The following is a 57671-nucleotide window of genomic DNA, read 5'->3' on the forward strand; positions in this document are numbered from 1 at the left end:
TAATGGATGTAAAAGCCATTCGTGAGCAATTTCCTATTCTAAATCAGGAAGTGAATGGCCATCCTTTTGTCTATTTAGATTCTTCAGCTACATCGCAGAAACCAATTCAAGTGATGGAAGCTGTAGATAACTATTATCGAACATATAATTCCAATGTTCATCGTGGTGTGCATACACTTGGTACAAAAGCAACTACCGCATATGAGGGTGCTAGAGATAAGGTTCGCCGGTTTATAAATGCAGATAGCACAAAAGAAATTATCTTCACAAGAGGAACCACTACTGCGATTAATACAGTTGCTTCCAGTTATGCACGAGCTAACTTAAAAGCTGGGGATGAGATTGTAATTACACCAATGGAACATCATAGTAATATCATCCCTTGGCAGCAAGCTGCCAAAGCCACTGGTGCTTCATTAAAATATATTCCGTTACAAGAGGATGGAACGATCCGTTTAGAAGATGTAAGGAAAACTGTTACGAAGCAAACAAAAATAGTTGCAATCGCACATGTTTCTAATGTTTTAGGCACGATCAACCCGATCAAAGAAATAGCTGATATTGCCCATGAGCATGGTGCAGTAATTATAGTTGATGGTGCACAGGGTGCTCCTCACATGAAGATTGATGTAAAAGCTTTAAATTGCGATTTTTATGCTTTTTCCGGCCATAAGATGGCAGCTCCGACTGGAATCGGTGTGCTTTATGGAAAGAAAGAAATACTTGAACAGATGGAGCCGGTGGAGTTTGGTGGGGAAATGATCGATTTCGTACATCTATATGAATCCACATGGAAAGAGTTGCCGTGGAAGTTTGAAGCTGGTACACCGATTATTGCTGGAGCGATTGGTTTAGGGGCAGCAATCGATTTTCTTCAGGAAATCGGTATGGATAAAATTACAGAGCATGAGCAAAAGCTTGCTGATTATGCCATGGAGCAGTTAAGAACGATTGAAGGAATAAGAATCTATGGTCCGGAGCATCGGGCAGCACTAGTGACGTTTAATCTGGATGACATCCACCCGCATGATACAGCTACAGTACTAGATGCAGAAGGAATAGCTGTACGGGCAGGACATCACTGTGCACAGCCATTAATGCGTTGGCTTGAAGTTACTGCAACGGCACGTGCAAGCTTTTATCTGTATAATACGAAAGAAGATGTAGATCGACTAGTAGATGGACTTCGGAAGACAAAGGAGTATTTTTGGTAATGGCTTTAAATAACCTAGATACGCTATACAGGCAAGTAATTATGGATCATTATAAAAGCCCGCGAAATAAAGGAAGTTTAGATGGGGACGTTTTAAGTGTCGATATGAATAACCCTACTTGTGGAGATCGGATCCAGCTACATTTACAAGTGGCCGATGGCATTGTAAAAGATGCAAAGTTTGAAGGAGAAGGTTGCTCCATCAGCATTGCCTCAGCTTCGATGATGACACAGGCAATTAAAGGGTTAGAGTTGGAGAAGGCACTAAAAATGTCCAACATTTTTTCTAAAATGATGATGGGTGAGAAGGTTGATACGGAAGGACTAGATTTAGGAGATATTGAGGCCCTACAAGGGGTAGCAAAATTTCCAGCACGTATCAAATGTGCAACTCTTTCGTGGAAAGCCATGGAAAAAGGCGTTAAAGAAAACAGGAAGTAAAAATTCCGAAAAGATTTCATTTTAACCTAAGGAGGGTTTATGAATGGCTAAAAATATGCCAGAAATCGAAGAGTATAAATATGGATTTCGCGATCGTGACGTCTCGGTCTTTCGTTCAGGCAAAGGGCTAACCCGCGAAGTGGTTGAAGAAATTTCTAGAATGAAAGAAGAACCGCAATGGATGCTTGATTATCGTCTTAAAGCCCTTGAGCACTTTTATGAGCGTCCAATGCCACAATGGGGCGGAGATCTGTCCGAGTTAAACTTTGATGAAATTGTTTACTATGTAAAACCATCAGAAAAACAAGGAAGAACTTGGGATGAAGTTCCGGAAGAAATTAAACGGACTTTTGATAAACTGGGAATTCCTGAAGCCGAACAAAAATATTTGGCAGGTGTATCTGCTCAGTACGAATCAGAAGTTGTTTACCACAGCCTAAAAGAAGACCTGGAAGAACTCGGAATCGTATTTAAAGATACAGATACAGCTTTAAAAGAAAACGAAGAACTGTTTAAAGAATATTTTGGTAAAGTTATTCCAGCAACGGATAATAAATTCGCAGCATTAAATTCTGCTGTTTGGTCTGGCGGCTCATTTATTTATGTGCCAAAAGGGGTAAAGACCACAACACCACTCCAAGCATATTTCCGAATTAATTCAGAAAACATGGGACAATTTGAAAGAACATTAATCATCGTGGATGAAGGTGCTTCTGTCCATTATGTAGAAGGATGTACAGCACCTATTTATACAACAAACTCATTGCACAGTGCCGTTGTTGAGATCTTTGTTAAAAAAGATGGATACTGCCGATATACAACCATCCAAAACTGGGCAAATAATGTATATAACCTAGTTACAAAACGTGCAACCTGTGATGAGAATGCCACAATGGAATGGATCGATGGTAACATTGGTTCGAAAATAACAATGAAATATCCTGCTGTTCTTCTAAAAGGTGAGGGTGCTCGAGGATTAACTCTATCCATTGCGCTTGCTGGTAAAGGACAACTACAGGATGCTGGTGCCAAAATGCATCATTTAGCACCAAACACATCCTCATCCATTGTTTCTAAATCCATCTCTAAACATGGTGGCAAAGTAACGTATCGCGGTCTGGTACATTTTGGACGTAAAGCAACAGGCGCACGCTCCAATATCGAGTGTGATACGTTAATTATGGATAATGAATCAACTTCTGATACAATTCCATACAACGAAATCAATAACGACAATATTTCATTGGAACACGAAGCAAAAGTTTCCAAGGTATCTGAAGAACAACTATTCTATTTGATGAGCCGTGGCTTATCTGAACAAGAAGCTACAGATATGATTGTAATGGGCTTTATTGAACCATTTACAAGAGAGCTACCAATGGAATACGCCGTAGAAATGAACCGTTTGATCAGCTTCGAGATGGAAGGAAGTATTGGTTAAGGCTTTATATCAACGTATTTATGAGAGTGTGAGGAATAACACCCACAATTCACCATAATTTATTGATTAATTTAATTACTGCTGATACATTTTTATTGCATCAACGTCTATTTTCTAAGTGATGTGCAATTATGTATCAGCAGTTTTTTTATGCTTGCACTTTAATCAAGAAAGTAAAAAGTAGCATTTATTTCAAATGACTATGATAAGTTACATGCTATTTTACAAATAAAGGATGACGAATTTCAAATACATCCGAGATGGAATGTGAACTTTTTGGTTCATGAAAGTCAAATGACAATCAATCATAGTGAACCAGAATAACTGATAAAACTGTGTTGTGAAATTCTTGCTGAAAGCTGAATGAGTTATTTTTTCCTGAGTATGGGTACCGGATTTATACCTTATAATTTTTGCATTTATTCATACGTTAATGTATTTAAATTTTTAGTTCTTATAAAAACTGTCATAGAAGCGGAAGCGTAACCCTATATAGAGAAAACCTCATCCCTCATCTCAAAATCCATTACTTTTTTGGGATTCTCTTGAAAGTTTTTCTATTCCTAAAACATTTTAATAACTTTTATACTTTTAGTATAATGCTACTTAAAAGGGATTGAATTTATTACTAATTGAGACGAGAAGAGAAGGCAATCAAGGATTTTGTGTAGGGGAAATATCATGGTTGAAAACTCGTTTTGATTATTAAAAATTCAATTCAAAGGAGAATGATAAATTGAAAAAAATTATTATATTTTCGATCAGCTTTATATTGCTATTTTTGCTATTTCAGGTTTCAGCTGGTTTACTTCTTACATTAATTTACGCTCCAGACATAACAGAGACTTGGAATATAAATGCTAATTTATCTCAGACAGTTGTTTTAAAAAGTTCTTCTTTTTTGATTCCATTATTATTTACTTTGCTTTCTGCACTAATAGCTTATTTTATCTCGAAAAAATTCGTGTAGAATCTAGACAAAAGCGATTTTTATTTAAGAAAGTGGATTGATGAAATGATCAAAGGTATACGTAGTTTTATTTTCTTTGATGATTTTAATTTTTCTACTGTCACTTGTAATCGATCTATTATATATGGAGTTATATATTTTAAATGTTTTATTTATGTCATATGCTCTTATTTTACATTACAAATATTTACAGAAGGAATATTAAATGTTGCCACATGAATGGTTTCATTAGCCTATCGTGCTCTTTTTGTTCATTGAATTACCTTAATATTTTAAATATTAAAGTGAAGTTGCTAATGCTAAAAAGTAGAGATTGGACTAGTTTAAGACTACTACGTCTTATATCTTCATCAGCTCTTGTATTTAATTTATTCTTTGTCAAACCAGATGTTCAGGAATAGTTTGTATTTTTGTGATTCATTTGTGTAATAAAGCAATTCACCAATTTGTTATATATAAAGTTATGAATGATTATCATTTTTATAGATTCATTTATTTTCTTTTGGTCATTAATTGTTTTAGCTATGAGGCAGATAGTTTACTTACTATAGTATTGTGTACAATTTAGAATGGTTTGCTAGTTTAAAAAAATAACAAATAGACAAAAGAAAGAATACTAATTCTGGTTCTTAATTATTAAAAAAATAGGAGCAGTAAAACGACACAGCAATTGCAACAAGGGCAGCAGGCAAGGAAAACAGCATACAAACTCAAGCTGTACAACAGGCAATAGTCCAACGTAAATCAAATGCAGTACAACAATTACAGTTTTCTCAAAATATTATGGATATGAGTTAAGAACCCATTTTCTTTTTAATTCATATACTAGAAGTGAATATAAGAAAAGGAGAATGGTTATGTCTGATCATCCAAAAACGCTTGCATGGCATGAAACACTTGAAATTCATGAATTAGTTGCATTTCAGTCCATCGGTTTAATGAAGTTGAAAAAAGCAGTAAATCAGGGAATTCGAGATAAAAAGCTATATAATATTTACTTGCGAACCATTGACGAATTGGAAATGAATTTGAGGGAGCTTTTGAAATTTTATCCATATGCACCACATCCGGGAGAGTCAAGTGATTACCGTACAGATGATAGTTTCTTAGCTGGGGATTTACTAAGCTTTTCCAAAGCAGCTGTTCGAAATTATGCTATTGCAATTACAGAAACTGCTACACCAGCAGTAAGAGAAATTCTTAAGGAACAATTAAATAAAGCAATTGACTCCCACGAGCGTATCTTCACTTATATGTATCGCAAAGGTTTATATCCAGCTTATGATCTAAATAAAATATTACAAAATGATATAAAGCTTGCTAATAAAGCATTATCCATGTAGAGATGATTACTTTATACAATAAACGGGAAATAAAAATTGAATTAACAAACGCTAGGCAACAGCTCATTGTAGAAAGATACATATGAGCTGTTTATTTTTTAAAAAATAATTCATAATCAAATCTTCATTACGAGCTTTTTAAGTGCTAACTATATAATTTGGTTTGTCCCTCATGAAATATTTTAAAAGTTAATCTATTGTACTATATGGTTAAATACGTTAACTTAGTGTATAATCAAATAAAATTAAAATTTTCAGGTGGGGGAGATACAAATAAGAGGGGAATCAGTCTATTTAAGGACTATCATTAAACAGGATATGTTGAGTTTTTATCAAGCTGTTCAAGATGAAGAAATAAGGTATATGACGGGAACGAAAAATATATTTTCGTTAGAACAACTGTATGAACACTATGATCGAATAAGCAGTGATAAAACACGCTATGATTTTGCAATTTGTTTGGTAAGTGATGATCAAATAATTGGTGATTTATCTATCTTAGATATTGAACAAACGGATCGCAAAGCAGGGTTCAGGATTTCCTTACATAATCAAAACTACTTCAATAAAGGTTATGGTACGGAAGCTGTTCAACTAGCCCTTGCCTTTGTTTTTGAAAAAATCAATCTCAATAGGCTACAACTAGAAGTTTATTCTCATAATATACGTGGTATGAAGTCCTATGAGAAAGCAGGATTTAAACGAGAAGGAGTTATTAGAGAGTCTATCTTGTTAAATGATGTCTATTTTGATGAAATCATTATGGGAATGTTGCAAAAAGAATATTATCAAATAAAAAACGGAACAAAATAGTAAATCAAGAGCGGTTATAGTAGTCATGTGTTAGCGCTGTTTTAAGGCACAAGTAGAAAAAACGAAGCCTTGGTAAACATCCATATTTACCAAGGCTTCGTTTAATCCATTCCTTTCTTAAGAGGCTAAAAATGCAGATGTCATAAAATTGTCCAAATCTGAAGAATTCCTTCCTTAGAACACCTTCTTTTATAAAACCACATTTTTCATAAGAGCGAATGCTGGTTTATGAAAGCTAAATACTTGTAGTTTTATCTTATAAACGTTTATATAATGGAAAATGAATGAAATTAAGGTGCGCATTGCGTCTGTGCCTAAACCTTTTCGTTGCCACGCTTCGCTTCACCAATGAAATTTCAACATGGCATGTACTATTTTTCCAATTAATCTTAAAATTCCTTTTATCCTTTTTTCAAAAACTCCAAATATGAATGTTTCTTTTCTTCCACTAATACCTTGAAACAAGGTAGTCTGATCTTCAGATGTGCTCGGAAACAGGATATTGTCATTAGCTAGCAGTAATGAAATTGTTTCGTTATCGATTTTTACAAAAGTACTTAACTCATTTAGTGACATTGGTTGTAATGTAATCTTTTCCCCATTAAGAAACGCGTCAAAGTATTTCTTTATCATCATTAATCCCCTTTATTTAAGGGTTGCAGTATGGAGAAACAACCCAATGATTAGTTGTTAAAATAAGTTCTTTACTGCAATTTTCAATAACATATATTCACACATCCTTCTTTGTAATTAATACTATTATAATAGTGTTTATCTTCTAAAAGTACAACAACAGCAGTTTTTATCGTGCAAACTAGAAATATAAGATCATCATTAATAGTGCTGTATAATACAAGAACATTGCGAACCTTTAGATGAGAGATTTCAATTGTTCAGCCATAATGATTGTTAGATATTGAGCAATCCTTCTTCAATTTAGAGTGTAACTTACCGATATTTAAAACAGAAGGGAGGGATAGATGTTGAAGATTTCCCATAGCAATGAGGCGCTGAGTAATGTATGGTTTGTTGCAAAGCCAAATAAAGCCGCTTTACATACACCTTTATCAAAAATTTACCAAGATAGTGTTCGTATCAGTGGGCAGGCTTTTCAGTTATTTAATGGAATAAAGGGTAAAAAACAGAACTTAATGATTGAAAGCTTAATGAAACAACGGGAATCCCTGGTGGAAATGAAGAATACTTTGACGGAGCAGACACTTGAAGCTGGTAATGATATTTCAAGCATTCAAGAGCAATTAAAGGAATTTGAAAAGCAAATTACTGAGTTAGATAATGAAATTGCTAAGCAGCAAATGGAAGAACACAACAGGGTATTTGGCAAAGAAGAACAGGTGAAAAAGACTCCTCAATCAGAAGAGGAACAAATAGTAGCCCAGGCAACTTTGCTAGGCCAAGCAAAAAATATGAAGCGTGTGTTCAAAGGGATGGAGCGTGAAAAAAATATTCTTGAAAGTGAAATGAAGTTAGATGCCAGTAGAGGGATCTATAGTGAACGAAAGCAAGAAAAACTAATTAAGCTAAAAGAAAAGCTCCAAACCGTCCAAGAACAAGTAAAGGAAAAAATGCAGCAACCAACAGATACATCTGTTATTGCTGAAAACAGTATAGACCAAGAAATTAGTGAACCGGAAGAATCTGTAAAAAGCCATTGATGAAACAACATTTTATTTATTTAAGTTAATAAACGAAACTCCTTGTCATTATCATGTTTGTGACTTAAGGTGTTTTTGGTCTTTGATCGGTTAAGATTATCTGCTATTAAGTCAAAGTTTATATGAGATAGAGCTAGAGAATATATCTTTTTTAAATCATAATAATTATGTTATAAAACCGTTAGAAAGCTTTAATAACTAATCAAAAACACAAACGCTGATTAGAAATTATCTAAGATCAAAAGGGCATTTTATAGTAGCTTTATGTTGAGCGAAGTAAATAAATTATTAGATTCGGTGATGAAACAACATAAAAATGTTATTTGCACTTATTAATCTCGCATTTAAGGAGGCTTAGACTCCTACCATTCAAGTTGATAAAGAACAGAAAGAAGTTTAAGTGGGTGCCAATGCTTTACTATCTGATTTATTTTGATGGATACTGCAAGGAACGTCTCGACAACGTCAAATTGCACAAGTTATAGACTCATATAAATAGTATTTTTTCCTTTTTTAACGATTTGTAGTTTTAGCCGTTTCCCACTTTAAAGAGAAAAGCCTCTCGAATGAATTTACGCTTGAACAGACAATTAAATGTCTTTTTTGTGAAAAACATGTATATTAGAAATAAGCAGGTTAGAATAGTTGATGGAAAGGGTATCGCCTCGTTTTATAAAAATCGTAATTACTTTGTATCCAACAATAATGGGGGATGATAAGTATGGTACCGGAAGTAGTTTCAAAGGATAATTGGAAGCGTTTTATTAGTGAAGGAAGTTTTTTAGATGAAAATATGTCTTATGAACTGATTGATTCATGGAAACGCTGCAAAAACCATGGGGTAGACCCTTTTGATGGTGTATCGCAATCAATTTTAAAAGTAAGTGACTTACGCCGACGATTACAGCATAATCAACTATTAATTAAATTGACGGAAGAACAATTGGATCATTTGAATTATTTTTTAAAAGGCTGGAGATTTGTGACAACATTGACAGATAAAGATGGTTTTATTCTGCAAAATATAGGGGATCATTGCGTAGAAGAAAAGGCGCGTGAAATTCACTTTATTCAAGGATCAAATTGGGGGGAAATTGAAGTAGGTACCAATGCAATTGGACTAGCGCATCGTTTCAAAAAGCCGTTTACCGTAAAGGGATATGCACATTTTGCAGTAGCCTCACAAATATGGAATTGCGCTGCTGCTCCAATCGTTGATCAGGACAACCATATCTTAGGAGTATTAAATATTTCGAGCCCATATAATCCAATTAATTACAGCTATGTGCTGGCAACGGTGAAAATGATAGCAGATTCCATTTCGCTTGCTTGGCGAAAAACACTTTATGAAGATATGGAATACTTAGTAAAAAATGCAACCTCCATCCATACAATTATTTGCTCAAGAGATAACATTATTTGTAAATTACCTAAATTTTTGAAAAAAACATATGGATATCTATTAGGTGAGTCATTAGATATGTTGCAACAGGAAGTTGGATTAAAAGAGGAAAAAATCCCAATCAAAGCACATGGACGGATTATTGGATATCAAATCTATGTAGAGGAGCCAAAACAGGAAAAGCAAGCAACTATTTATTTCCGTGGTGTTACCGGTAAAAGCCAGGCATTTCAAAAGGTCTTGGATCATATAAGCAAAGTCGCTTCAACGGATGTAGCGGTTCATATTTATGGTGAGACAGGAACAGGGAAAGAGTTAATCGCTGAAGCTGTCCATAGAAATAGTGACCGAAACGATTCCCCTTTTATTTCAATAAACTGTGGAGCGGTTCCTGAACAGCTTTTAGAAAGTGAGCTATTTGGTTATGAGCCAGGATCATTTACTGGTGCCCATAAATTAGGAAAAGTGGGGAAGCTGGAGGCAGCGGATGGCGGGACTTTATTTTTAGATGAAATTGGTGATATGCCAAATTCGATGCAGGTATCTTTACTTCGAGTATTACAGCAGAATCAAGTGACACGAATAGGAGGTCATCAGCCGATTGACGTCGATGTACGAGTTATATCAGCTGCAAATGTTGATATTCGTGACCTTGTACAAGCAGGGAAAATGCGGGCTGATTTGTTTTATCGAATTTACGGTTATCCAATTCATGTGCCAACACTTCGTCAGCGAAATGAAGATATACCTTTTTTTATTCATGATTTTTGTCGTAAGAAAAATTGGCACCCAAGCTGGGTTTCTAGGCTGATTGCTATTTTTAAAGAAGGTATGTGGTTAGGAAACATTCGTGAATTGTATAATGCGCTAGACCGTTGTCGAATTTCGTTTACAGATCGGGAACCTTCTGAAGAAGAGCTTTATACGATTATTTCCCTTTGGAGTTCGAAAAAGGAAGAAAAAACAGCTAATCAAAAATTAAATTTAAGTTTTCGTGAACAATTAGAATATGAAAAAATTCAGAATGCATTAATCACTCATCATAATCATGTTGAACGTGCAGCAAAAGAATTAAACATATCTCGTAGTACGTTGTATCGTAAATTAAAAAAGTATAACCTTACGTAGCTGTTATTAATACCTATAAGGTAGCTAATTCTTAGCTGACAAAAATGTTATTTCAAACTTTAGTTAACTGAGGCTCTTTTTAAATCATTGCAAAATTTTTTGTTAACATAACATAAAAAATGCGACAAAATGAGACAATTTACAAAAGTTGTCTCATTTTTAATTACTTTTATTGAAAGCGCTATATTTTAAAAGGTTTAAAAGTTGGCATGATATTTGCTGACTATATTTGTGAAAGATAAATATCTTAAAGGGAGGACATTTCCATGGATAAAAATAAAGCGCATTGGATGTATGCCAAAATGAACGATATCCGTAATTTTGAAAATCAGGTACAAAAAATTTTTTCTACAGGTGTCATACCGGGGTTTGTTCACTTATATGCAGGAGAAGAAGCTATTGCTGTAGGAGTATGCGCACATCTAAATAAAAATGATTATATTACAAGTACACATCGCGGTCATGGGCATTGTATTGCTAAGGGTTGTGATTTAAATGGAATGATGGCAGAAATATTTGGGAAAGAGACAGGATTATGTAATGGAAAAGGCGGCTCCATGCATATTGCTGATCTCGAAATGGGAATGCTTGGGGCAAACGGCATTGTCGGTGGAGGATTTCCATTGGCAGTTGGAGCTGGTTTATCTTCCTATGTACAAGGAGCAGATAGTATTGCGGTTTGTTTTTTTGGCGATGGAGCAAATAATCATGGTACGTTTCATGAAGGAATTAATATCGCAGCAGCTTTAAAATTACCGGTTATTTTTGTAGCAGAAAATAACGGCTTTGGTGAAGCGACCCCATTTGAATATGCTACCTCGGCAGAAACAATCGCTGAACGAGCGAAGGCTTATAATATTCCGGGAGTTAGAGTAAATGGAAATGATGTCATGGAAGTTTACGCTGCTACCGAAAAAGCGGTAGAAAGAGCTAAAAATGGAGAAGGACCTACTTTAATTGAAACAATAACTTACCGGACTCACGGACATTTTGAAGGCGATAATCAAGCATATAAGTCTGAGGCAGATAAAGAAAAATGGCCGGTCGATGTTGATTGTATTGAAAAATTTAAGGATTATGCAATAAAAAACGATTTATTATCGGAGGACGAGTTAGCGGAAATAGAACGTGCTTCAGAACAAGCAGTGCAAGAAGCAGTGGAATTTGCTCATAACAGTAAAGAGCCAAGTCCTGAGACGTTAACTGAAAATGTATATGTTGCTTATTAATAAAATAATAAAAATGAGGTGAAAAAAATGGTTAGAAAATTAACATTTTCAAAAGCGATTAATGAAGCAATGGATATAGCAATGGAACGGGATAATAAAGTCATTTTGATTGGGGAGGACGTAGCCGGAGGAGCGACTGTGGATCATTTGCAGGATGAAGAAGCCTGGGGTGGTGTTTTTGGGGTAACGCAAGGATTAGGGAATAAATTTGGGCGTAAGCGAGTCATCGATATGCCAATTGCTGAAGCTGGGTATATGGGAGCGGCGGTAGCGGCAGCCGTTACAGGGTTAAGACCAATATCTGAACTGATGTTTAATGATTTTATTGGCAGCTGTTTAGATGAAGTGATGAACCAAGGTGCAAAAATTCGCTATATGTTTGGTGGAAAAGCAGAAGTACCATTAACGATTCGGACGAGCCATGGAGCAGGAGCTGGAGCAGCTGCACAACATTCACAATCATTATATGGAATGTTTACAGCGATACCTGGTTTAAAGGTAGTTGTTCCGTCAAATCCTTATGATGCAAAAGGTCTATTATTATCAGCAATTGAAGACAATGATATCGTTGCCTTTTTTGAGGATAAGACATTATATAGTATGAAAGGAGAAGTACCAGAGGGATATTATACGATTCCTTTAGGACAAGCGGAAATAAAACGAAGCGGTGATGATTTGACAATCGTTGCTATCGGTAAAATGGTGCATGTAGCAGAAGAAGCTGCAAATGAGCTGGCAAAGCAGGGAGTGGAAACAGAAATTATTGATCCAAGGACATTATCCCCACTCGATGAGGATACGATTTTACAGTCTGTAGATAAAACTGGTCGTTTAATAATCATTGATGAAGCGAATCCACGTTGTAATGCCGCAACAGATATTTCGGCAATGGTAGTAGATAAAGGGTTTGATTCCTTAGATGCGCCAATTAAAATGGTTACCGCTCCGCACGCACCGGTACCATTTGCAAGAAATTTGGAAAGCCTGTATATACCAAATACGAATGCAGTAGTACAAACAGCTAAAGAAATGATAGGGAAGCTTACCTTGTCAAGATAAACAGGAGGGGATTCTTATGGCTACAACAATTGTAATGCCGAAGTTAGGTATGACAATGACAGAAGGGACGATTGAAGAGTGGTTGAAAAAACCAGGAGATGCAGTTGAACAAGGAGAAGGAATTGCCACAATAAGTTCTGATAAATTAACTAGTGAAGTAGAGGCACCTGAAGCAGGGGTATTATTGAATATAACAAAAGAAGTCGGGGAAGAAGTCCCAGTTGGTGAAGTAATTGGTTTCGTTGGTCATGAAGGAGAAGAAGTGAGCGAAACAGCTTCTACCTTGCTGGAAGAAAAAGAAGAAAAGCCTGAAGCATTATCTCAACAGGCAGCTCCTAAAGAAACAGTTGATCCGCTTATGAATCAAAAACAGGATGGACCAAATAGAAAAAGACGGATTTCACCAGCTGCACGGAAAAAAGCAAAAGAATTAGACATAAATATTGCAACTATTGAAGGTACAGGTCCTAAAGGAAGAATTACTCGCCGAGATGTGGAGAGAGCTGTTGAACAAAAAGAGGTAGCGGTAACGAAAGAGCAAGTGGAGGAAACAGTTGTTGAACGACCGATAAAGACTAGTAACATGAAAGGGTTATCTGCTATGCGTAAATCCATAGCAATAAATATGCAGGAAAGTCTTGCAAATACTGCACAGTTAACGTTACATCGGAAAGCAGATATTACGGAACTGATTGCTTTTCAAAAGAAACTTCGTGAGGAAGCAGACCAGAATAATATAGAGATAAAACTGACAATAACCGTTTTTCTAGCAAGGGCAGTTACCCTAAGTTTACTGGATCATCCGGAAGTAAATACGCATCTAATAGATGATATGCTGCAGCAATATGAGGCAGTACATTTAGGAATTGCCACATCTTTAGACAACGGATTAGTAGTTCCAGTAGTAAAGCACGCAGAAAGACTGCCACTTGGCAGCCTGGCGAGGCAAATTCAAGGTGTAACAGAAGCTGCTAGAGCTGGAGAAAATGTAGAGATGAGTGGTTCTACATTTACGATTACCAATTTGGGTGCTCATGGGATTGAATATTTTACGCCAATCCTCAATCCTCCTGAAAGTGGAATACTTGGTGTAGGAACATTTATGAAGGAAATGGAACTGGACGAGCATGAAAAACTGCAAACCATGATCAAGTTACCACTAAGTTTGACATTTGATCACCGTGTACTAGATGGAAGCCCGGCAGCTGTCTTTTTAAGAAAAATTGTTCATTATTTAGAAAATCCGTATTTATTATTGCTTTAATGAATAGTTATTGATCCCGTCCGCTATAGAAAAATAAGTCGACGGGATTTTTCTATTTTGTGCACCGGGCGGATGTCGTTCAGAATTGTACATACGTTGGTTTGAGAGACAAGTAGTTATTCGATTGAAGTTGACTTTAATATTTTTAATTGAGAAGGGCCTGACAGAACTTTAATTAAAATAGATTTGCTTTACATCTTTGAAATACTTACGTTTGCAGAGGATCCTTGTTAAACCGACTGCGCTATCTTTTTGGTGAACAACTAACACGGAAAAAAGAAAACCAAAACTTTATCCCACATCTAAGCTGTTGAAGGACTTCTGCTTCATAGAGAATAAGGAGAAGCCTAAGTAAGGCAACGGCATCTAAATACCCGATTGGTTTAAGAGCCTTAGGTCAGTACTAATATTCCGTTTACGGTTTGAGTATAAGTGTAACTGGCAGCCGCCTGAGTACGAAGATTAGCAAAATCAAGTTTGCTTTAATTGAGGTTACAGTTTAGCCAACATAGTATTATTGAAAACTGGTTTTAAATGTATTGTTAGATGATAGAGATTTTTCTAATCTGTGTTATAAGGTGAAGACAAACTGTTATATAGAAAAAATAGTGAAAAACCTAGAGATATTATTAGGAGTAACAATGAGGGTTAAAATGAGAGAATTGTTATTAATACTATCTTTGCTGGGAAGTGAATAACATGCAGTTCTCTTAATTTAAAGTTCAGTGAAATTAATAATTTTAACTAACCACCAGAGGAGATGTAATTCTCCACGGATGGTTAGTTTATTTTAGAGCTTAGTTTACACCAACTCTATTCCAAGCGTTGGCAACTGCGTTGGCTATGTCTTGGTTATAGAGATCTTCTGCCGATTGAATTAAGGCTTGTCTTGCATCTGCAAAATCACTATTTGGTGTTAAATAAACAGTTAATGCACGATAATAGATTTGTTCGGCTTTACTTATTCCTATTGCATTAATTGTATAATATGCTGCTTTATTAGGGATTCCACTGTTTATATGGACACCACCCCAATCGCCTTGGCGAGTATTTGGTAGATAACGGTAATTATCCATATGGTCAGGTTGATGATACGTTGGTGGATTAGATAAGCTACGAAGACCGTCTCCTTCAATACCAGGTGTATATACATCTTCACCCATTAACCAGTCTTCATCAACAAAGAATCCAAAAACATCTGCAAACGATTCATTTAAAGCACCCGGTTGATTCTCGTATGCTAGATTGGCTGTTTCTTGAATCACGGCATGTGTTAATTCATGAGCAACAACATCATTTGCTCCTGATAGATAGGTAAATTCTCTTCCGTCTCCATTTCCATAAATCATTTGGTTACCAACCCATGCAGCATTGTTATAATTATTTCCGTAGTTAACAGTAGAACGAATGGTTGCTCCTTTATTATCATAACTAACACGACCAAACGTATTATAATAATAATCAAATACTTCTCCTGCATAGTAGTGAGCATCTACGGCTGCTTTTTGTGATTCACTTGTAAACTTATTATCCCTATCTGTTACATAAATACCTGGAAGACTATTATCATATTGACCTTGATTATTATAGGTCTCTATTACACCATTCATTCTTTTAGTAGTATCATATAAATAATAATTGCCTTGATATAGATACGTATTTAACTTTTTCGTATCTCCTAAAGTACCTGTTCCCTCACCAGTTTCTGCTGCCTCATGAACTTGATTGACTGCTTTTAGTATTTTTCCATTTTCTGCGTTAACCCAAATTTTCCAATTCGCTGGATATGGTTGAACAAATTGTAGTTCAATACGATAGGCTAATGTATAATTCCCATTTTTATCAAAAACTACTAATTTAGCATTTTCGCTCAGCGTATTAAATGTTTCGCCAGTTAATGAATTCACCTTTTTATCAGCTGCACTACGTTTAACTTTAATGTGTTTCCAGGCGGCATGAAGTGCTTGCTGCTTTGTCAATTTTCGATTTTCTTTTAATTTGGAAGGAGCATCAGGATGAAAATCCCCATTGACCGCACTAATTTTTTTGTTTTTATCTACATGGACAACAATCTTTGAACCGTCTATTGGAATGTTCTGAATTTTAGGTTGATAAATATAGTGAGTCATTCCTAATTTGTCCTTATTCGTCTCTTCAAGCGTTAAATCTGTTTTGGGATCCATTTTAAATAAATCTTGATTTGCTTGAAAAAACTTTTTTACGTCTTTCTCTTTGGTCACTTTTTGTTCTGTTAGTTCTCCATTAATAAACGAAGGAGTGCTTTCTTTTTGGTCTTGTTCCCACAGCGTATCAACAATTGACTTAACCTTCCAAGCTTGATCACCAGCAGCAGCACTTACTACTTGTCCATTACTAACTGCTAGAGTCGTTGCCATGGAAATTAATCCAATTGCTTTAACCCATTTTTTTTGCAATTCAATCTCTCCTTTTCTTTGGTAATTATTGGAACTAAATTGTGGGAAAAATATATCATATATTTCACCTGTATACAATAAACCGTTCGACTTATTTTTACATATTTTTTAAGTGTATAGAACTAATTTTTAATAGAAAAGATTAGTTTTTTTGAATAATAAGTTCACTTTAATTCTTTAATTTGTTAACGTAATTAAGCAATATATACCAATAATAGGCTATCGCTTATTTTATTATAGGTTAAATTAGCTATATCAAAGTTTAATGAAAATGAAAAATAATTTACTTAATAGGATAATAGATTCATAATTAGGAGTTATATTAAAAAACATAATATGAATGATTAAAGCATTTATAAGGTGTATTAAACAGGTTGATGGAGGATTAAAAGTGGATTTTACCTAAAAAGGAATTATTTAGTATGTCAGTTATTGTTCTATATTCTTATAAAAAAATGTAATGATGCTCTTTAAAGAAAATTGAACAAATTCTTGAAAAATCAAAGTGGATGGTGCAGATGCATTCAGGAGAGGACATGAATTCTCTTACTTTAGTCTAGGATGCTATTATAACTACCCATCAGTGAGACGAAGTCTCTTCACTGATGGGATAGTTTTACTTTATCGTTTAGTTTACACCGACTCTATCCCAAGCGTTAGCAACTGTATTCGCTATTGCTTCGTCATATAGATCTTGTGCAGATTGAATTAGGGATTGTCGTGCATCTTGAAAACTACTATTTGGGGTTAGATATACAGTTAATGCACGGTAATAGATTTGTTCTGCTTTCTTTATTCCTATTGCATTAATTGTATAATATGCTGCTTTATTAGGAATGCCACTGTTTATATGGACGCCACCCCAATCTCCACCAGGAGTATTTGGTAAATTTTGATAATTATCCATATGATCCGGCTGACCATATTCTGTTGGATTTTCTAAGTTACGTATTGCGTCTCCTTCAACTTTTGGTGTATACACATCTTCTCCTAATAACCAGTCTTCAGGATCAACAAAATAACCAAAAACGTCTGCAAAGGATTCATTTAAAGCACCTGGTTGATTCTCGTATACTAGATCGGCGGTTTCTTGAATCACGGCATGAGTTAATTCATGAGCGACAACATCATTTGCTCCTGATAGATAGGTGAATTGATTCCCGTCTCCATTTCCATAAATCATTTGGTTACCAACCCATGCAGCATTGTTATAATTATTTCCGTAGTTAACAGTGGATCGAATGTTCGCCCCTTTATTATCGTAACTAACACGACCAAACGTATCATAATAATAATCAAATACTTCTCCTGCATAGTAGTGAGCATCCACGGCAGCTTTTTGTGATTCGCTTGTAAACGTATTATCCTTATCTGTTACGTATACACCAGGAAGACTATTTCCATACTGACCTTGATTATTATAGGTCTCTATTACACCATCCATTCTTTTAGTAGTATCATATAAATAATAATTATCTTCATATAGATACGTATTTAATTTTTTCGTATCTCCTAAAGTACCTGTTCCCGTACCGATTTTTGCTGCCTCTTGAACTTGATTGACTGCTTTTACTATTTTTCCATTTTCTGCGTTAACCCAAATTTGCCAATTTGCTGGAGATGGTTGGACAAATTGTAGTTCAATACGATAGGCTAATGTGTAATTCCTATTATCAAGAACTACTAATTCGGCATTCTCGTTCAGCGTATTAAATGTTTCGCCAGTTAATGACTTTATTTTTCTATCAGCTGTACTACGTTTAACATCGATGTGTTTCCAGGCGGCATGAAGTGCCTGCTGCTTTGTCAATTTTCGATCCTCTTTTAATTTGGAAGGAGCATCAGGATGAAAATCCCCATTGACAGCACTAATTTTCTTATTTTTATCTATATGCACAACAATTTTTGAATTATCTATAGGAACATTTTGAATTTTCTGTCTAAAGGTATAGTGAGTCATTCCTAATTCATCCGTATTCGTCTCTTCAAACGCTAAATCTGTTGTTGGGTTCATTTTAAATAAATCTTGATTTGCTTGAAAGAACTTTCTTATGTCTTTTTCTGAGGTTACTTTTTCCTCTGATAGTTTCCCGGTTATAAATGATGGAGTACTTTCTTTTTGGTCTTGTTTCCACAACGTCTCAACACTTGGTTTAACCTTCCAATCTTCATCTTCAGCAGCAGTTATTATTTGTCCATTACCAATTACTAAACTCGTAGCCACTGAAATTAATCCAATAGTTTTAACCCAATTTTTTTGCAATTTAATCTCTCCTATTCTATTAATTTTAAATTAGGGTTAATAGTATCGTAGATTTCATTGATTTGCAATGAACTTTTCGACTTATTTTTTAGTTTTTTTTAAATATATTGAACTATATAAATAAAAGGAATTCAAAGAAAACGCATCTCCTATTTATAAGATTTAGAGAAACCGAATAAAGTTTATTTTGCTTTATTGTAACGTTTTATGTAGTCATCCGTCTGTATAGTAAACCATTAATATACAAGGGGCGGATGATAGGATGAAAAAGTTTTCTTTTTGTTTTTTATTTATATTGTTAGTGCTTGTAGGCTGTAATGACCAAACGGAATCGGATGAAACGAGTAAACAGATGGCAGAAAATATTCATGTGAAAAATACTACACCAATTAAACCAAATGAAGATTTAAGTAAGAATGAAGACGCTTCAGAACAAAATGAAACGGGGGAAAACATAAAAGCTGCTGATAACTATACCGCTTCTGGTCGGAAAATCATTTATACAGCAACGATTCAATTAGAAGTGAAATCTTTTAAGCAAAAACTAACCCAATTAGAGCAGTTAATTGACGCACAAGGGGGGTATATTGTCGACTCGACTAGCCATAAAGATTCAGAAAAAGGTAATGTAACTGGAAGTATAACAGTAAGAATACCTCAAAAGAACTTTCAATCGTTTATGAAGAAAGTGGAGACAGGAGAAGGAAAACTGATGGAGAGATCTGTTTCAGGAGAAGATGTGACAGAGGAATTCGTTGATTTAGAAGCACGGTTAAAGTCAAAAAAAGTAGTGGAAAAACGGTTGCTCTCATTTATGGAACAGGCTGATAAAACAGAAGATTTATTAGATATCTCAGATAACCTGGCCGATGTTCAAGAAGAAATTGAACAAATTATTGGGCGAATGAACTATTTAAAAAATAAAGCCGACTTGGCAACTATAACAATCGAGATACGAGAAAATCATACGGTGATGAAAGGGGAAGATGATCTAAATACGTGGGATAAAACAGAACAGCAATTTTTTAAAAGCATGAATATGATTTTGATGGCGCTTTCTAACAGCTTCGTTTTTATTGCTGGCAATATACCTATTTTCCTTTTAATTGGTATGATCATTATATCTATATTTGTTTTTATAAGAAATAAGCGGCGTAATAACCAATCAGTGGAATAACATCAATCAAAACATAATGACAAATTCAATTTGTCCTAAATCTTTAGATGGATAAATAATACTACCATGAACTAAGTAAATAGAGACTGCAGTTTTTATATGCGAATTAAATATAAAGTCTATTTCTTATGAGTAGACTTTTTCATCATGTCTGGTAATTTCACCTAATTTATTTAATCATTTGAAGACATAAAAATAGATAAATATTAACTACCGTGAGTAAGCCAATCAATATCCGCATAGATGTAAAGAAGTATTCTTCCGACACAGCGAAATAGCAAAGGACGAGTAAAATCAAGAAAATAAGATATCCGACAAAATGAACTTTACGTTTTTTATCACTAAATTTTTCAGCCAATCACCAATGATACTATTTGTTAAGTTTTGTAGTTTTTACTGACTAAATAGACGAAAGTATTAGCAAGAAATTTTAGACTTTTTCCCCTAATATATAACCTCCTTGTTAGAAAGTTTTTTTACAATCCGTTCTTATGTTATCACATCCTACAATAAAAAGAATTATTTATCATTCGACATAATTTGGATTGCCTTTACCCCACTTGTAATCTGTTTTTTAAGCATGGTAGTGTGACCGGAACTAAATGGATTGCTAGGATCACATGTTTACAATTGGTAATTACATTGTACCATGGTAAAAAATGAGTGCGCCTGTAAATGACCAAGGGTTATTTCCTGTATTTTTAAAGCTAAAAATCAATGTTTTGATGGAAAAGATAAAGAAATTATAAAGTTTACGGTATGATTAATTTATCGTGATATAGTACTTATACAGGAGGAAACATGGATGCAAGCAACTATTTTACTAGTAGAAGATGATGCAGAAATTGCTCGTGTGATAAGAGATATGTTTGTCCGCATTTGGAACCAACTGGAATTGGATGGAGTGCATACGATTGCGGTTCATATTAAATCATTAAGAGAGAAACTTCTCGATTCTGCTAAAAATAGCTGTAGCTGTTGTCAACATAATTGTTCCTTTTCCGATATTCATGCCTGTTGCCAACCCGTTATAAACTGGTGAATCAATGAGATACAGCTTTGTTTCCCTATTCCCTGCCCGCGAGAAAATTTCCTGGGCAATAACGTATAGCTCCAATTGTCTAAGTCAACTGTTGAAGCAATTTTGGCACATAAAGCGGTCCATACAAAAAAGCGAGATGTTTTAATCAATCAACTGGCTCGTATAATTATAACTGCTGTGATTCGCTCTAAGTGTTTACTTGTTCTTTGACCAGATAAAGCTACTGGCGATCAGGGCTTATTGCAACGTTGAATAATTTATGTGTATAAAAACACATATCCATGTCTTAGACAAATCATACCAACATATTGCTCCTCCATTTTAAATGGTGAAGCAATATGTTTTTTGGCTAAATCACTAACGTTGCGTTAATTATATCTGTCGATTTGAAATGCTTACATATTCAAAAATAACTTGGTCATACAACAAAATAAAAACAGAAAGCATAGAGCATTAAAAATCGTGGATTCAGTACACTTCCACTAAATTTAAACAACCATAAATAGGAACGTTTGCCGGTGTAAAGCCGCATTTACGACTAGTAGTCATGGATAATGGCCTCCGTTTATCCAGAAAAGACAGTGATTAGCCTGCGAAAGCACACAGAAAAGCAAAAAATCTTACTGCGAATCACTCGTTGGTTAAAGAGAGCGCTCTGGAAACCATCCTATGTCTGGATTAGGAAGTTTGAAGAAAAGATCCAGTCCGTAAATCAGCTTTTGCCGTTGTTGCCATGAGTTAACTTATAATTTCATCAAATGGATGGTGCCACTTTTCTTCAGGTGTTGACTTGTTGGCACATAATTACAGAAAGTTGTAAACGAAATAGCCTTATTTTTTTATGTAATGCTAGTGATAGTTATATATGTATTAAAATTAAATAATATAAGTCAATGAGTAATAGGTATATTCTTAGCTCTGTTTACTATTATCTTATTTGGAGTCTCTATTTTATATTTTTTTATAAACCATCTAATAAGTAATACAGGTTGCTAATAGGAAAAAAGTGGCGAGCAGTATTTTGTGTTAAATAACCTTAATTAATAAGTGCTTGCAATATTTTAATAAAAGGGACTGAATTTTTAAAAGATTCAACATTATAATCACTAGTTACTGTCAACTCTGATTTATGGAACCTGCAATTCGACGTGGTACCGATATCGATCCCCTCTATAAAAGAACTCCGCATATTCAATTAATCGATCTTGTTGGTCTCTAGTTATTCGTTGAACATATAATAATGGGCTGTTTTTTGGTACTTTCAAAAGTTTAGCCTTTTTCTCATTTGCAACTACTGACTCAATTGTTTCTTTTGCTTTTTTCACTTCATATCCTTTTTTGCGGAACAATTCATACAAAGAAACATTCGGTGCCCTAAGCTCTTCAGCAGATAAAGAGAGAAATGGAGGACAATATACACGTTGAAAGCCTATAGGAATATCGTTGTATTGACGTAATCGTTCATGACAACTAACCATTGTTCCTTTTGGCAAATCAAGTTGTGAACATACCACCGAATTTGCCGGAATGGCCTCTTCAAACGAAATTAAGGATGATTGTAAAGAATTCTCATTATTTTCTTCTGAAAAACTTAATAATTTTTGTAATTGCAATGATTTTTTTTGACTAAGAACAATCGTACCTACACCATGAATTCGTTGAACATATCCTTCATCTACCAACAATTGCACGGCGTGCCTCACAGTGATTCGACTCACATTAAATTGTTTTTGTAGGTCAGGCTCTGCTGGCAACAGATCACCAATGGGATAATCCCCATTGGTGATCTGTTGTTTTAATTCCTCATAAATTTGTAAATATTTAATTTTGTTTCTCCTCATAAGTAATCACCACATTTGCTAATAAATTTGCTAACTCTACCAAATTAAAATCATTAGCACGTTGTACAGTCTCAAACAAAGACTGGAAACTTGAATCAGTTAAGTCCACAAATGAACCAACCATAGAACCAACAATTGTTGCAACCGTATCTGTATCGTAACCAATATTTACAGCATCAATCACTGCTTGCAAGGCATTGTCCTTATTTAAAGCAACAATTCCAAATGCACAGGGTACGGCTTCTGAAATATGCAAGCCGCTTCCAACTACTTGTGATAGTTGACGCAATTTTTCTTCTTTTGTACCAACACCATTTACTATATCATACGCTAATTTGATACGTTCTACAACATTTGGACCTGCTACTTCACGAGAAATGATTTTTGCTTTTGTTTCACCACGTAAAGCTCCATAAAAACCTGCACTTAAAGCATCATCGACTGTTGCATGAGGTGCTAAAGAAGCGCTTGTGGTAGCAGCTACAGCACAAGCACCAGAAATTGCTAAAGAATTATCATGTGTTACTTGTGTGATTGTAATCGCCGCATCAATAGCTCCTTCCAAATCGTTAGGATGCAAAATACCAGCTGGTGCAATTTTCATTGCTGCCCCATTTGTAGCTTTTGATGCATAGTCTACCGTTGCCGCTCCTGGTAACGGTTTCATTTTTAATGAAGGGTCCTTATACATTGCCACTGCACTCCGAGTTGTAGGACCTGCAAAACGATCAAAATACCAAGGAACATTTGACCAATCCAAAATAGCTTTTATTACAATATCTTTATCAATAACACCATTATTTTCTAAAATAGCTTGGCACAGAAAATATATTTGGGAAAAATCATCTGTTACTTGTCCTGCTTCATTTCCAAGTGCAAATGCTGTTTCACCAGGTTTTTCAAACTTAGTTACAGTACCAAATTGTGCACGAATTTGATCAAACGATAAATTTTCAGTTGCTGCTCCCATCGCATCCCCAATTGCTGCCAATCCTAAAATCCCTTGTATTTTTAAATTCAAATCCATTTCGATTATCCTTTCTATAATTAGTATTCTATTTTTTTGAAGCAGACATTTCTGCTTTTGGATCCTTAATACCAAAAATAATTGTTAATAACATACCACCAAAAAAGGAAATTGCTAGACCAATGACATATGCCCATAATGTAGGTCCCGCAAATGCAGGAATTGTTGTTAACCCACCAAATACAAATGCATTACCTACGACATGAAATGCCCCCATGAACGCACCACCAAGAGCAGCACCTAAACAACCAGCTACTAATGGGCTCTTAAATCTCACACCTAAACCATAAATTGCCGGTTCCACAATCCCGGATAAAAAGACAGAAGTTATTGCAGTTAATGAAAAATTCTTCAATTCTCGATTTCGGCTAAGTAAGAAGATAGCAAATGCAGCTCCTGCCATACCAAAATTCGCATTCGCACCGTAAGCAATAAAAGCAGAACTACCTGTTGAAGCAATTTCAGGGATAATAACCATCGTATTCGGTGCCCAATGCACACCAAACATGATTAAAACATTCCATATTCCGCCTATAATAGCTCCAGTAACGATTTGGTTAATATTTGCTAACCAGTTCACAAGGTTGGCAATACCTATACTTAAATAATTTCCGATTGGTCCAATTATTCCAGCAGCAATTGGAACTAATATTACTAATAATATAGTAGGGATCACAATCATATGCAAACTATTAGGTAGTTTTATTTTCATAAAATGTTCCATTTTTGATTGCACCCAAGTAGTTAAGATCGCCGGAATGATTTGACTAGTATAATTAAATACAGGAATCGAAAGCCCTAAAAATGTAATCGTATTCCCGCCATCACCTTGTACTAGGTCGATGAAATCAGGCATAATCAACGCGCCCATTACAGCAACCGCAATATATGGACTTGTATCAAATCGTTTTGCTGATGTAATAGCGACTAATAATGGCAAGAAGTAAAATACTGAAGTCGCTGCAAGAGTTAAAACTAAATTTGTTGTACTATCAGTCGATAACCAACCTAGCTCATTAGCTAAAATCGTGAACCCCCGAAGCAACCCTGAGCCAGCTAATAATGGCAATAACGGTGAAAAAATACTGACAACTAGAGCAATAAACTCATTAAACCAATGACGCTTCTTGTTCTCTGTATGCGAAACGTCTACAGTATCGTTATCCATATCAGTTGATTTATTTGCCTTCCATACCTTCACAAATTCATCATAAACCTCATCGACATGGATGCCAATCACTATTTGAAATCCTAAGTCCTTATCAACAGTTCCTGCTACACCATCTAACGCTTCAATTTTTTCCTTTTGAACTAGTGAACGGTCTTTTAATGTAGGGCGTAATCGTGTGGCACAATACGTTACCGACACTATGTTGTCCGACCCTCCCATCAGTGATAACAATTGACTTGCTAAGACTCTGTTTTTTTTCATAAAAACGTCTCCTTTCTATTTTTTAGACTAGAAACATCATTGTTATCTCGAGAGGTTATAACGTCATATCCTCATATCAAGAATACACGAATTTATTTAAAATGTAAAGGTTTACATTTTATTTTTAAAATTAAATCCTATGGACTAACCTCTTGTTTTCAACAACTTATCTACTATTTTTTCTTTAATTCCTTAAAACTATACTTAATTTGTAATCCCATTGAGCTTTGCATCAGAGACGCCAACTTAAAGTTAAGTGCACTTCCTTTAATTTTTCTAATAAGACTGGACAAAAGTGGTTTAGTGAAAGAAAAGTCCGAATGATGATTTAAAATTATTTAATTAGAATTCGAATTAGTTTCCGATTTCTCTTTTAATGAGCTTCCTTATTCCAGTAAACATTCGCATTTAGGTTAATTTTTTAAATATATACCACCCTCATTAATTCAGCTAGAACAAAAGCAATTGGTTAAATTCTATCTGTCATATTTGTGATTATTTGAATGGAGTTTTGCATCGTTTTTAAAACCTTTCCTTCAAGTAATATTCTTTAGTTTGCTTTACTGCTTCCGTATGTAATGTGCAAATAAAAACACTAGTTTTGCAACATCGCGTTGTGACTTTTCTCATGGAACGACAATCATGATAACCTTTTCAAGCGAAATTACTACATGATACATCTGGCTATTTGCCTTTCAGCTCATGCTCGCTGAGGATACATGTCAAGTTGCAATATTATGTATTTTCCTAATGCAAAATACACTATGTAAAGAAAATTATCCTATGACCGAATTGAAGAAAGATCCAGTCCGTAAATAGTTTTTGCCGTTGTTGCCTTGGATTAATTGTATGTTTTTATCAAATGAACTCTTTCTTCAGGTTTTGACTTTTTGGTTCAAAATCACTGAAATTTGTTAACTGAATATTCTTATTCCATTTACGCAATACTAATGGGGTTAATTGATGATATAATTCGTTGCTTATGAATGATTTTTGTATATATTTTTATCCATATCAGATTCAAACGCCTAGTTTCTAATGGCTGCTTCACTCCTTTTTTGGCGGGGTTGACCAAATACGCTTCTAGCTTTTGTTCTGGAAGGAATGTCAAGCTTATCAAAGGACGGGCCCCATTTTAAAACGATTAAATGATCATTAATAAAGCATAGAAAAAGAGGGAAAGATGAATAAATATAGGTGCGAAATGAAAAGGAGTATTTATATGTCTGCTTTTATGATCCTACGTCAGTTGTTTAATCGATACCTAACGTTTAAAGTATATGATCTTTCTGCACAGATGGCTTATTATTTTTTGCTATCTGTTTTTCCATTTCTGGTAGCGATCTATTCTTTACTGCCGTATTTGCCATTAAATGAAGATTATATTTTAGAATTAGTTCAACCATTTGCTCCGGAAGCAACATATCGACTAATTGAAAATACGATTTCTTACTTTTTAGTACATCAAAAGCAAAATTTATTGTCATACAGCTTTATTACTTCTGTTTGGCTTGCTTCAATGGGATTTCAATCGATGAAGCGAATACTTAACATTGCTTATAATATTGAAACCAAAAAAAGCTTGTTCAAACAAGCGATAGAAGGAGTATTGCTTACAATTGGATTTATGATTGTAATCTTGTTTTCTGTTATTATACCTGTGATCGAAAGAATGATCAGAGACTATTTAGATGACGTTTTTACTGTGCAAAGTTTTCAAAGCTTTTGGACTTTTTTTCAATGGGGGATCGGCAGTATATTTATCGTTATTTTTTTAATTGGATTGTATTATTTTTCCCCGAACGTTAAATTAAAGGTAAAAAATGTTCTTCCGGGTGCTATTTTTGCAACAATCGGTTGGCAGTTTGTTTCTTTACAATTTGCCTCTTTTGTTAGTTTTAATAACTACTCTGCCTTTTATGGTCAATTAGGTGGTATTGTTGTTTTAATGCTTTGGTTTTATCTTTCCGCAATGATTATCATCGTCGGAGGATTATTAAATACGATTATTTCGCCAATCGATCGATGATAAATCTAACTACGACTAGGTACTACCAGAAATTTCCTTAATAACATGTAACCTGCTTTTTAAAAACATAGAGTTATTAGGAAAATAGAGGTTTATAAATTGCAAAACGCATCTCTATCTTTTTGGCAATATTTATTCATGATTTAGCCATGCCCTGAATAGCTATAAAGTAGTGAGTCAAGCCTTTACGAAATATTAACTTAAAGTGTGTGTTCAAAAAGTGGATAACAGACTGAGATGGGTCGGGTATCAAAATCGCAACGTCTTAAAAAAATCACGATGTGACACGGTTGAAGTTTACCTTTTTCTGTTGCAAAATCTGACACTGGCATGTCTTATGCGCCAAAGTTCGAGACGACGAAGTTTTGAGTAGTCAGGCTATGCAGTTAAAAATAGGGGATGGCATTTAAGAAAAACATAGTTGGTGCTAAGACATCGGCGCGAAAGATCGACTCGTTCACTTATACGTAAGTCCAAAAATTTTACAACGTGGAAATAACTACTAAGCTAAAATTTTCTCCATCCTTTATGTAGAAAAAAACTTTGCATACAGAATCCAGTATTTATACATGGAACAATAAAACTCCCTACTCATTATTTTATTTCAGCGTTAGTATCCTTTTTAACGTATAATCAATTCCACTAATTATTTCTAGCCGGACTTTTTGAACATCCTCTTCAAGCTATCTATAGGGGGAAAACAAATGGTTGAATCCATTCTTAAATTATTTACAACCGAACAAAAAGCAGAGGCGATTTTGGCTAATCCAATTGTGGAGCTTATTTTTATTATTTTATTTTCTGCTTTTGTTTTAGCGTTAATTGTCCACTTAACTATATTTCGTAAGCTCAAACATATTAGAAACTATTTAAAGAATACTGGGCGTATGGATATTGAACCAGTCTTATCATTTAAAGAACAATATGAAATTCAACAGCAACAAGAAACGGTAAAGGTGGAAACGTTTGTGCAAGAAAAGTTTGCAAGCTTCCGTATGTTCCATATACCAATTATCAGTTTAATCAAGATGATTCAAATGACCGTTTCCGTATTTATCCTTCTCGGTGTACTCGGAACGTTTATCGGGTTAACTTCCTCACTAGGTAGTATTAATTTAGAAGGAAATGAGATAGTCGAGGGGGTGGCAAATGTATTAACAGGCATTGATGTTGCTTTTTACACAAGTATTGCAGGAATGGGATTTTCTTTAATTATGACAGTATTGATGAAAGTGTTAAATACGGAATTTATGCTAACAGATATTATGCTAATGACGGAAACAAAGTTGGAAGGCACACAAGAAAATGGCCTGAACCGCTTGATTACTGTATCGGAAACCATTCATGATTCCATCTTACATTTGACAGAGACAAGTGAGCAATCCTTTCAGACGATTGCATTTGCTTTTAAAGGATTTCAAGACTATACAACTGGTCTTCAACAATCAGCTAAAGATTTGGCATCCTTTAACGATGGACTCGCAACCAATCTTAAAGACTTCCAGCAATTGTTTCATAATATGAAAAGTGTAACGGAAGATATTGCAACTGGTACGAATCGATTAAACGATAATTTCGCTACACTGTTTACTTACTTTAAACGAATGGATAAAAGAAATGAACGAATGATGCAAGCATTAGAAAATACGTTTGAAAAGGCCAAAGAACAGGCTGGAACACAGCTTGATATATTGCGACAATTTGAATCATCGGTGGAGGAAATCAAACAGTTCACTACTTCTTTATTGAATGAACAAGCAGCTCTAAAAGCTGTATTTACAAAAATACAGGCACAAAGCAAAGATCTCGTTAAGCAAATGGAGAAACAAAATAGAGAATTTAAAACGGTATTTGGAACAGATATTTCCACGAAGTTAACAGGAATTATTTCCCAGTTGCATGAACTTTCCGGCGTATTCGATCATATGGGGGATTCGTTGATAAAGCTTCCGGAAGCTCTTGATGTGATTAATCAAACACAAGCTGAATATAAACATCTATTAACGGATCGCTTTCAAGATTTAAAGGAATTTAATCGTACCTTTCACCATCATTTAAAATCACATGCAACGAACATGTTATCGTTTGAAAAGCAAATGAAGGATGCAACTAGTACATATGAACAAATGGCAATGAAAAACAGCCAGTTTATTCAAGAGATCAACATAACAATGACAGAAATGAATCAAATTTTTAAACAACAAGATACTCATTTGGAAAATCAACTTCATGTTTTAAAAGATGCATTAACGAATTATGTAAACAATTTAGAAGGATCTCTCGGTCAAAAGCTGGAGCACGTTGCCCAATCTATCCAATCCTATCTAAGAGAGATTAATGATGGGTTGCGCACGGAGTTTTATCAATTACGCCGAAACGCAGAAAACAGCCAACAAAGTCAAGAAAGGTTTATCCAGCAAATATTACAAGAACTCGGTCGTGAAATTCAAATTTTAAACCAACATTTAGCTGCTTTATCACAGCCAACTTACACGCAAAATAATCAAATAAGGTTGAATCAAAATGAATTCTAAATATCAGCGACTATTTAGGCAGGATCGGGATGAAGGACATTTTTGGCCCTCTTTTACAGATTTATTAACGACTATATTACTATGCTTTATTCTTATTTTTGTCGCAATGATGATTATTAAATCGTTGCAAATTGAAGAAATGAAGCGGACCTTGGATCAAATTATGGGGGTAAGAGCAAAGCTGGTAAATGATTTAAAAAAAGAATTTAGCGGATCTAACTTAGGGGTTGAGGTGGATGAAAAAACTGGGTCGATCATTTTTAATACGGAGATTTTGTTCGAGTATGATAAAGCAGAATTGAAGACAGATTCCTTTACTTTTTTAAATGAATTTGTACCCAAATATTTAGACATTCTCCTGCAGGAAGGGTACGAAGCGTATGTGGCAGAGATTATTATTGAAGGGCATACAGATCGGGATGGATCTTATTTGTACAATTTAAAATTAGCTCAGGATAGAGCATATAGTGTTGCAGATTATCTTTTAAGTGAACAGTTTCCATATAAACATATTCAACAGCATTTAGAAAATAAACTAACTGTTAACAGTAAATCATTTTCAGATGTGAGAACAGATGAAGATGGCAAGTACAGCGCCAAAGATTCCAGAAGGGTTGAATTTAAATTTCGCTTAAAGGATGAAGAAATACTAGATAAAACAAGAGAAATTCTAGGATCATAAACAAACATAAAGGGGCTAGTACTTAAGCAGCGCCTTTATTTATATCCGTTTCCATTGTGGATAGATTTTTTAAAAGTAGCTTCGTCTAGCCGAGACTTCATCTTCTTACTCAGTAATCGTTTAAGATCGGCCGAATCTAAGGAAGGCCGACTAAAAGTGGGCTTGCCGTTTAGGCGCGGCTTCCCCCTTTTTAGAGGCATGTTTTCTGTATCCAGAATCTAAGGAGCTGTTTTGCCCTTAGTTGAAAAATCCGTTTGTCATCTTATGAAAGAAATGACTCCTAATAAGCATCGCATTTTTTCAAGGACAGAGTTGCTACGGCAGCAATACACCGCGATTTTTCAAGGACAAGGAATACGTCGGGAGCGGTACATCGTATGCAGAAAAGCTTTTTTTCAAGGACGCCGAGTTTTTAGCCTTTGTTCCACTTCAAGAGGAAAAGCGCTCCTTGAATAAATTTTCACCTTATCTCATCAGAAAGTACTCCCGTTTGCACATCGTAAACGGGCATCTCTTGTTGTTCCACTATAGGAAAATATAAAACTGTAGGCTTTTAAGAAAAACGATAGCTTTCGCATAAAAGCTTGGCGATAAGCTAAGTTTTTCTAATCTGTACATTTCATGTATAACGTTTTGTTTGGTTGATCAAAACGTTTTAAAATTCCTCATATATTGCAGGGTCTAGATTTTTTATTCTGCCATTCGGTTTCGTTAATTTGGAGATGGCGTTCATTTCTGTTTCAGTTAAAGAGAAGTCAAAAATTGAAATATTCTCCAATTGACGCTCGTAGGATGATGATTTAGGAATTGCAATAGATCCAAGTTGATAATGCCAGCGTAAAATAATTTGCGAAACTGTCTTGTTATGCTGACGAGCAATGTTTACAATCGTTTCATTGTTCAATATTTCATTTGCACGAGCTAACGGACTCCAAGATTGAGTCTGAATATGATGAATTGCATGCCACTTTCGCTGCTCCGCTTGGTTGAAAAATGGGTGTAATTCGATTTGATTAATACTAGGTTTTACTCCCGTTTCTGTTTTTAAACGCTCTAAGTGCTCCGGCAGGAAATTACATACTCCAATTGAGCGAATAAGTCCCCATTTTTTTGCATCAATTAAGGCCTGCCATGCTTCTACATACATATCTTGCTTTGGGTTTGGCCAATGAATTAAATATAAATCAAAATAACTCAAGCTAGCTCGATATAATGATTCTTGAATAGCGGTTATGGCCTTGTCATACGCTTGATAACGACCTGGAAGTTTTGAAGTAACCAGTAAATCTTCTCGGCGAACTGAACTGCGTTTGATTGCTTGACCGACTGCCCCTTCATTCTCATAGTTATAGGCAGTGTCAATTAGTCGATAACCGATATTTATGGCGTTTGCTATCGCATTAGCCCCTTCATTTCCATTTAATTTGTATGTGCCAAAACCGATAGCTGGAACTGTTAAACCATCATATAATGTAATTTCTGGTATGGTCTCCACCATATCATAACCTCCTTTTATAACGTTACACTTTAAGCGTACAATGAAATAGGGAAAAAGCCAAATCCTACTTACTAAATGTCGCTAATTTTAACTAAAATCTTGGGAAAATAAAAATTATTCTTCATTGAAATTCACAAATTGGTTTATAATGTTAAAATAAATAGTATTATCTTTTGTAAACTTTGTTTAGATGGGGTGAATCCTCTGAATGATTTTATATTAATCGTACTATCCTATTTATGTGGCTGTATAAATGGGGCTTATTATGTAGGAAAGCTATATTACAGACAGGATATAAGGGAGTTAGGCAGTTCTAATGCTGGAGCAAGAAACGCTGGGAGAGTATTTGGCAAATCAGCATTTATATTTACAGTAATTATTGATGTCTTAAAAACCATTATACCGCTGTTGTTTGCATTTCATCTGTTTCATAGCAATGGAGTTGTGCTTGGGTGCATGACATTTGCTATTTTACTAGGACATGTATGGCCTATTCAACTTCATTTTCGTGGTGGTAAAGGAGTGGTTGTTTACTTAGCAGCTTCATTAATTCTCGCACCACTAGCTTTAATTATCTCCGGTGTAATTATTTTAATAGCGTATCCGATTATAAAAAAACTTACGATCGTCGCGATGAGCAGTTTTACTAGTATGCCAATAATACTATTGTTTTTTTACAAGGATGTAATATTAGCAATAATCTTCTTTATCATGCTGTTTATCATTGTAATTTTGCATAGAAATGGGGATCAAACATGAACCAATATTTACCTGTAATCTATAAAATAGCGGATCAACAAGCAGAATTTGAACAAATTTATCATTTAAATTACGAGACATTTGTTGAAGAAATACCACAACACGAAGCAAACGAAAAACATAGACTAGTAGACCGGTTTGACAGTAAAAATACATATGTAATTGCTAAGCGGGAAGAGGAAGTAATTGACATGCTCACAGTGAATGCCGAAAGACCTTTTTCTTTAGATCAAAAATTAGCCAATCTGGATCAGTATTTACCTGATGATGCGGTACCATGTGAAATTCGATTACTTTCGATTAAAAAACAACATCGCGGAGGTCGAATTTTTTACGGTTTATGTGAAAAATTAGTAGCTTATTGCTTAAAACAAGGGTTTAATCTGGCTGTTATTTCCGGTACGCTGCGGCAAACAAAGTTGTATAAACATCTTGGTTTTGAAGCATTTGGTCCAGTAGTAGGTACCGAAGAAGCACCATATCAACCAATGTATTTAACAAAGGAAAATTTCGAGCGTGCTTCGAAGCTTTTCAAAAGAATGCTCAAAAAACAAGAAAAACATAACCATTATAATTTTTTGCCCGGACCTGTAGAAATAGCGGATGATGTAAGTATTGCTTGGAAAAAGGCGCCGATTTCTCATCGCGCAGATAAAATGCACGAAGTGATGGATGACATTCAACAACGTCTATGTAAACTTACGAAAGCAAATTATGCTGAAATTGCAGTGGGTACGGGAACACTTGCTAATGAAATGGTGACTGCTCAAATATCAACACATTCTTCTCCAGGATTGATTCTTGCAAACGGAGAATTTGGCGAACGGTTAATGGATCATGCTAACAGATGGGGTCTTTCCTATCACGTCATTCATAAGCAGTGGAATGAGCCCATTTCTTTAAAAGAAGTAGAAGTGGTGTTAAAGAGAAATCCTGAGAGTGGTTGGCTTTGGACGGTGCACTGTGAAACATCAACAGGTTATGTTTATCCATTACAGCAATTAAAACAGATTTGTAAAACGTTTGCTGTTCGTTTATGTATCGATGCATGCAGTACGGTGGGGGTTATTCCTGTGAATTTACAATCCGTTTATTTAGCAAGCACGGTAAGTGGTAAGGGATTAGCCTCTTACCCTGGACTTGCTATCGTATTTCACGAAGAAAAATTAGTGCCAAATGAAAAAATCCCAAGCTATTTAGATGTAGGAAAATATCAAATTAATCGCAGTATTCCATTTACACATTCTTCAAATGGATTGTTTGCATTAGCTGCTGCATTACAATATTCAAAACCTGAAATAGCGGATATATATCTATCTATTTGTCAAACATTTAAAGCAGCAGGGATGCATGTACTAACTGGAAACAACTACTCTCCGGGAATTATGACAATCTGTTTAGAGCAGGATATTGATTCAAGGAAGTTTGGCGATTTCTTGAAAGAAAAAGGGGTTCACATTAGCTATGAAAGCATTTATTTATTAAAGCGTAATTGGATTCAAATAGCGTTCATGGGGAATCTGAAGCCGATTGATATTATGCAGGGAGTTTCCATAATAGCTGACCACTATAAGCAGTTTTTAATGAAGAAGGTACAAAATAAATGAAAAAAGGAATTCATTTTTTAAAAAAACATTTTATCGCTACTTTAGTTATACTCTTATGGATAAAGACGGTTGCGATTTCTTTTATCAGCTTTCAATTACCCATTCATTCATGGGTTGATATTGTATTAATAGTAATAAGTCCGCTTGGAATCATTATGATAATACTCGGATTTGGTTTTCTCTTTAAAAAACAAGTGCCGCCAGTGACAATGCTGATTATTTATTTACTAATGATTGGACTTGTATATGCAAATTTATTATATTATCGCTTTTATATTGATTTTGTAACGGTTTCCGTTTTTCTGCAGTTACATAATGTCGGAGGGCTAGGGCCAAGTACTGCTGAATTAGTTTCGCCGTTTGATCTGCTGCTTTTTCTTGATCTAATTATTCTTGGTTTAGTCGTGATTAGAATAAAAAAAACGAAACAGAAGCAGCCTGTACCAAATAAAAAGAAATATACAATTATCAGCATGACATTAGTAGTTTTAACCTTTGTATTAGCACTGACTAAAAATCCGTATTTGCTGGAAACAGGCTATAATCGAAAAGAACTTGTACAATCGTTGGGCTTGTATAATTATCAAATTGTGAATATGATAGATGGGCTAAAAGCGCCCATCATGAAAGTGTTAGCAGATGAAACGGATGTGGAAGAAATAACAAGTAATGTGGGACGCAAACCAACTAGAGCACATGAGGAGTTTGGCATAGCAAAAGGAAAAAATCTTGTCTTGATTAGTTTGGAATCGACACAAAACTTTGTGATTAACCAGAAAATAAATGGGGAAGAGATTACTCCATTTTTAAATGATTTCATTAAAAACAGCTATTATTTTACTAATATTTATGATCAAGCTGCACAAGGGAAAACTTCAGATGCAGAATTCATGATTAACACGGGCTTATATCCATTGCCCAGTGGTTCGGTTTTTGTGCGTCGATCAACGAATGAATTCTATTCCCTTCCGAAAATATTAGCAAATAAAAGAAATTATACTGCCGTTAGCTTTCATGGAAATGACGCTACGTTTTGGAACCGTGAGGAGATGTATGAGACATTAGGATATAAACGGTTTTTTTCTAAAAAGGATTATCATGTAACAGATGAAAACTCCGTTAATTACGGGATTAAAGACATCCCTTTTTTTGAACAATCCATGAATAAATTAAAGACGTTACCTGAACCTTATATGGCAAACTTTCTTACATTGACTAATCATTTTCCATTTTTACTGGATGAAGAGGATCAAACTATTCGCCCTGCTGATACTTCTGTCGAAGTGGTCAACCGATATGTGACTACTGTTAATTATGAAGATGCTGCATTACGAAGATTTTTTGAACTGGTAAAAGAAAAAGGACTGTATGAGGATTCGATATTCGTTATTTACGGGGACCATTACGGAATCTCTCAAAAATACGAAAAAGGGGTGTACGAACTGTTAGAACGGCAAGATACACCACTGAACCATCTTCAACTGCAACGATTACCAGTAATTATTCATGTACCTGGTGAGCAGGGAAAAATAGTCAACACTGTTGGTGGTACGATCGATATCTATGCTACTATTTTAGAGCTTATGGGAATACGTGATGATCAGTTTATCAACTTTAGTCAAAATCTGTTTACGAAAGACGATAAAGACCCGGTTATTTTCAGAAATGGAAGTATTGTTACGATTGATTATGCATATATAGGCGGGAGCTGCTATGACAAAAAGTCAGGGGAAACAGTGGATACAACTAAATGTGAGAAATATTTAAAGAAAGCGCGAAAGGAGTTACAAACTTCTGATGAGCTTATTTTAGGCGATCTTTTTCGCTTTATCCCGTATTAATGGGCTGTAGGGCAAATGTGTAGAAAAAATTAGACTAGCAGATTGAGAGATATGAACAGTACGATTTGCTTCAACAAATATCCGTGGGAAGGAAAGCTTTCACGGATATTCGTTGTTTTCAGGTAAACCGATCTTTTTATAAATTACAAAATTTTTATCGTTCTAAGTTAACCGGTTTTTTGATCAGGCTGAATGGTTTAAATTTCTTGGTCCTCAGAACCTATGAAGTACTCATCAATATAAGACTCCTATTTCCTTCAAGACCTGAGTTGTTATAAAGGGGTCTAAGTGGAAGAAAACGGCACCTAAATGCCCGATTCGTTCAAGGGCCTTTAGGTCATACCCTTGTGGTACTAACATTCCGTGTAAAAAGCATTCCACGGAATGAAGTTTCACTTTATCCCGCATATAAGGTGCCGTAAGTATCGCCTTTCAAGAATTAAAGGAACAAGGGAGAAGCATGTAGAAGATAAGAAAACGGCGCCTAAATGCCCGATTCGTTCAACTAACATTCCGTGTAAAAAGCATTCCACGGAATGAAGTTTCACTTTATTAAAATCCAATTAAAAATCGGCAATGGTCATTCCCTTCGGTTTTACAACTTGTCCGTTTTACATCTTCTGTTTGTAGAACTTTTTGAAACAAAGATGTTTCGCAGTGACAGGCTACTTTATATTCACTTGCAACAGCTAAAATGGGACAGTTATATTCAATCAATTCATATTTATTTGTTCCTATTTTTGCAACATCTGCCATATATCCTTTTTCATTCTGAATGGTTTTTAACTCTTTTATTTTTTCAATAGGTGATTTGTTTTCTAGTCGTACTTTATATTCATTTGTTAAGCGTTTTTCTCGATTTTGAAATAATTGCTCGATCGATTCTTCACCATACATCGCTTCTATGTCTTTAAGAAACTCAACAGCAAGACCTTCATAGCTTTTAGGAAAAAGCAATTCAGCATTTTTGGTTAATATGTATTTTTGGATGGGTCTACCTATGGGTTGCTTTACTTCTACGGAATAGATAAGTTTCTCTTTTTCTAATATTGACAAATGTTTTCGTACAGCCATGTCTGTAATATGTAAGCATTTTGTAAGCTCTCCTACAGAGAGCCTGCTTTGCCTTTTTAATAAATATAAGATTTTATCCTTAGTGGACATTTTTTCCATATAATCACCTAAATTGTATTTATGCTGTATATATTGTATAAAAAATAAAGAAATTATAAAAGTGAAAACTATAAAAATAAAAAACTTTATGAATTATTAGCACTACAGGAGCAAATTAATTGCTATTCTATGAGAGGTAAGCTATGATTCTTACATGCTTATTATACCAATTGGTATAATAAATGCGCGAAAAATTTTTAAAAAATCAGAAAACGATTGTAGATACCATACTTTCTCTCATATATTAATGCTAACTAGGAGTTCTCCAATGATAAATCGTTAAACGAGCGGTTAAGTTTTTGCCCTTGCAATATACAGAATTTATATCTATTTTTCTATATGAATACGTTTAAAAAATAAAATATTATTAGAGCAAGCAAAATAAAATATTATTAGAGCAAGCTTTTTTCTTTGGATTTTATTGCTTGATAGGAAGCTATAGATGGAAATGTAACAGGTGACAACGCAATATATTATTCAAGAGAAGAGTTTGTTAAATCAGGAGGGAGCAGCTTTGAAACTTGTCGGAATAGCTGGATCATTAGTAGGTGAGAAAACTTCACAAGCAGTTCATGAAGTGTTACTCGCCGCTAAGCGTATTAATCAAAATATAGTGACAGAATTAATCGATCTAAAGGAATATGATGTTGAATTTGTTCGAGGAGCCCCATTAGCATATTATAATAAAGATACGTGGCATGTTGTAAATACAATGTTAGCTGCTGATATTATTGTATTTGGTACCCCTGTATATCAGGCATCGATTACAGGAGCGCTAAAAAACTTACTTGATCATTTTCCTGTTGATGCGTTTAAAGAAAAAGTAACAGGAATTGTAACGACTGCAGGTTCACATAAGCATTTTCTTGTTTCTGAATATCATTTAAAGCCAATTCTTACTTATTTAAAGGGGACGGTTCCTACATGTAGTGTCTTCATTCATAATGATTCCTTTAATGATGATAATGAAATTATTGATCAAGATGTAAATAAAAGAATTATTAAGCTTGCTGAAGAAATGATAACGATCAAGGAACGAAACAGGATATAAATTAAATTAGCCAAAAAAGCGGTTAAAAAATTTCATCAAAATAACATACCAAATTTTTGTAGGCTAAAATGCATCACATTTTAGTGATGAAGATTAGACTCGTGAGGAATTTTAATCCCGCATGTAAGGTGCCATAAACCCGTAATCTTTATCAGTTTAGCGAAATTGCTTTTGGACACATATTTTATATATAATCGGAGACTGGATACATTATTCTGCTTTATATACGTTATAAACCTTAATAAAATTAGTCTATTTAAAATCGTTTCTAAATTAGAAACGATTTTTTCATTTAGGGAACTCTATCCGTTTATACATGATGGATAACTTTTTTAAAAAGTAACTTCAGCGCTCGTACTGCTAACAAACTTCGAACTTCTTCCCACGATAATTCAACATCGGCTACCTAAAATCCCCAATTCTTCGGTCGACAGGACAAGAAAAGCATCTTGAATAAGCATCGCACGAAGAAAAGTGCTTTCCTTTTCAAGGACAAGAAAAGCATCTTGAATAAGCATCGCGGTTTTTCAAGGACAGAGTTGACCGCGATTTTTCAAGGCCAAGAAAAGCTACGACAGCGAGACTTCGCTGGTTTTAAAGGACGTCTGCGAACTTAGCCTTTGATCTACTGTTTTAAAAAGCTTTTAGGTATTATAGATAAAGTGTTGCTTAGTATTGGCGTTTTTAGTGTCACAGTCGTTAATAAACTATACATCGTTTATTCATGTGATTAATGTAAAATTCCTAAAGTAAAGGAGGCAAATGAATCAAGTAATGAGATGGCTCCGTTAATATCGGTTCAGAATAGTGGTCGAGGGATATGAAGGATTCGTAATATTGTTTCATTCTTAAGAGCACAATAGAACCAGTAGATTATCTACATTGATTGGGCTCAAATACTGTTGATACAAGGGTGTAAGCGTTCTACAATTTAGTTAAGGAGGTGCTCTTAGTTGTTTGATCAAAGATCTTTTAAGCTTTTTAAAGAAATAATAACACATGATCAAATTACAGTTTCAGAAGTTATTCGTAAAACAGATTTATCAGAACGACAATTTTATTATGCTTTAGACAAAGTAAATAACACTTTAAAAAGTATGAATATGCCGGAAATTATAATTTCAAATCAAAATTTTCTTGTTGATGCTAAAGTTAAAAAACTTCATTATGCAGGAGCACCCTTAGATATTAGTATGAATCAAATCGTTTTATCAGAGGAGGACCGCGTTTATTTCATTTATTTATATACATTTATTCGTAAGGAAGTACTATCTAATTACCATTATCAATTAATGATGAATGTAAGTAAGAATACAGCTTTAGCTGATGTAAAAAAAGTGAAAGAAATGTGTAATGAAAAGGATGTTGCTTTTGTCTACACCCGAATGGATGGTTATCATTTAAAAGGAGATGAACTGGCAAAAAGAAAACTGGCTGCCTATGCAATCGATTATTTACTTACAAAACCATTGGGGAAAGAAATAATCATTCTTACATTAAAATCTTGGAAACAGGAACACTATTATCAGGAAACAAAGCAAATAATTAACAACTTTCTAACGAAACATTCCATACATTTAGTAAAGACGCGTAAAACGGAAATGATACTACATCTTACGTTTATGAGGGTAAGAAAAAAACAAGTTTTGCTTGCGTTTAGTGATTATGAAAAACAATTGTTAAAAAGTCAACAGTTATTTGCACCAGCTAAAAGACTCTGTCAGCAATTATTTCAAGATACAGACAACAATGAATGCTATTATGTCTTATTGCAATTGATAGTAGCTCTAGAGGAAGTAAGCTTTGTAAAAAATCCTTATTTACGAAATTTGACAATAGAAATCATCGAAGCATTTGAGAAAAACACATTATTACCCATAGAGAATAAAGAATATTTACAACAAAGCTTATATAATCATCTTGTTCCAGCGTTTTTCAGAATTGCATTTGAAATTCCACTTGTTAATCCCTTAACAATACAAATTAAATCGAAGTATGTAGATTTATTTCAGTTTGTGAAACATTCATTGGCACCTTTATCAAAGTGGACGGGAAAGCCGATTAGTGATGAGGAAATAGGTTATTTTACACTTCATTTCGGCGGTTATCTAGAGAGGGAAAGAAGAACGAATTCACCTGACATTCGTGCATTAATTGTTTGTTCAAATGGTGTTAGTTCTTCAATCATGCTAAGAGCACAATTAAAAGAAATGTTTCCTACTATTAAGTTTTCAAGAGTACACAGAGTAGAACAAATAAAAACAATTCCATTAACAAATTATGATTTGATTTTTTCTACGGTTGCTTTGGAATCAACTAAGCCTGTTTACCATGTAAAGCCATTACTTACTAAGATTGAAAAAAATTACTTGATTGAATCCGTCATTTTTCAATTTCCATCTTTGAATAATCATGATTTTTCAATCGACCAATTAATGGAAATTATTGATAAATATGCGGATATTAAAGACGAAAAAAAATTATTTTCTGAACTTGTCAATGTCATTTATTTGAATAACACCGATGTAGGAGGGTATAAGCCAATGCTTTCAGATTTACTAACAGAGGACATGATTCAATTTACAGATGAAAAGCTGCAATGGCGTGATGCTATCACACTCGCGGCACAGCCGCTTCTTAAAACAAATAAAATAAAACAGGAATATATCGAGGCGATGAATAAAAAAGTGGAAGAAGTAGGAACTTATATTCATGTAGGAAATGGAATTGCTATTCCCCATGCGAGACCTGAGGAAGGTGTTATTAACTTAGGAATGTCATTTTTAAGAACAAAGACTCCTGTGAAGTTATTGGATAAAGAAGAACATCAAATAGATATTTTTATTTGCTTAGCAGCGGTTGATAATGAAGCCCATCTTAAGGCTTTATCTCATTTGACAAAACTTCTTGCTGATAAACCAACGCTTAAAGCATTGAAAGAAGCTGAAACATCAGAAGAGATTATTAAATTAATTAAAGGAGATGAAGAATAATGAAATTTTTAGCAGTTTGTGGATCAGGGTTAGGGACAAGCTTTATGGTAGAGATGAATATTAAACAGATTTTACAGGAATTAGGTGTGACTGGGGTGGAGGTATCTCATTCTGATTTAAGTTCAGCTACCCCAGGAGACGCAGATGTCTATTTTTTAGCGAAAGATATTGCTGAAGGCGGTTCACATTTAGGTGAGGTAATTGTATTAGACAACATTATTGATATGGACGAGTTAAGGGAAAAAGTTACAAAGTTAGTAAAAGACAAAAATTTAATTTAATTATATATGAATGTGTTTAAAAAGGAGTTAAAAGACCCGACGTAGGTTAATCGATAGCAACTACCCTTGAAAAATCGCGATGTGCTGCTGTTAAGATTTTTGTAGTGTCGACATCAACATCCTGTGTGTCGAAGCTGGAGTTTGCTTCGTTTAGCAAGCTGAATATATGTATGTTGAAACATGAATTTCAAGAAATTAGGCAATAAGGAAAAATGGCTAGCGGAGTGCAGACATCACTTAGCTGCACTATACTTTGGACATTAAAAAAATCTACTTGGTTGTTTAACTTCCGAGCTAAAATTTTGTGCTTCTATGTACAAAGAAATTCGATGGATCATTTTTAACATATTTTTTGAATGTTTTTCTATAAATAACGAAAGGATGGTTTCTATGAATAATTTCTTAAGTGTATTAGTTGATATTTTAAGTCAGCCTGCTATTTTGGTTGCTGCAATTGCGTTAATCGGTCTATTAGCACAAAAGAAAAATGCATCCGAGATCATGAAGGGAACAATTAAAACATTTGTAGGTTTTATTGTCATTGCAGCAGGTGCAGGAATTTTGGAGAAAGCTTTAACTCCATTTGGTACTATGTTCCAAGAAGCTTTTCATGTATCAGGGGTAGTGCCAAACAACGAAGCCATTGTTGCTTTAGCTCTTACAGAATACGGAACAAATACAGCGTTAATTATGTTTTTTGGTATGATTGTCAACATATTAATCGCCCGGTTTACAAGATATAAGTATATATTTTTAACAGGTCATCATACACTTTATCTGGCTTGTATGTTTGCTGTTATTATGGCGGTAGCAGGATTCGATACAGTACCATTAATTATAGCGGGTGCTGTTGCTTTAGGAATAGTAATGACGCTATCACCAGCAATCGTTCAGCCGTTTATGAGGCAGCTTACTGGAAATGATAATGTGGCTCTTGGACATTTTAGTGCAGTAGGATATGCAATAAGTGGATTAACTGGAAAAATTTTTAAGAACAGCAGAGAAAATTCAACGGAAAATATCAATTTTCCAAAAGGACTTAGTTTTTTACGAGATAGTACGGTTAGTATTGCTTTAACAATGGTCGTGATGTATGTAATTGTCGCTTTATTTGCAGGTGCTTCATTTATTGAAGCAGAACTAAGTGAAGGAATGAACTATTTGGTTTTCTCTCTGATTCAAGGCGGTAGCTTTGCAGCTGGTGTATTTATTATCTTATCTGGTGTCCGTTTAGTATTAGCAGAAATTGTACCAGCGTTTAAAGGGATTTCCACAAAGCTTGTGCCTAACGCTAAACCGGCACTTGATGTTCCAATTATTTATCCGTATGCACCAAATGCTGTTTTAATTGGGTTTTTCAGCAGTTTTATTGGCGGAATTTTTAGTATGGTAATTATGTTCGTCACGGGAACGACGATTATTCTTCCTGGAGTAGTGCCTCATTTCTTTACTGGAGCAGCTGCTGGGGTTCTAGGCAATACAACAGGCGGGATAAAAGGAGCCGTTGCCGGATCATTTGTCAATGGAATTATCATTTCGTTTTTACCAGTATTTTTATTACCGGTATTAGGAGAGTTAGGATTTGCTAATACAACATTTTCTGATGCTGACTTTGGCGTTTCAGGTATCTTTTTCGGCTCGCTGGCAAACTATGCAGGACCAGTTGCCATTGTTATTAGCTTAATTGTTATTCTTGGTTTCATGTTAATTCCATTTGGCAAAAAAAAGAGCTCTACAGAAAATGCTAACTAATTGCACGCAGTTTCTATTAAAAATAATATGGAGGAATTATGATGAGTGAAGAACTAAAAAACATTGCAGACTTATCAATTAACACCATTCGTACGCTTACGATAGATAGTGTTGAAAAAGCACAGCACGGGCATCCTGGTATGCCAATGGGGGCAGCTCCGATGGCATATAGCCTCTGGAAAAATATACTGAATATCAATCCGAAAAATCCGGAATGGTTTAACAGAGATAGATTTGTATTAGCTGCCGGACATGGTTCCATGCTTCAATATTGTTTACTGCATCTTGCCGGGTTTGAGTTATCCCTAGATGAACTAAAGAACTTTAGACAATTAGAAAGTAAGACTCCAGGACATCCGGAGTACGGGGTTACACCAGGAGTTGAATTAACAACAGGTCCTCTTGGACAAGGAATACCGGGAAGTGTCGGGTTAGCACTTGCGGAAAGACATCTTGCTGAAACTTATAATCGAGAAGGATTTCCAGTTATTGATCACTATACGTATGCCATTTGCGGTGATGGTGATTTAATGGAGGGTGTCTCCTATGAAGCAGCATCACTGGCTGGACATTTAAAGCTCGGTCGTTTAATCGTATTATATGATTCAAATGACATCAGTTTAGACGGAGAATTGGCCCTGTCTTTTTCAGAGGATATTAAACAGCGCTTTAAGTCTTGTGGATGGCAATATTTGTTTGTAAAAGATGGTAATGATATAGAAGCCATTGAAAAAGCAATCAATAAAGCGAAGGAGGATGAAACTCGTCCTACATTGATTGAAATCAAAACGGTCATCGGTTATGGTGCTCCAACCATTCAAGGAAAAAGCGATGCGCATAGTGATCCAATTGGCGCGGAAGAAATTAAACGTGCAAAAGCCTTTTATAAATGGAATTATGAAGAAGATTTTTATGTGCCGGAAGAAGTATATGACGACTTTGGCAGTATTAAAGAAAATGGCGTTAAAAAAGAACAAGAATGGAATCAGCTTTTTGAGCGCTATGCAAATGAATATCCGGAGCTTGCAAGTGAGTTAAAACGAATCATTGCTGGAGAACTCCCTGAAGGTTGGGATCAGAAATTACCAACATTTGAAGTGGGAGAGTCCATAGCAACTCGAGCTTCGGCCAGTAAAGTATTACAAGCATTAGCAAATAATATCCCTGAACTTGTAGGTGGTTCTGCTGATTTAGATGCTTCTACTAAAACGAGGCTAACAGCATTTGCTAATTTAACAAAGGAAAATTATGCTGGAAGAAATATTTCCTTTGGGGTACGCGAATTTGCAATGGGTGGCATTGCAAATGGAATGGCTTTACATCATCTAAGACCGTTTGTAAGTACGTTCTTTGTGTTTTCAGATTATCTGCGTCCGGCTATTCGATTATCTGCTTTAATGGAGTTGCCTGTTACGTATGTCTTTACTCATGATAGTGTAGCAGTCGGTCAAGATGGTCCTACTCATCAGCCTGTTGAGCATTTGGCAGCCTTTCGTGCTATGCCTAATCTTACCGTATTACGTCCGGCAGATGCGAATGAGACAAAAGAAGCTTGGAAAATCGCTGTGTCACAAAAAAATCAGCCAACGATGCTTGTGTTAGGAAGACAAAATTTGCCTACGCTAGCTGAAACAGCAGAAAAAGCGCAAGAAGGCGTAATAAGAGGAGCATATATTATTTCGGAGGCAAAAACAACTCCTGTAGGCATTTTAATTGCTGCGGGATCTGAAGTTTCTTTAGCACTTCAAGCACAGAAAAAATTAGCGGAAGAAGGAATTTATGTCCATGTTGTAAGCATGCCATCTTGGAATCTATTTGATAAGCAGCCGCTTGATTATAAAGAGCAGGTTCTTCCGAAAGAATTAGATAAACGTTTATCCATTGAAATGGGATCTAAAGTTGGTTGGCAAGAGTATGTAGGCACTAATGGTGCAGTTATGAGCATTGATTCATTTGGCGTTTCAGGCCCGGGAGATAAAGTGATTAAAAAGTTTGGCTTTACAGTAGAAAATGTTGTAAAGAACTTCAAGGATCTACTATAGAAAGTAGTAAATAAAAAAAGGGTGTGCCAAAGTTTAAAATTTTTTGGTCACCCTTTTTTGTACTATACAAAAGTATAAAACTGTAGGCTTTATCCCGCATGTAAGGTGCCGTAAGTTTCCCACTTCAAGTCCTGAGTTGGTCACAAAGGGGTCTAAGTGGGAGATAACGGCACCTAAATGCCCGATTCGTTCAACTAACATTCCATGTAAAAAGCATTTCACGGAATGAAGTTTCACTTTATCGTATAAGAAAAACAATAGCTCTTTCTAATGTTGTACGTCGCTAGCAAGTGCTGAAGCTGTAAAAATAGAGATGACTATACCTCTTTATTCCAAAATGGTAAAAATAGTTTTATGCCTCGTCTATTAAAAGGAATACATTTGCTGTCTGCGATCAGATGGCTAATATAACCGATTACACAAGTATAATAGGCTCCTTCGATCTTCATAGATTGTTGGAATTGAAAGGCAATATAACCAAAGAAAATAAGACCGACAATGGAGTGCGTATAAGTGCGGTGAGGAACAAAAGAAGCAATAATGATATAAATTCCCACAAGGCTAAGCCAAACCTCACCGAATGAAACCCCCGCTGCTAATATACCAATTCCGGTAATGGTTAACATATGCTTTCGTTTAATGGATAGAGATAAGGAAAGTAAAGCGAATCCAATACCAATTCCTATCCAATCTCGATAATCGACTCCTTTATACAAACTATAGATGATAAGCAAGATACCGACTACTTGAGTGACGGCTCGTAAAATTTTATGGGATAGGGTTATTTTTCCCCGTAATTTGCCATCAATATCTAAATCAGGAATTAAAGCTGATGTCGCTCCTAAACTAATCAGCAAAACAGTTTCTGAAGGAGAGCTTTGTAAATTGTTTGCGACGATAAATCCGGTTACTGTACCAATTGCTGCATGCACTGTTCCATTCACTACGGAACCCCCCCTTAATTTAAAGAGAATATGTACTTAGCTATTAAAAAATAGCTAGTACTCCTATTTTACAGCAAAATAGAGTTCTGTTTAACAAAAACGGGCTAAGATCTTTAAAGCGTAGCACGATATAGAGATCCTTTTCTTAAATCGATACCTACTTTGTTACAGTAAATTCAAATATAAATAAAAAATTAGTACCAGATACTATAACTATATGTTAAAATGTAGTCGTAAAACAAAAACATCAACGCAGAAGGAGATTAACTATGGTGTATCATTTTTGTGCGTATGCATTAAAAATAATTTTAAGTGTATTTGGGAAAGTTAAGGTTTATCAAAAAGAAAATGCTGATTTATCAGGGGGCTTTGTAATTGCTTGTACACATACAGGATGGGTAGATATATTGTGGCTTGGGGTTTGTATGCTGCCAACTAAAATACATTATATGGCAAAAAAGGAGCTTTTTCAGTCACGTTTCTTAAGATGGTTGATGGAAAAATTAAATGCATTTCCTGTTGATAGAGAAAATCCAGGACCAAGTGCGATCAAAATACCGAGGCGTTTGTTGAAAGAAGGTAAGGTTGTAGGTATTTTTCCAAGTGGGACAAGAACAAGTGAAGAGGTGCCATTAAAAAGAGGCGCTATTACAATTGCCAGCTACGCAAAGGTTCCAATTGTACCAGTTGCTTATCAAGGACCCAATAATTTTAAAGATCTTTTTAAACGGATGAAACCGCAGATTATTTTTGGCGAGCCAATTTATTTATCCGAGCAATTACCACCAAAACAAGGAATGGAAGCAATGATGAAGCAACTTGAAAAATCATTAATAAGCCTGCAGAAACAACTGCAAGATAGGAAGTAAATGTTTCTAATGGATTCAAATAACTTTATAACTTCACCTATGGAACGCTTTCGCCTATGATAGAAATAGGTTTTTCATACATTAAGAATCATAGAAATAGCTATGTAAAAGTGTGATAAAACAATTCGCCTGCGCAGTGGCTTGGCGAAGTCCTAGTTTTCTTTAAACTATAGGAAAGTATAAAACTTTAGGCTTTATCGTATAAGAAAAGCTATAGCTTTCGACATAAAGACTAGGCGAACAAGCCAAGTTTTTCTAACACTATAGGAAAGTGTAAAATTTTATGGTTTATCCCGCATGTAAGGTGCCGTAAGACTCCCACTTCAAAATCTTAAGTTGATACAAAAGGTCTAAGTGGGAGAAAACGGCACCTAAATGCCCGATTCGTTTAACTAACAATCAGTAGGAGATGGAAGAAAACTCCTACTGAATGAAGTTTCACTTTATAGTATAAGAAAAACTATGGCTTTCGCTAAAGACTAGGCGATAAGCCAGTTTTTCTAAAAAATTTTTTATTGGTGATTTCATGTCAGTTTTAAAGCAGAAACGTTGGTTGTTTATTATTACTATTGGATTAGGAACTTTATTAAATCCATTGAATTCATCTATGATTGCAGTTGCAGTGACACGTCTTCAGGATGATTTTACATTGTCTTTTGTGAATGCATCATGGCTTATTTCTATCTTCTATTTAGCAAGTGCAGCTGGTCAGCCTGTTATGGGGAAGCTGAGTGACATGTTTGGTTCAAAACGATTATTTATGACCGGATTAGCGCTTGTTGCTTTTGCGTCGCTGTTAGCACCTTTTTCACCAAACTTTCCATTTCTATTAGCATGCCGGGCATTGCAGGCAATTGGCAGCTCCACGCTGTTCCCAAGCGGGATGAGTATGATTCGGACACATATTACAAAAGGTCAAGGGCAAGCACTTGCTATGTTGTCTATATTTGCTTCCACATCAGCAGCTTTTGGCCCGTCGGTCGGTGGTTTTTTAATTGATTCATGGGATTGGCAAGCTATCTTTTTCGTTAATTTTCCATTTATTATTTTATCCTTTGTATTAGCTATTTTTGTTTTACCAACGACAAAAGAAAAAAATACGAGCATGAAGCAAATTGATTTCACAGGGATTTTTTTATTTACGGTGTCTGTGACGAGCTTAATTTTATTTTTGCTCTCGTTTGAAGAAGGGAATATTCGCTGGTGGGCGTTCGTTGTTTTTCTCGTGACTGCGCTTAGTTTTTATAAATTTGAAGAAAAGCGATTTGCTCCGTTTATGGACATTCATCGTTTAAAGAAAAACCCAAACGTAACGATGATTTATATTCAATTTATGAGTATCAATTTGATATATTATTGCTACTTTTTTGGGTTCCCTATTTTTCTCCAGCAAGCATTGACATATAGTGAAGCACAGTCAGGAATTATTATGCTGGCTTTAGCGGGATTTGGAGTTATTATCGCTCCGTTCGCAGGTCGAATGATAGATATGCTTGGTTCAAAGTTACCTGCAGTTGTTGGCGTAGGGTTACTTTTAATCGGGACCGGATTATTATTAACGTATCATGAAACTTCTTCATTAAGTTGGTTACTTGTGATTATGAGTGTTTTAGGAGCTAGTAATGGGTTTAACAATATTTCCATGCAGACAGCATTATATGAAAATGTTAAGAAGGAAGATACGGGACAAGCTTCCGGTTTATTTCAAACGAGCAGATATATGGGAGCTATCCTTTCTTCCAGTTTGCTTGGTCTAACTTTTAATCAACAAGTAAGTCATGATAATTTACATCTTGTTGCGATGATTTGTCTGGCTTTCTCCGTTTTGGTGTTTGGGATGGCACTGAAACTTCCTGGCAAGCTTAAAGGTAATCGGGAATAAAGTGAAACTACAATCAGTGGGGATTTTCTTTTATCCCCCACTGATGGTTAAAGTGAACAGAATCGGGCATTTGACTTGCAGTTGAATCCTCTACTGGGTGTAGCGTGGAGAGGAGCAGGTCTTACTGCCCAGTTATGTACGGGATAAATGTGGTACAATCCTTCCGTTGTTTCTTGTAAGGGTTATAGGTCATAGCCTACTCCTTGATTAAAATAAAAGCAGCTTAGAAATTTCTCCATATCTAAGCTGCTTTTATCTCTCCTGTTTAGATAGATTTCTTGGTATTCCTTTAAGCTGGGGTAAACTTCGGTTTTCTTAAAAGTCCACATTGACCTCTTACGTCACCGCCTTTTCTTTATCCTTTCTACGTTGTAGAGCTTCCACCATGACTTATTTTTTAAAAAAGATATCTACATCTACCATGTAAACGGCGGCTATCGTTCCCCTAGATAACAAAGAAAACTAGGGAAGACCTAGTTACACTGATATAACTTAGGTTCTGCATTAAATTAACTTTAGCTAGAATTTTATCCAGTTTAACTATAAATAAATGATATGGAATCATTTTACCGGACTTTTTGATTACACACTTCAACATGTTCGCATTGCTTTTTTTCCTGAAACAGTTTTATAAATCGTTTCGCACTTTTAGGTAAGTAACGATCCTTTAGCCAAACTAGCGCTGATTTAGAAATAAACGTATGGCCTTTAATCGGAAGTTGTTTTAATCCACTAAAGTGATGTCGATAAAGTGTGGACTCAGGAATAATCGTTGCTCCAACTTCTTCACTAACTAACTGAAGTATCATATCAACATCCGGACATTCGCAAACAATTTTTGGAGTTAACTTGTATTTATAAAACTGCTCCAAAATCAATTCATATTGTCCGATACCACTTATCCGATGCAGCAATAATAATGGCAGCTGACTCAGCTGCTTCATGGTTATGCTTTCAAAAGACCCTAACCAGCTTTCCGGAATTACAGCTACATAGTTTTCATCTGGAAGGGGATGAATCGAAAACTTATCCATGTTAATAGGCAGGCGAATGATAGCTACATCAATTTCTCTATGAATTAATTGTTCTGCAAGAAGCGAAGAATCACCCTCTTTTAAATGAAAATGAACGTTAGGATATTTTTTTTGAAAAGCTTTCAGTTGCTTCGGTATATGATTGAAGCATGTCTTTACACAACCGATGGATAATGTACCCTTTATCCCGGAACCAGTGTCTTTTACTTCTGTAATCGCCTCTTCAAGATATTGAAAAAGGATGTCCGTTTTTCCATAAAGGATGTTTCCAGCTTCTGTTAGTTCCATTTTTCTTCCATTACGCTCCATCAGCCTTACCCCTAATTCCTCTTCTAATTCTTTAAGACTTTGACTTAAGGGTGGTTGAGCCATATGGAGCTTTTGTGCAGCACGGGTAATTTGCCCTTCCTTAGCGATCGTCTGAAAGTAACGCAATTGCCTTAAATTCATTCCATACCTCCTGTTTTTGAAAGCTTTTTTGTAGATTTATATATGATAGCAATATATCTAAGTTAAAAGTATATAATTTTCATATCGATTATTAATGAAATAGATATTATTAATATAGTAATAATTATGGTATTATTCAAATTAAAAGTATTATTCAGATAATAGGGAGGGAATAATACCAAATATAACGTATGCGAAGGATGTTGTTGTTAGCGCTTACGAAATAAATGAGGGAGGGAAATATATGCCGGCTAAAACAGGGCAACAATATATTGATCGTTTAAAGAAAGCAAAAAATAATGTTTATATTCATGGAGAACGTGTTGATGATGTGACAGAACATCCAGCTTTTAAAAATGTGATTCAATCCATGGCAAGATTATATGATATGCAGTATGAAAAACCAGAGAAAATGTTATATACGTCACCAACAACCGGTGATCCAATCGGAAAAACATTTATGGTTCCGTCAACGGTTGAAGATTTGATAGAACGCCGGGAAGCGATTATGGATTGGCAATGTTTTACAAAAGGATTAATGGGCAGATCTCCTGATTACTTGAATGCAGATGTGATGGCGATGGGGCAGGCTAGTGAATTTTTTGCTGAAGGAGATCCGATGTTTGCAGAAAATGCGAGAAACTACGCGGAATTTGCTAGAGAAAATGATATTAGTTTAACTCATACACTAATTCATCCACAAGTAAACCGGGCGAAAATTCAGGCGGAACAAAAAGATGCGAATGTCGCCTTGCATGTTGTGGAAAAGAACGATAATGGTGTCATTGTTGATGGGATTCGGCTACTTGCAACACAGGGAGCCATCACAGATGAGATTTTAGTATTTCCTTCAACTGTCAAAAAATCTGGAGAGCTTGACGATCCCTTTTCCTTAGCATTTGCCTTGCCGAATAATACACCGGGATTAAGGTTTTTAAGTCGGGAAGCTTTTATATTTGGCAGTAATAAATATGATCATCCATTAAGCGCTTCTTTTGAAGAAGGGGATGCGATTGTAGCATTTGATCATGTGTTAGTTCCATGGGATCGAATCTTTGTATTGGAAAATTCGTCCATTTGTAATCGGGCTTTTATAGAAACCAATGCCGTCGTTCATATGACACATCAAGTGGTAGTAAAAGATATCGCCAAAACAGAATTTTTACTTGGTGTCGTACTCACACTGATGGATTCCATTGGAATTGATGGCTTTCAACATGTAAAGGATAAAGGAACCGAAATTATGCTGACATTGGAGACGATGAAGTCTCATCTGTTTCGCGCAGAGCATAATGCCAAAATAGATAAGTGGGGGATGATGACTCCTGACTTTACTGCGTTAGATGCTGCTAGAAACTGGTTTCCACGTGTATATCCAAGAATGGCTGAAATTGTTAGGATCCTCGGAGCTTCAGGATTAATGGGAATTCCAACCTATAAAGACTTTGAAAATGAAGAGATTGGCCCCATTTTGCACCGTGCCATGCAAGGGAAGAATGTGGAAGGATACGAACGTGTACAAATTTTTCGTTTAGCATGGGATTTAACGATGAGTGCATTTGGCGCAAGACAGACACATTATGAATATTACTTCTTTGGTGATCCTATTAAAATGGGAATGGCTTATTTTGATAAATATGATAAAGAAACATATAAAGCCCAAGTGCGAGAGTTTTTAAGCAGCCAAAAAATCGATACGTTAACACTTTAGTTTTAAAAGAAGATTACTGATAGAAGGAAAGGAGCTTAATCACCTGTCATTATTGTCTTATACGGAAGGATAAAAAGCAGAATTTCGAGACTTTGCTGCGTCATTTTACTGATTTTCGAATACCTTCTTATTAAAAGTATAGAAAGTAAAGATAACAAAATGATCATGAAGCTTCTCAAAAGTAGATAAAAAGGAGGGTATAGACATGGAAAGTAGAGCTTTTCGCAATGCTATGGGGCGGTTTGCTACTGGAGTGACAGTGATTACGACAAATGCAAATAAAGAAGTTCATGGAATGACAGCGAATGCGTTTATGTCGGTTTCACTAGACCCGAAATTGATCACGGTTTCCATTGATAATCGGGCAAATATGCTAAACAAAATCAACTGTTCGGGTAAATTTGCAGTTAATGTACTATCAGATTTACAGCAAGATATTTCTATGCACTTTGCTGGTCAGGCAAAAAAATACGATGAAATTCCTTTTGCAATGTTTTACGATGTTCCTATTATTCAGGGATCGCTTGCATCCGTTGTTTGTGAAGTAGATCGAACGTATGTGGTAGGTGATCACACACTTTTTATTGGAAGCGTAGTTGATGCTTTGTTAACCGAGGGCAACCCGTTAACATTTTATGGTGGAAAGTATGGGAAGTATCAACCAGCTGAATATGTATAACGGATCTTTCTATCATCTGAATGATATATGATTTTATATATAAAAAAGGAGCGGATAGCATGGCAAAACAACTTGCAGATCAACATACGAAAATGAAGCAACAAGTAAAAGATATACAGCTTTATATAGATGGACAATTTGTTGATGCTGAGCATAACAGAGTATTTGAAAATAGCAGTCCATTTACCAATGAAACGATCAACAAGGTAGCGATGGGAGAGCAAGCAGATATAGATAAAGCAGTTCATGCTGCAAAAAATGCATTTAAAGGGGAGTGGGGCAAGCTAAAAGTAAAAGATCGGTTAGCTTATATTTATAAAATTGCTGACCTCATTGATGAACATATTGATGAAATTGCTCCCTTGGAGTCGTTTGATACCGGATTACCAATTAGTCAAACGAAGAAAATGGTCAGTAGAGCTGCTTATAACTTTCGCTTTTATGCAGAAATGGTAGCTACACGTATGGTTGGTGAAGCTTATCAGGTTGATGATGAATTTTTAAACTATACCATTCATAAGCCTGTAGGAGTAGCAGGGTTGATCACTCCTTGGAATGCTCCATTTATGCTAGAGACGTGGAAACTTGCACCAGCACTTGCAACCGGAAACACAGTCGTACTTAAACCAGCGGAATGGTCACCGCTTACCGCCAATCGACTAGCTGAAATTATTGATAAAGCTGGTTTACCAAACGGGGTGTTTAATGTCGTACATGGTTATGGGGAAACAGCGGGTGCATCGCTCGTTGCTCATCCAGATGTAGCGCTTATTTCATTCACGGGCGAAACGAAAACCGGTTCGGAAATTATAAAAAATGGTGCTGATTGGTTAAAAAGGTTCTCTATGGAACTTGGTGGTAAATCACCAATTATTGTATTTGAGGATGCGGACATAGAACGAGCATTGGATGCTTGTACATGGGGGATTTTCTCATTTAATGGGGAGCGCTGTACAGCTAATTCCCGTTTATATATTCATGAAACGGTTGCGGAACCTTTTATCGAAAAGTTAAAACAACGAATTGTCAATATTAAAGTTGGTGATCCGTTAGAAAGCGATACACTAGTCGGTCCGTTGATTCATAAGGAACATTATACAAATGTAAAAAACTATCTCAAGCTTGCAGAAGAGGAAGGATGTGAGGTGATTAGCGGTAATATTCCACCTGGTAATGGGAACTTCATTGCACCAACATTACTTTTGCATGCAAGAAATGATATGCGAGTCGTTCAAGAAGAAATTTTTGGCCCGGTAATTGCAGCTATGACGTTTACGGATGAAGAAGAAGTAATTGAATTAGCAAATGATGTCCGTTATGGTTTAGCAGGCTATGTATGGACAAAGGACATTCAGCGAGGACATCGTGTTGCCCAAGCAATAGAATCTGGAATGCTATGGGTCAATTCACAAAATGTAAGGGATTTAAGAACCCCGTTTGGCGGAGCGAAACATAGTGGAATAGGCCGTGAAGGTGGGCATTATGCCTTTGAGTTTTACACAGAAACCCAAATTATTCATGTTGCATTAAAGGACCATTATATTCCGCAGTTTGGGAAATAGAGGAGGAGGTTTTCATGATATTTAATATCATCCGTTCAGGACGCGCTGTTTTACATGTTACTGACTTAGATAGATCAAGGGCATTTTATGAGGCGTTGGGCTTTATTGTGACGGAAGCAGATGATGAAAATATTTTCCTGCGCGGGCTAGAGGAGCATAACCATCATAGTTTGTGGTTAAAAAAGCGTATGGAGGCAGCGGTTGAAGTAATTAGCTATAAGGTCATTGCCGACGAGAATCTTGATGATTTGGAAAAACTCTTTCTTCAACAAGGGAAAAATGTGAAATGGCTTAAAAAAGGTACCCAAAAAGCAGTTGGACGCGCTCTTCGTATTCAAGATAAGGCAGGTTTACCACTTGAATTTTATGCGGAAATGGAGACAGTTGATCGTTTACTTCAGCGCTATGAATTATATAAGGGAGCTAAAGTACAGCGTATTGATCATTTTAATTGTATGGTGGCAAATGTCGAAGAAGCTTCTAACTACTATATAGATGAACTAGGCTTCGCTTGTTCTGAGTATACCGTCGATGAAAATGAAAAAATATGGGCCGCATGGTTGCATCGGAAGCCTTCGGTACACGACATCGCTTTTATGAATGGGTCTGGACCACAGTTACATCATATTGGCTTCTGGTTAAGAGATCCAATGAGTTTAATAGATGGTTGTGATGTTCTAGCTGCACTTGGTTATGGGCGAAATATTGAAAGAGGGCCAGGACGGCACGGGTTGTCAAATGCGTTATTCTTGTATGTAAGAGATCCAGATGGCCATCGAATTGAATTATACAATGGAGACTATTTAACTAGTGACCCGGATTTTAAACCCATTAAATGGGAGTTAGATGATCCAATGCGTCAGACATTTTGGGGACATGAAGCGCCAGATAGCTGGTTTGATGAGGCATCAATAGTATTAGATATCCATTCAGGTCAAAAAATACCGTTGCATGAACCTGTATTAAAGAAAAGTAAGCCGCAATTTGTTATTTAACATACTAAAAAAACATGGTTTTGGGAGAGAGATTCAGGTGCAATTGCTGTTTTGTTATAAAGGTGAACTTAGTCATAATACCTTATTCATTGAGAGATTCAACAAGCTATCTTAAGCATGAAGAAGTGTTTATCCCGCATGTAGGTTGCCGTAAACCTCGCTTCACGAATTATAGAGAATACGAAGAAAAGTTAAAGTGGGATAAACGGCACCTAAATGCCCGATTCGTTCAGAAGGCCTTTAGGTCATAGCCTTGCGGTACTAACATTCAAGGAGAAAAGCATTCCTTGAATGAAGCTTCACTTTTGAAAAATAGGTAGATAGAAAGGATGGTTAACTTGAGTAAAAATTTTACTGAAATTAAACAGCGATTACGGGGCTCAATGACCCCGTTGATTACCCCTTTTAAGGCAAATTATGAAGTCGATTATGAAAAACAGGCGGAGTTAATTGAGTATCAGTTGGAAAATGGTACTCATGCAATTTCTGTAACAGGAACATCCGGAGAACCAAGCTCGTTAAGCATAGAAGAGCGGGTAAACGTTATGGAAAATGCCAAAAAAGTAATTAATGGACGAGTGCCTTTTGCGCCAGGGACAGGTTCAACGAATCATGAGGAGACGATGTATTTAACAAAGAAGGCGCAGGAAATGGGCGCAGATGCAGCTATGGTTATCGTTCCATACTATAATAAGCCGAATCAGCAGGCATTATATAAGCATTTTAAGACAGTTGCAGACTCCGTTGATATTCCAATTATTGTTTATAATATACCTGGGAGAACTGCAGTCAATCTGGAAGTGGAAACATTAGCTAGATTAAATGAAGATTGCCCAAATATCGTTGGTGTAAAAGAGTCTAATAAAGACTTTGAACATGTAAATCGTGTCTTGCTTAACTGTGGTCGAGACTTTTTGTTGTTTTCTGGAATTGAACTGCTCTGTTATCCAATGCTTGCCATTGGAGGTGCGGGGTCTATCAGTGCAACTTCTAATGTAGAGCCAAAAAAGGTTGCTGAATTGCATAATGCCTGGGAGGAAGGCAATGTAAAACTGGCGCAAGATCTCCATTTTGAATTAATGAAATTAAATGATGTACTTTTTAAAGATACCAACCCAGCTCCAGTGAAAGCAGCGCTAGGAATGATGGGGAAAATTGAACCCGTACTCCGTCTGCCAATGGATTTACCTTCAGAGAAGTTACAACAGGAAATACGAGAAACATTAGTAGAATACGAAAAACTGTTACAATGTGCATAATTAGCTGTTTGGCAATAGAATTTTTTGACTCTTAAGCAATATCGTAGTAGCATTATTTGTCAGGATATTGCTTAAGTTTATTTTAGGGTCTAGAGTATAAGAAAAACTACAGCTTTCGCTAAAGACTTGGCGACAAGCCAAGTTTTTCTAATATGTTAAAACGGTGTGACATTTCAAGCTTAGAAGTTCATATGGAGTTGAGTAGTTGTCAAATGGTTAAACGGACCCTGCACACGAATATTTTTAAATCATTTGAAAATATAAAGAAGGGATGATATAAGGTGCAAACTGCTCGGGCTAAACTATGTGGAATTAAGCCTTATCAAGAAGTAAAGCTAAGCCTGCGTGATGAAAAAATTTCAATAGATGGAAAATTATATAACATGGAAGAAGTCAGATTTGATATTCCTGTTTCCGGTACAGTTTACGGCACATTATTAAACTATCGAAAGGCGTATAAACAGTTAGAACCGTCTATGTCGCAAGCCCCATACCATGCACCGCCAAATGCGCCCATCTTATATATAAAACCAAGGAATACCTTTTCCTCATATGGAGCAGCCATTTCATTACCTGAAGGCATAACAGAACTAGAAATAGGGGCAGCTTTAGGAATTGTTATTGGAAAAACGGCAACAAACGTAAAAGAAACAGAAGCGTTTTCTTTTATAGAGGGATATACGATTGTAAATGATGTAAGTATACCACATACTAATGTGTATCGACCGGCAATTAAAGAAAAATCACGTGATGGATTTTGTCCGATCGGCCCATGGGTAATTAGGAAGGAAGCAGTTGCTAATCCGAATGCATTACGCATATGCGTAAAAATTAATGGAGAAGTGAAG

General features: G+C 35.5%; 43 protein-coding genes (2 of these 43 running past the window's edge). 32 read left to right on the forward strand and 11 right to left on the reverse strand.

Annotation, left to right across the window (positions count from 1 at the left end; all coding sequences use genetic code 11):
• The 6 genes from sufD to BN1066_RS14275 form a co-directional block, all read left to right on the forward strand.
• Window positions 1-3 carry the end of a Fe-S cluster assembly protein SufD gene (gene sufD, locus BN1066_RS14245; protein ID WP_077320126.1) on the forward strand. The gene continues 1305 nt to the left of window position 1, outside the view, so only the last 3 of its 1308 coding nucleotides appear in the window; its start codon lies off the left edge, out of view; it ends in the stop codon at window positions 1-3.
• Complete coding sequence (locus BN1066_RS14250; protein ID WP_077320127.1) at window positions 3-1214, forward strand: cysteine desulfurase; 1212 nt, start codon at window positions 3-5, stop codon at window positions 1212-1214. Before sufD ends, BN1066_RS14250 begins: the two co-directional genes overlap by 1 nt.
• Window positions 1214-1654, forward strand: coding sequence for a Fe-S cluster assembly sulfur transfer protein SufU (sufU, locus tag BN1066_RS14255; protein WP_077320128.1), 441 nt, complete (start codon window positions 1214-1216; stop codon window positions 1652-1654). The genes BN1066_RS14250 and sufU overlap by 1 nt, the downstream gene beginning before the upstream one ends.
• A 43-nt stretch (window positions 1655-1697) precedes the next feature.
• Window positions 1698-3095: a Fe-S cluster assembly protein SufB gene (gene sufB, locus BN1066_RS14260; protein WP_077320129.1), complete on the forward strand. Its 1398-nt coding sequence runs from the start codon at window positions 1698-1700 to the stop codon at window positions 3093-3095.
• Window positions 3096-4922: 1827 nt separating this feature from the next.
• Window positions 4923-5408, forward strand: a complete 486-nt coding sequence (locus BN1066_RS14270) for a spore coat protein (protein WP_245799796.1) — start codon at window positions 4923-4925, stop codon at window positions 5406-5408.
• Between the two features lie 267 nt (window positions 5409-5675).
• Complete coding sequence (locus BN1066_RS14275; RefSeq protein ID WP_077321489.1) at window positions 5676-6221, forward strand: GNAT family N-acetyltransferase; 546 nt, start codon at window positions 5676-5678, stop codon at window positions 6219-6221.
• 189 nt (window positions 6222-6410) lie between these two features.
• On the opposite strand, the gene BN1066_RS21110 is transcribed toward BN1066_RS14275, so the two are convergent.
• Window positions 6411-6524: a hypothetical protein gene (locus BN1066_RS21110; RefSeq protein ID WP_342745612.1), complete on the reverse strand. Its 114-nt coding sequence runs from the start codon at window positions 6522-6524 to the stop codon at window positions 6411-6413.
• Between the two features lie 39 nt (window positions 6525-6563).
• Window positions 6564-6854: a hypothetical protein gene (locus BN1066_RS20905; RefSeq protein ID WP_245799797.1), complete on the reverse strand. Its 291-nt coding sequence runs from the start codon at window positions 6852-6854 to the stop codon at window positions 6564-6566.
• Window positions 6855-7201: 347 nt separating this feature from the next.
• Between BN1066_RS20905 and BN1066_RS14285 the strand changes: the two genes are divergently transcribed.
• From BN1066_RS14285 to BN1066_RS14305, 5 genes are all read left to right on the forward strand, one after another.
• Entirely contained in the window at window positions 7202-7897 is a 696-nt protein-coding gene (locus BN1066_RS14285; protein WP_077320132.1) for a hypothetical protein, read from the forward strand.
• 721 nt (window positions 7898-8618) lie between these two features.
• Window positions 8619-10427: a sigma-54-dependent Fis family transcriptional regulator gene (locus BN1066_RS14290; RefSeq protein ID WP_179104406.1), complete on the forward strand. Its 1809-nt coding sequence runs from the start codon at window positions 8619-8621 to the stop codon at window positions 10425-10427.
• Between the two features lie 266 nt (window positions 10428-10693).
• Window positions 10694-11656 carry a thiamine pyrophosphate-dependent dehydrogenase E1 component subunit alpha gene (locus tag BN1066_RS14295; protein ID WP_077320134.1) on the forward strand — a complete coding sequence of 321 codons (963 nt, stop codon included), beginning with the start codon at window positions 10694-10696 and terminating at the stop codon, window positions 11654-11656.
• A 27-nt stretch (window positions 11657-11683) separates the two neighbouring features.
• Window positions 11684-12715 (forward strand): alpha-ketoacid dehydrogenase subunit beta, encoded by a 1032-nt coding sequence (locus tag BN1066_RS14300; RefSeq protein WP_077320135.1) that lies wholly within the window; start codon window positions 11684-11686, stop codon window positions 12713-12715.
• 16 nt (window positions 12716-12731) lie between these two features.
• The gene (locus BN1066_RS14305) at window positions 12732-13979 is read left to right on the forward strand and encodes a dihydrolipoamide acetyltransferase family protein (protein ID WP_077320136.1); all 1248 of its coding nucleotides are present in this window, start codon (window positions 12732-12734) and stop codon (window positions 13977-13979) included.
• A 797-nt stretch (window positions 13980-14776) separates the two neighbouring features.
• On the opposite strand, the gene BN1066_RS14310 is transcribed toward BN1066_RS14305, so the two are convergent.
• Both BN1066_RS14310 and BN1066_RS14315 read right to left on the reverse strand, forming a co-directional pair.
• On the reverse strand, window positions 14777-16375 hold the full coding sequence (locus BN1066_RS14310; protein ID WP_077321490.1) for a M4 family metallopeptidase: 1599 nt from the start codon (window positions 16373-16375) through the stop codon (window positions 14777-14779).
• Window positions 16376-17042: 667 nt separating this feature from the next.
• Window positions 17043-18677: a M4 family metallopeptidase gene (locus BN1066_RS14315; protein ID WP_245799799.1), complete on the reverse strand. Its 1635-nt coding sequence runs from the start codon at window positions 18675-18677 to the stop codon at window positions 17043-17045.
• A gap of 262 nt (window positions 18678-18939) precedes the next feature.
• Here BN1066_RS14315 and BN1066_RS14320 point away from each other — a divergent pair, with 262 nt between their 5' ends.
• Together BN1066_RS14320 and BN1066_RS14325 are read left to right on the forward strand one after the other, a co-directional pair.
• Window positions 18940-19854, forward strand: coding sequence for a DUF4349 domain-containing protein (locus BN1066_RS14320; protein WP_077320137.1), 915 nt, complete (start codon window positions 18940-18942; stop codon window positions 19852-19854).
• 805 nt (window positions 19855-20659) lie between these two features.
• Entirely contained in the window at window positions 20660-20896 is a 237-nt protein-coding gene (locus BN1066_RS14325; protein ID WP_077320138.1) for a response regulator transcription factor, read from the forward strand.
• Between the two features lie 1127 nt (window positions 20897-22023).
• On the opposite strand, the gene BN1066_RS14330 is transcribed toward BN1066_RS14325, so the two are convergent.
• The 3 genes from BN1066_RS14330 to BN1066_RS14340 are packed head-to-tail and all read right to left on the reverse strand — an operon-like array spanning window position 22024 to window position 25196.
• Window positions 22024-22737: a GntR family transcriptional regulator gene (locus tag BN1066_RS14330; RefSeq protein WP_077320139.1), complete on the reverse strand. Its 714-nt coding sequence runs from the start codon at window positions 22735-22737 to the stop codon at window positions 22024-22026.
• Window positions 22718-23764 (reverse strand): ADP-ribosylglycohydrolase family protein, encoded by a 1047-nt coding sequence (locus BN1066_RS14335; RefSeq protein ID WP_077320140.1) that lies wholly within the window; start codon window positions 23762-23764, stop codon window positions 22718-22720. Before BN1066_RS14335 ends, BN1066_RS14330 begins: the two co-directional genes overlap by 20 nt.
• Window positions 23765-23792: 28 nt before the next feature.
• Entirely contained in the window at window positions 23793-25196 is a 1404-nt protein-coding gene (locus BN1066_RS14340; protein ID WP_077320141.1) for a PTS transporter subunit EIIC, read from the reverse strand.
• A gap of 1222 nt (window positions 25197-26418) precedes the next feature.
• Here BN1066_RS14340 and BN1066_RS14345 point away from each other — a divergent pair.
• The 3 genes from BN1066_RS14345 (at window position 26419) to BN1066_RS14355 (ending at window position 30441) form a co-directional block, all read left to right on the forward strand.
• Window positions 26419-27225 carry a YihY/virulence factor BrkB family protein gene (locus tag BN1066_RS14345; protein WP_179104407.1) on the forward strand — a complete coding sequence of 269 codons (807 nt, stop codon included), beginning with the start codon at window positions 26419-26421 and terminating at the stop codon, window positions 27223-27225.
• A gap of 704 nt (window positions 27226-27929) precedes the next feature.
• Window positions 27930-29759 carry a MotA/TolQ/ExbB proton channel family protein gene (locus BN1066_RS14350; protein WP_077320143.1) on the forward strand — a complete coding sequence of 610 codons (1830 nt, stop codon included), beginning with the start codon at window positions 27930-27932 and terminating at the stop codon, window positions 29757-29759.
• Window positions 29749-30441 carry an OmpA family protein gene (locus tag BN1066_RS14355; RefSeq protein ID WP_077320144.1) on the forward strand — a complete coding sequence of 231 codons (693 nt, stop codon included), beginning with the start codon at window positions 29749-29751 and terminating at the stop codon, window positions 30439-30441. Before BN1066_RS14350 ends, BN1066_RS14355 begins: the two co-directional genes overlap by 11 nt.
• 655 nt (window positions 30442-31096) lie before the next feature.
• Here the strand turns inward: BN1066_RS14355 and BN1066_RS14360 are convergent.
• Window positions 31097-31939, reverse strand: a complete 843-nt coding sequence (locus tag BN1066_RS14360) for an aldo/keto reductase (RefSeq protein ID WP_077320145.1) — start codon at window positions 31937-31939, stop codon at window positions 31097-31099.
• Window positions 31940-32077: 138 nt separating this feature from the next.
• Between BN1066_RS14360 and BN1066_RS14365 the strand changes: the two genes are divergently transcribed.
• Genes BN1066_RS14365 through BN1066_RS14375 form a run of 3 tightly spaced genes read left to right on the forward strand, consistent with a single transcriptional unit; the run spans window position 32078 to window position 36146 of the window.
• The gene (locus BN1066_RS14365) at window positions 32078-32698 is read left to right on the forward strand and encodes a glycerol-3-phosphate acyltransferase (RefSeq protein ID WP_245799800.1); all 621 of its coding nucleotides are present in this window, start codon (window positions 32078-32080) and stop codon (window positions 32696-32698) included.
• Window positions 32695-34305 carry an aminotransferase class V-fold PLP-dependent enzyme gene (locus BN1066_RS14370; RefSeq protein WP_077320146.1) on the forward strand — a complete coding sequence of 537 codons (1611 nt, stop codon included), beginning with the start codon at window positions 32695-32697 and terminating at the stop codon, window positions 34303-34305. The genes BN1066_RS14365 and BN1066_RS14370 overlap by 4 nt, the downstream gene beginning before the upstream one ends.
• Entirely contained in the window at window positions 34302-36146 is a 1845-nt protein-coding gene (locus tag BN1066_RS14375; RefSeq protein WP_077320147.1) for an LTA synthase family protein, read from the forward strand. The genes BN1066_RS14370 and BN1066_RS14375 overlap by 4 nt, the downstream gene beginning before the upstream one ends.
• Window positions 36147-36698: 552 nt before the next feature.
• Here the strand turns inward: BN1066_RS14375 and BN1066_RS14380 are convergent.
• Window positions 36699-37319, reverse strand: a complete 621-nt coding sequence (locus BN1066_RS14380) for a helix-turn-helix transcriptional regulator (RefSeq protein ID WP_077320148.1) — start codon at window positions 37317-37319, stop codon at window positions 36699-36701.
• A 514-nt stretch (window positions 37320-37833) separates the two neighbouring features.
• On the opposite strand from BN1066_RS14380, the gene BN1066_RS14385 reads away from it, so the two are divergent.
• The 5 genes from BN1066_RS14385 to tkt all read left to right on the forward strand — a co-directional run bounded on the left by BN1066_RS14385 (window position 37834) and on the right by tkt (window position 45438).
• A complete protein-coding gene (locus tag BN1066_RS14385; protein WP_077320149.1) occupies window positions 37834-38370 on the forward strand; it encodes an NADPH-dependent FMN reductase in 537 nt (178 codons plus the stop codon).
• A gap of 953 nt (window positions 38371-39323) precedes the next feature.
• Window positions 39324-41363, forward strand: coding sequence for a BglG family transcription antiterminator (locus BN1066_RS14390; protein WP_077320150.1), 2040 nt, complete (start codon window positions 39324-39326; stop codon window positions 41361-41363).
• A complete protein-coding gene (locus BN1066_RS14395; RefSeq protein WP_077320151.1) occupies window positions 41363-41644 on the forward strand; it encodes a PTS sugar transporter subunit IIB in 282 nt (93 codons plus the stop codon). Before BN1066_RS14390 ends, BN1066_RS14395 begins: the two co-directional genes overlap by 1 nt.
• 390 nt (window positions 41645-42034) lie before the next feature.
• A complete protein-coding gene (locus tag BN1066_RS14400) occupies window positions 42035-43396 on the forward strand; it encodes a PTS ascorbate transporter subunit IIC (protein WP_077320152.1) in 1362 nt (453 codons plus the stop codon).
• Window positions 43397-43437: 41 nt separating this feature from the next.
• Complete coding sequence (gene tkt, locus BN1066_RS14405) at window positions 43438-45438, forward strand: transketolase (RefSeq protein ID WP_077320153.1); 2001 nt, start codon at window positions 43438-43440, stop codon at window positions 45436-45438.
• Between the two features lie 317 nt (window positions 45439-45755).
• On the opposite strand, the gene BN1066_RS14410 is transcribed toward tkt, so the two are convergent.
• Window positions 45756-46382: a metal-dependent hydrolase gene (locus BN1066_RS14410; RefSeq protein ID WP_077320154.1), complete on the reverse strand. Its 627-nt coding sequence runs from the start codon at window positions 46380-46382 to the stop codon at window positions 45756-45758.
• A gap of 272 nt (window positions 46383-46654) precedes the next feature.
• Here BN1066_RS14410 and BN1066_RS14415 point away from each other — a divergent pair, with 272 nt between their 5' ends.
• Window positions 46655-47251, forward strand: a complete 597-nt coding sequence (locus tag BN1066_RS14415; RefSeq protein WP_077321494.1) for a lysophospholipid acyltransferase family protein — start codon at window positions 46655-46657, stop codon at window positions 47249-47251.
• A 526-nt stretch (window positions 47252-47777) separates the two neighbouring features.
• Window positions 47778-49133: an MFS transporter gene (locus tag BN1066_RS14420; protein ID WP_077320155.1), complete on the forward strand. Its 1356-nt coding sequence runs from the start codon at window positions 47778-47780 to the stop codon at window positions 49131-49133.
• Window positions 49134-49699: 566 nt separating this feature from the next.
• Here BN1066_RS14420 and BN1066_RS14425 read toward each other — a convergent pair.
• The gene (locus BN1066_RS14425; protein WP_077320156.1) at window positions 49700-50617 is read right to left on the reverse strand and encodes a LysR family transcriptional regulator; all 918 of its coding nucleotides are present in this window, start codon (window positions 50615-50617) and stop codon (window positions 49700-49702) included.
• A gap of 244 nt (window positions 50618-50861) precedes the next feature.
• On the opposite strand from BN1066_RS14425, the gene hpaB reads away from it, so the two are divergent.
• The 6 genes from hpaB to BN1066_RS14455 form a co-directional block, all read left to right on the forward strand.
• On the forward strand, window positions 50862-52328 hold the full coding sequence (gene hpaB / locus BN1066_RS14430; protein WP_077320157.1) for a 4-hydroxyphenylacetate 3-monooxygenase, oxygenase component: 1467 nt from the start codon (window positions 50862-50864) through the stop codon (window positions 52326-52328).
• Window positions 52329-52533: 205 nt separating this feature from the next.
• A complete protein-coding gene (locus BN1066_RS14435; RefSeq protein ID WP_077320158.1) occupies window positions 52534-53007 on the forward strand; it encodes a flavin reductase family protein in 474 nt (157 codons plus the stop codon).
• 59 nt (window positions 53008-53066) lie between these two features.
• The gene (gene hpaE / locus BN1066_RS14440; RefSeq protein ID WP_077320159.1) at window positions 53067-54569 is read left to right on the forward strand and encodes a 5-carboxymethyl-2-hydroxymuconate semialdehyde dehydrogenase; all 1503 of its coding nucleotides are present in this window, start codon (window positions 53067-53069) and stop codon (window positions 54567-54569) included.
• 14 nt (window positions 54570-54583) lie between these two features.
• On the forward strand, window positions 54584-55564 hold the full coding sequence (hpaD, locus tag BN1066_RS14445) for a 3,4-dihydroxyphenylacetate 2,3-dioxygenase (protein WP_077320160.1): 981 nt from the start codon (window positions 54584-54586) through the stop codon (window positions 55562-55564).
• 383 nt (window positions 55565-55947) lie between these two features.
• Window positions 55948-56823, forward strand: coding sequence for a 2,4-dihydroxyhept-2-ene-1,7-dioic acid aldolase (gene hpaI, locus BN1066_RS14450; protein WP_245799849.1), 876 nt, complete (start codon window positions 55948-55950; stop codon window positions 56821-56823).
• A 281-nt stretch (window positions 56824-57104) separates the two neighbouring features.
• Window positions 57105-57671, forward strand: the 5' portion of a protein-coding gene (locus BN1066_RS14455; RefSeq protein ID WP_077320162.1) for a fumarylacetoacetate hydrolase family protein. 222 nt of this gene lie beyond the right edge of the window; 567 of the gene's 789 nt are visible here — the first part of the coding sequence; the start codon lies at window positions 57105-57107; its stop codon lies beyond the right edge, outside the window.

The organism is Virgibacillus proomii, assembly GCF_900162615.1.
In the GTDB taxonomy this organism is placed as follows: Bacteria; Bacillota; Bacilli; order Bacillales; family Amphibacillaceae; genus Virgibacillus; species Virgibacillus proomii.

Coding starts and splice junctions, on each gene's coding strand:
- BN1066_RS14335 (WP_077320140.1), bottom strand. CDS start 23,764: ATGGATTTGAATTTAAAAATACAAGGGATTTTAGGATTGGCAGCAATT.
- BN1066_RS14370 (WP_077320146.1), top strand. CDS start 32,695: ATGAACCAATATTTACCTGTAATCTATAAAATAGCGGATCAACAAGCA.
- BN1066_RS14285 (WP_077320132.1), top strand. CDS start 7,202: ATGTTGAAGATTTCCCATAGCAATGAGGCGCTGAGTAATGTATGGTTT.
- BN1066_RS14300 (WP_077320135.1), top strand. CDS start 11,684: ATGGTTAGAAAATTAACATTTTCAAAAGCGATTAATGAAGCAATGGAT.
- BN1066_RS14395 (WP_077320151.1), top strand. CDS start 41,363: ATGAAATTTTTAGCAGTTTGTGGATCAGGGTTAGGGACAAGCTTTATG.
- BN1066_RS14305 (WP_077320136.1), top strand. CDS start 12,732: ATGGCTACAACAATTGTAATGCCGAAGTTAGGTATGACAATGACAGAA.
- BN1066_RS14330 (WP_077320139.1), bottom strand. CDS start 22,737: ATGAGGAGAAACAAAATTAAATATTTACAAATTTATGAGGAATTAAAA.
- BN1066_RS14325 (WP_077320138.1), top strand. CDS start 20,660: ATGCAAGCAACTATTTTACTAGTAGAAGATGATGCAGAAATTGCTCGT.
- BN1066_RS14295 (WP_077320134.1), top strand. CDS start 10,694: ATGGATAAAAATAAAGCGCATTGGATGTATGCCAAAATGAACGATATC.
- sufU (WP_077320128.1), top strand. CDS start 1,214: ATGGCTTTAAATAACCTAGATACGCTATACAGGCAAGTAATTATGGAT.
- BN1066_RS14350 (WP_077320143.1), top strand. CDS start 27,930: ATGGTTGAATCCATTCTTAAATTATTTACAACCGAACAAAAAGCAGAG.
- BN1066_RS14360 (WP_077320145.1), bottom strand. CDS start 31,939: ATGGTGGAGACCATACCAGAAATTACATTATATGATGGTTTAACAGTT.
- BN1066_RS14290 (WP_179104406.1), top strand. CDS start 8,619: ATGGTACCGGAAGTAGTTTCAAAGGATAATTGGAAGCGTTTTATTAGT.
- BN1066_RS14435 (WP_077320158.1), top strand. CDS start 52,534: ATGGAAAGTAGAGCTTTTCGCAATGCTATGGGGCGGTTTGCTACTGGA.
- BN1066_RS14250 (WP_077320127.1), top strand. CDS start 3: ATGGATGTAAAAGCCATTCGTGAGCAATTTCCTATTCTAAATCAGGAA.
- BN1066_RS14425 (WP_077320156.1), bottom strand. CDS start 50,617: ATGAATTTAAGGCAATTGCGTTACTTTCAGACGATCGCTAAGGAAGGG.
- BN1066_RS14345 (WP_179104407.1), top strand. CDS start 26,419: ATGTCTGCTTTTATGATCCTACGTCAGTTGTTTAATCGATACCTAACG.
- hpaB (WP_077320157.1), top strand. CDS start 50,862: ATGCCGGCTAAAACAGGGCAACAATATATTGATCGTTTAAAGAAAGCA.
- BN1066_RS20905 (WP_245799797.1), bottom strand. CDS start 6,854: ATGATAAAGAAATACTTTGACGCGTTTCTTAATGGGGAAAAGATTACA.
- BN1066_RS14355 (WP_077320144.1), top strand. CDS start 29,749: ATGAATTCTAAATATCAGCGACTATTTAGGCAGGATCGGGATGAAGGA.
- BN1066_RS14320 (WP_077320137.1), top strand. CDS start 18,940: ATGAAAAAGTTTTCTTTTTGTTTTTTATTTATATTGTTAGTGCTTGTA.
- hpaI (WP_245799849.1), top strand. CDS start 55,948: ATGACCCCGTTGATTACCCCTTTTAAGGCAAATTATGAAGTCGATTAT.
- hpaD (WP_077320160.1), top strand. CDS start 54,584: ATGATATTTAATATCATCCGTTCAGGACGCGCTGTTTTACATGTTACT.
- hpaE (WP_077320159.1), top strand. CDS start 53,067: ATGGCAAAACAACTTGCAGATCAACATACGAAAATGAAGCAACAAGTA.
- BN1066_RS14375 (WP_077320147.1), top strand. CDS start 34,302: ATGAAAAAAGGAATTCATTTTTTAAAAAAACATTTTATCGCTACTTTA.
- BN1066_RS14380 (WP_077320148.1), bottom strand. CDS start 37,319: ATGGAAAAAATGTCCACTAAGGATAAAATCTTATATTTATTAAAAAGG.
- BN1066_RS14340 (WP_077320141.1), bottom strand. CDS start 25,196: ATGAAAAAAAACAGAGTCTTAGCAAGTCAATTGTTATCACTGATGGGA.
- tkt (WP_077320153.1), top strand. CDS start 43,438: ATGAGTGAAGAACTAAAAAACATTGCAGACTTATCAATTAACACCATT.
- BN1066_RS14310 (WP_077321490.1), bottom strand. CDS start 16,375: ATGGCAACGACTCTAGCAGTTAGTAATGGACAAGTAGTAAGTGCTGCT.
- BN1066_RS14270 (WP_245799796.1), top strand. CDS start 4,923: ATGTCTGATCATCCAAAAACGCTTGCATGGCATGAAACACTTGAAATT.
- BN1066_RS21110 (WP_342745612.1), bottom strand. CDS start 6,524: ATGCGCACCTTAATTTCATTCATTTTCCATTATATAAACGTTTATAAG.
- sufB (WP_077320129.1), top strand. CDS start 1,698: ATGGCTAAAAATATGCCAGAAATCGAAGAGTATAAATATGGATTTCGC.
- BN1066_RS14400 (WP_077320152.1), top strand. CDS start 42,035: ATGAATAATTTCTTAAGTGTATTAGTTGATATTTTAAGTCAGCCTGCT.
- BN1066_RS14420 (WP_077320155.1), top strand. CDS start 47,778: ATGTCAGTTTTAAAGCAGAAACGTTGGTTGTTTATTATTACTATTGGA.